The organism is Serratia sp. BIGb0234 (genome assembly GCF_024809915.1).
GTDB lineage: Bacteria > Pseudomonadota > Gammaproteobacteria > Enterobacterales > Enterobacteriaceae > Serratia > Serratia liquefaciens.
The window spans coordinates 913,839-969,913 of sequence record NZ_JANUEI010000001.1 but is presented as its reverse complement, the minus strand read 5'-3'; the positions used below and the strand labels follow the sequence as shown (position 1 = coordinate 969,913).

General features: G+C 52.8%; 64 protein-coding genes and 2 tRNA genes (2 of these 66 cut by a window edge). 40 read left to right on the top strand and 26 right to left on the bottom strand.

Features of this window, described 5'->3' with window-relative positions; all coding sequences use genetic code 11:
* The 6 genes from M2407_RS04780 to M2407_RS04755 form a co-directional block, all read right to left on the bottom strand.
* On the bottom strand, positions 1-1,451 hold the 5' portion of the coding sequence (locus M2407_RS04780) for a S9 family peptidase (protein WP_128864258.1). Its footprint begins 583 nt before the window's first position; only the first 1,451 of its 2,034 coding nucleotides appear in the window; it begins with the start codon at positions 1,449-1,451; its stop codon lies off the left edge, out of view.
* Positions 1,452-1,519: 68 nt separating this feature from the next.
* Positions 1,520-2,173 (bottom strand): tellurite resistance TerB family protein, encoded by a 654-nt coding sequence (locus tag M2407_RS04775; RefSeq protein ID WP_020826371.1) that lies wholly within the window; start codon positions 2,171-2,173, stop codon positions 1,520-1,522.
* Positions 2,174-2,356: 183 nt separating this feature from the next.
* Positions 2,357-2,944, bottom strand: a complete 588-nt coding sequence (locus M2407_RS04770) for a molecular chaperone (protein WP_020826370.1) — start codon at positions 2,942-2,944, stop codon at positions 2,357-2,359.
* Positions 2,945-2,986: 42 nt separating this feature from the next.
* Entirely contained in the window at positions 2,987-3,724 is a 738-nt protein-coding gene (locus M2407_RS04765) for a phosphatase (RefSeq protein WP_259216862.1), read from the bottom strand.
* A gap of 87 nt (positions 3,725-3,811) precedes the next feature.
* Positions 3,812-4,753, bottom strand: coding sequence for a glyoxylate/hydroxypyruvate reductase GhrA (ghrA, locus tag M2407_RS04760; RefSeq protein WP_259216861.1), 942 nt, complete (start codon positions 4,751-4,753; stop codon positions 3,812-3,814).
* A gap of 127 nt (positions 4,754-4,880) precedes the next feature.
* Complete coding sequence (locus M2407_RS04755; RefSeq protein WP_259216860.1) at positions 4,881-6,365, bottom strand: peptide MFS transporter; 1,485 nt, start codon at positions 6,363-6,365, stop codon at positions 4,881-4,883.
* Positions 6,366-6,796: 431 nt separating this feature from the next.
* Between M2407_RS04755 and M2407_RS04750 the strand changes: the two genes are divergently transcribed.
* Positions 6,797-6,886: transfer RNA gene (locus M2407_RS04750), tRNA-Ser, on the top strand.
* A gap of 392 nt (positions 6,887-7,278) precedes the next feature.
* Positions 7,279-7,368, top strand: a tRNA-Ser gene (locus M2407_RS04745).
* 158 nt (positions 7,369-7,526) lie between these two features.
* Here M2407_RS04745 and M2407_RS04740 read toward each other — a convergent pair.
* Positions 7,527-7,883: a helix-turn-helix domain-containing protein gene (locus M2407_RS04740; RefSeq protein WP_122078607.1), complete on the bottom strand. Its 357-nt coding sequence runs from the start codon at positions 7,881-7,883 to the stop codon at positions 7,527-7,529.
* A 296-nt stretch (positions 7,884-8,179) separates the two neighbouring features.
* On the opposite strand from M2407_RS04740, the gene M2407_RS04735 reads away from it, so the two are divergent.
* Entirely contained in the window at positions 8,180-9,367 is a 1,188-nt protein-coding gene (locus tag M2407_RS04735; protein ID WP_020826365.1) for an efflux RND transporter periplasmic adaptor subunit, read from the top strand.
* A gap of 22 nt (positions 9,368-9,389) precedes the next feature.
* On the top strand, positions 9,390-12,533 hold the full coding sequence (gene sdeB, locus M2407_RS04730; protein WP_116690743.1) for a multidrug efflux RND transporter permease subunit SdeB: 3,144 nt from the start codon (positions 9,390-9,392) through the stop codon (positions 12,531-12,533).
* Positions 12,534-12,762: 229 nt separating this feature from the next.
* Here the strand turns inward: sdeB and M2407_RS04725 are convergent, their stop codons facing one another.
* The 9 genes from M2407_RS04725 to hinT form a co-directional block, all read right to left on the bottom strand.
* Positions 12,763-13,248, bottom strand: coding sequence for an Rrf2 family transcriptional regulator (locus tag M2407_RS04725; protein WP_020826363.1), 486 nt, complete (start codon positions 13,246-13,248; stop codon positions 12,763-12,765).
* A gap of 292 nt (positions 13,249-13,540) precedes the next feature.
* Positions 13,541-14,077: a glycine zipper 2TM domain-containing protein gene (locus M2407_RS04720; RefSeq protein ID WP_169534192.1), complete on the bottom strand. Its 537-nt coding sequence runs from the start codon at positions 14,075-14,077 to the stop codon at positions 13,541-13,543.
* 358 nt (positions 14,078-14,435) lie between these two features.
* Positions 14,436-15,740 carry an NAD(P)/FAD-dependent oxidoreductase gene (locus M2407_RS04715; RefSeq protein ID WP_020826361.1) on the bottom strand — a complete coding sequence of 435 codons (1,305 nt, stop codon included), beginning with the start codon at positions 15,738-15,740 and terminating at the stop codon, positions 14,436-14,438.
* A gap of 332 nt (positions 15,741-16,072) precedes the next feature.
* Positions 16,073-16,615 carry an alpha/beta hydrolase YcfP gene (gene ycfP / locus M2407_RS04710; RefSeq protein WP_020826360.1) on the bottom strand — a complete coding sequence of 181 codons (543 nt, stop codon included), beginning with the start codon at positions 16,613-16,615 and terminating at the stop codon, positions 16,073-16,075.
* 72 nt (positions 16,616-16,687) lie between these two features.
* Positions 16,688-17,707: a beta-N-acetylhexosaminidase gene (gene nagZ / locus M2407_RS04705; protein ID WP_128864256.1), complete on the bottom strand. Its 1,020-nt coding sequence runs from the start codon at positions 17,705-17,707 to the stop codon at positions 16,688-16,690.
* Positions 17,708-17,855: 148 nt separating this feature from the next.
* The gene (thiK, locus tag M2407_RS04700; RefSeq protein ID WP_128864255.1) at positions 17,856-18,731 is read right to left on the bottom strand and encodes a thiamine kinase; all 876 of its coding nucleotides are present in this window, start codon (positions 18,729-18,731) and stop codon (positions 17,856-17,858) included.
* The gene (lpoB, locus tag M2407_RS04695) at positions 18,712-19,296 is read right to left on the bottom strand and encodes a penicillin-binding protein activator LpoB (protein WP_020826357.1); all 585 of its coding nucleotides are present in this window, start codon (positions 19,294-19,296) and stop codon (positions 18,712-18,714) included. Before lpoB ends, thiK begins: the two co-directional genes overlap by 20 nt.
* A gap of 27 nt (positions 19,297-19,323) precedes the next feature.
* A complete protein-coding gene (locus tag M2407_RS04690) occupies positions 19,324-19,713 on the bottom strand; it encodes a YcfL family protein (protein ID WP_020826356.1) in 390 nt (129 codons plus the stop codon).
* Between the two features lie 12 nt (positions 19,714-19,725).
* Positions 19,726-20,076, bottom strand: a complete 351-nt coding sequence (gene hinT / locus M2407_RS04685; RefSeq protein ID WP_020826355.1) for a purine nucleoside phosphoramidase — start codon at positions 20,074-20,076, stop codon at positions 19,726-19,728.
* Between the two features lie 242 nt (positions 20,077-20,318).
* Here hinT and M2407_RS04680 point away from each other — a divergent pair, with 242 nt between their 5' ends.
* Entirely contained in the window at positions 20,319-21,224 is a 906-nt protein-coding gene (locus tag M2407_RS04680; protein ID WP_187962709.1) for an ABC transporter substrate-binding protein, read from the top strand.
* Here M2407_RS04680 and M2407_RS04675 read toward each other — a convergent pair.
* Positions 21,221-21,598 carry a helix-turn-helix domain-containing protein gene (locus tag M2407_RS04675; protein WP_075207786.1) on the bottom strand — a complete coding sequence of 126 codons (378 nt, stop codon included), beginning with the start codon at positions 21,596-21,598 and terminating at the stop codon, positions 21,221-21,223. The genes M2407_RS04680 and M2407_RS04675 overlap by 4 nt on opposite strands.
* Positions 21,599-21,696: 98 nt before the next feature.
* On the opposite strand from M2407_RS04675, the gene M2407_RS04670 reads away from it, so the two are divergent.
* Positions 21,697-22,443, top strand: a complete 747-nt coding sequence (locus M2407_RS04670) for an SDR family oxidoreductase (protein WP_046373906.1) — start codon at positions 21,697-21,699, stop codon at positions 22,441-22,443.
* Between the two features lie 56 nt (positions 22,444-22,499).
* On the opposite strand, the gene M2407_RS04665 is transcribed toward M2407_RS04670, so the two are convergent.
* Positions 22,500-23,018 carry a nuclear transport factor 2 family protein gene (locus tag M2407_RS04665; protein WP_130015543.1) on the bottom strand — a complete coding sequence of 173 codons (519 nt, stop codon included), beginning with the start codon at positions 23,016-23,018 and terminating at the stop codon, positions 22,500-22,502.
* Between the two features lie 155 nt (positions 23,019-23,173).
* Between M2407_RS04665 and M2407_RS04660 the strand changes: the two genes are divergently transcribed.
* The gene (locus M2407_RS04660; RefSeq protein ID WP_259216855.1) at positions 23,174-24,085 is read left to right on the top strand and encodes a LysR family transcriptional regulator; all 912 of its coding nucleotides are present in this window, start codon (positions 23,174-23,176) and stop codon (positions 24,083-24,085) included.
* 360 nt (positions 24,086-24,445) lie between these two features.
* On the top strand, positions 24,446-24,721 hold the full coding sequence (locus M2407_RS04655; protein ID WP_116690748.1) for a hypothetical protein: 276 nt from the start codon (positions 24,446-24,448) through the stop codon (positions 24,719-24,721).
* A 49-nt stretch (positions 24,722-24,770) separates the two neighbouring features.
* Here the strand turns inward: M2407_RS04655 and M2407_RS04650 are convergent, their stop codons facing one another.
* On the bottom strand, positions 24,771-26,075 hold the full coding sequence (locus M2407_RS04650) for an Nramp family divalent metal transporter (protein WP_020826348.1): 1,305 nt from the start codon (positions 26,073-26,075) through the stop codon (positions 24,771-24,773).
* A gap of 229 nt (positions 26,076-26,304) precedes the next feature.
* Here M2407_RS04650 and mntR point away from each other — a divergent pair, with 229 nt between their 5' ends.
* Complete coding sequence (gene mntR / locus M2407_RS04645) at positions 26,305-26,775, top strand: manganese-binding transcriptional regulator MntR (RefSeq protein WP_020826347.1); 471 nt, start codon at positions 26,305-26,307, stop codon at positions 26,773-26,775.
* 147 nt (positions 26,776-26,922) lie between these two features.
* On the opposite strand, the gene M2407_RS04640 is transcribed toward mntR, so the two are convergent.
* From M2407_RS04640 to M2407_RS04625, 4 genes are all read right to left on the bottom strand, one after another.
* Positions 26,923-27,432, bottom strand: coding sequence for a hypothetical protein (locus M2407_RS04640; protein ID WP_142815469.1), 510 nt, complete (start codon positions 27,430-27,432; stop codon positions 26,923-26,925).
* 498 nt (positions 27,433-27,930) lie between these two features.
* Positions 27,931-29,046: an HNH endonuclease signature motif containing protein gene (locus M2407_RS04635; protein WP_259216853.1), complete on the bottom strand. Its 1,116-nt coding sequence runs from the start codon at positions 29,044-29,046 to the stop codon at positions 27,931-27,933.
* A 104-nt stretch (positions 29,047-29,150) separates the two neighbouring features.
* Positions 29,151-30,149: a tyrosine-type recombinase/integrase gene (locus M2407_RS04630; RefSeq protein WP_259216852.1), complete on the bottom strand. Its 999-nt coding sequence runs from the start codon at positions 30,147-30,149 to the stop codon at positions 29,151-29,153.
* Positions 30,146-30,472, bottom strand: coding sequence for a hypothetical protein (locus M2407_RS04625; RefSeq protein ID WP_259216851.1), 327 nt, complete (start codon positions 30,470-30,472; stop codon positions 30,146-30,148). Before M2407_RS04625 ends, M2407_RS04630 begins: the two co-directional genes overlap by 4 nt.
* Between M2407_RS04625 and M2407_RS04620 the strand changes: the two genes are divergently transcribed.
* Entirely contained in the window at positions 30,471-30,728 is a 258-nt protein-coding gene (locus M2407_RS04620; protein WP_259216850.1) for a hypothetical protein, read from the top strand. The genes M2407_RS04625 and M2407_RS04620 overlap by 2 nt on opposite strands.
* Before the next feature lie 149 nt (positions 30,729-30,877).
* On the opposite strand, the gene M2407_RS04615 is transcribed toward M2407_RS04620, so the two are convergent.
* Positions 30,878-31,180 carry a helix-turn-helix domain-containing protein gene (locus M2407_RS04615; RefSeq protein ID WP_115182678.1) on the bottom strand — a complete coding sequence of 101 codons (303 nt, stop codon included), beginning with the start codon at positions 31,178-31,180 and terminating at the stop codon, positions 30,878-30,880.
* An 87-nt stretch (positions 31,181-31,267) separates the two neighbouring features.
* Between M2407_RS04615 and M2407_RS04610 the strand changes: the two genes are divergently transcribed.
* The 12 genes from M2407_RS04610 to M2407_RS04555 all read left to right on the top strand — a co-directional run bounded on the left by M2407_RS04610 (position 31,268) and on the right by M2407_RS04555 (position 39,369).
* Positions 31,268-31,534: a DNA-binding protein gene (locus M2407_RS04610; protein ID WP_259216849.1), complete on the top strand. Its 267-nt coding sequence runs from the start codon at positions 31,268-31,270 to the stop codon at positions 31,532-31,534.
* Positions 31,535-31,543: 9 nt separating this feature from the next.
* Complete coding sequence (locus M2407_RS04605; protein WP_259216848.1) at positions 31,544-31,756, top strand: hypothetical protein; 213 nt, start codon at positions 31,544-31,546, stop codon at positions 31,754-31,756.
* Positions 31,753-32,025, top strand: a complete 273-nt coding sequence (locus M2407_RS04600) for a hypothetical protein (protein WP_259216847.1) — start codon at positions 31,753-31,755, stop codon at positions 32,023-32,025. The genes M2407_RS04605 and M2407_RS04600 overlap by 4 nt, the downstream gene beginning before the upstream one ends.
* A 274-nt stretch (positions 32,026-32,299) precedes the next feature.
* The gene (locus M2407_RS04595) at positions 32,300-32,500 is read left to right on the top strand and encodes a hypothetical protein (RefSeq protein WP_259216846.1); all 201 of its coding nucleotides are present in this window, start codon (positions 32,300-32,302) and stop codon (positions 32,498-32,500) included.
* A complete protein-coding gene (locus M2407_RS04590) occupies positions 32,497-32,718 on the top strand; it encodes a hypothetical protein (RefSeq protein WP_259216845.1) in 222 nt (73 codons plus the stop codon). The genes M2407_RS04595 and M2407_RS04590 overlap by 4 nt, the downstream gene beginning before the upstream one ends.
* Positions 32,715-32,864: a hypothetical protein gene (locus M2407_RS04585; protein ID WP_259216844.1), complete on the top strand. Its 150-nt coding sequence runs from the start codon at positions 32,715-32,717 to the stop codon at positions 32,862-32,864. Before M2407_RS04590 ends, M2407_RS04585 begins: the two co-directional genes overlap by 4 nt.
* 9 nt (positions 32,865-32,873) lie before the next feature.
* Entirely contained in the window at positions 32,874-33,167 is a 294-nt protein-coding gene (locus M2407_RS04580; RefSeq protein WP_310445526.1) for a TraR/DksA family transcriptional regulator, read from the top strand.
* A complete protein-coding gene (locus tag M2407_RS04575; RefSeq protein ID WP_259217341.1) occupies positions 33,118-33,405 on the top strand; it encodes a hypothetical protein in 288 nt (95 codons plus the stop codon). Before M2407_RS04580 ends, M2407_RS04575 begins: the two co-directional genes overlap by 50 nt.
* A 36-nt stretch (positions 33,406-33,441) precedes the next feature.
* Entirely contained in the window at positions 33,442-35,988 is a 2,547-nt protein-coding gene (locus tag M2407_RS04570) for a replication endonuclease (protein ID WP_259216843.1), read from the top strand.
* Positions 35,966-36,307, top strand: coding sequence for a hypothetical protein (locus tag M2407_RS04565; protein WP_259216842.1), 342 nt, complete (start codon positions 35,966-35,968; stop codon positions 36,305-36,307). Before M2407_RS04570 ends, M2407_RS04565 begins: the two co-directional genes overlap by 23 nt.
* A gap of 193 nt (positions 36,308-36,500) precedes the next feature.
* Positions 36,501-37,532 (top strand): hypothetical protein, encoded by a 1,032-nt coding sequence (locus tag M2407_RS04560; protein ID WP_259216841.1) that lies wholly within the window; start codon positions 36,501-36,503, stop codon positions 37,530-37,532.
* 934 nt (positions 37,533-38,466) lie between these two features.
* Positions 38,467-39,369, top strand: a complete 903-nt coding sequence (locus M2407_RS04555) for a hypothetical protein (protein ID WP_259216840.1) — start codon at positions 38,467-38,469, stop codon at positions 39,367-39,369.
* A 301-nt stretch (positions 39,370-39,670) separates the two neighbouring features.
* Here M2407_RS04555 and M2407_RS04550 read toward each other — a convergent pair whose 3' ends face one another.
* Together M2407_RS04550 and M2407_RS04545 are read right to left on the bottom strand one after the other, a co-directional pair.
* Entirely contained in the window at positions 39,671-40,708 is a 1,038-nt protein-coding gene (locus M2407_RS04550) for a phage portal protein (RefSeq protein ID WP_259216839.1), read from the bottom strand.
* Positions 40,709-42,478, bottom strand: a complete 1,770-nt coding sequence (locus tag M2407_RS04545) for a terminase large subunit domain-containing protein (protein ID WP_259216838.1) — start codon at positions 42,476-42,478, stop codon at positions 40,709-40,711.
* A 190-nt stretch (positions 42,479-42,668) separates the two neighbouring features.
* On the opposite strand from M2407_RS04545, the gene M2407_RS04540 reads away from it, so the two are divergent.
* From M2407_RS04540 to M2407_RS04455, 18 genes are all read left to right on the top strand, one after another.
* Entirely contained in the window at positions 42,669-43,466 is a 798-nt protein-coding gene (locus M2407_RS04540; RefSeq protein ID WP_259216837.1) for a GPO family capsid scaffolding protein, read from the top strand.
* A 55-nt stretch (positions 43,467-43,521) separates the two neighbouring features.
* Positions 43,522-44,580: a phage major capsid protein, P2 family gene (locus tag M2407_RS04535; RefSeq protein ID WP_259216836.1), complete on the top strand. Its 1,059-nt coding sequence runs from the start codon at positions 43,522-43,524 to the stop codon at positions 44,578-44,580.
* A 3-nt stretch (positions 44,581-44,583) separates the two neighbouring features.
* On the top strand, positions 44,584-45,240 hold the full coding sequence (gene gpM, locus M2407_RS04530; RefSeq protein WP_259216835.1) for a phage terminase small subunit: 657 nt from the start codon (positions 44,584-44,586) through the stop codon (positions 45,238-45,240).
* 92 nt (positions 45,241-45,332) lie between these two features.
* Positions 45,333-45,854: a head completion/stabilization protein gene (locus M2407_RS04525; protein ID WP_259216833.1), complete on the top strand. Its 522-nt coding sequence runs from the start codon at positions 45,333-45,335 to the stop codon at positions 45,852-45,854.
* The gene (locus M2407_RS04520) at positions 45,854-46,057 is read left to right on the top strand and encodes a tail protein X (protein WP_049211534.1); all 204 of its coding nucleotides are present in this window, start codon (positions 45,854-45,856) and stop codon (positions 46,055-46,057) included. Before M2407_RS04525 ends, M2407_RS04520 begins: the two co-directional genes overlap by 1 nt.
* A 24-nt stretch (positions 46,058-46,081) precedes the next feature.
* Positions 46,082-46,348 carry a phage holin gene (locus M2407_RS04515; protein ID WP_099062514.1) on the top strand — a complete coding sequence of 89 codons (267 nt, stop codon included), beginning with the start codon at positions 46,082-46,084 and terminating at the stop codon, positions 46,346-46,348.
* A complete protein-coding gene (locus tag M2407_RS04510; RefSeq protein WP_310445522.1) occupies positions 46,348-46,842 on the top strand; it encodes a lysozyme in 495 nt (164 codons plus the stop codon). Before M2407_RS04515 ends, M2407_RS04510 begins: the two co-directional genes overlap by 1 nt.
* The gene (locus M2407_RS04505) at positions 46,830-47,267 is read left to right on the top strand and encodes a lysis protein (RefSeq protein WP_259216831.1); all 438 of its coding nucleotides are present in this window, start codon (positions 46,830-46,832) and stop codon (positions 47,265-47,267) included. The genes M2407_RS04510 and M2407_RS04505 overlap by 13 nt, the downstream gene beginning before the upstream one ends.
* An 8-nt stretch (positions 47,268-47,275) precedes the next feature.
* Positions 47,276-47,743: a phage tail protein gene (locus M2407_RS04500; RefSeq protein WP_259216830.1), complete on the top strand. Its 468-nt coding sequence runs from the start codon at positions 47,276-47,278 to the stop codon at positions 47,741-47,743.
* Positions 47,731-48,186, top strand: a complete 456-nt coding sequence (locus tag M2407_RS04495) for a phage virion morphogenesis protein (RefSeq protein ID WP_259216829.1) — start codon at positions 47,731-47,733, stop codon at positions 48,184-48,186. The genes M2407_RS04500 and M2407_RS04495 overlap by 13 nt, the downstream gene beginning before the upstream one ends.
* Positions 48,187-48,281: 95 nt before the next feature.
* Entirely contained in the window at positions 48,282-48,920 is a 639-nt protein-coding gene (locus M2407_RS04490) for a phage baseplate assembly protein V (protein WP_259216828.1), read from the top strand.
* Entirely contained in the window at positions 48,917-49,264 is a 348-nt protein-coding gene (locus M2407_RS04485; protein ID WP_112362410.1) for a GPW/gp25 family protein, read from the top strand. The genes M2407_RS04490 and M2407_RS04485 overlap by 4 nt, the downstream gene beginning before the upstream one ends.
* Positions 49,264-50,172, top strand: a complete 909-nt coding sequence (locus M2407_RS04480; RefSeq protein WP_259216827.1) for a baseplate assembly protein — start codon at positions 49,264-49,266, stop codon at positions 50,170-50,172. The genes M2407_RS04485 and M2407_RS04480 overlap by 1 nt, the downstream gene beginning before the upstream one ends.
* A complete protein-coding gene (locus M2407_RS04475; protein WP_259216826.1) occupies positions 50,165-50,764 on the top strand; it encodes a phage tail protein I in 600 nt (199 codons plus the stop codon). The genes M2407_RS04480 and M2407_RS04475 overlap by 8 nt, the downstream gene beginning before the upstream one ends.
* Position 50,765: 1 nt before the next feature.
* Positions 50,766-52,913 carry a hypothetical protein gene (locus M2407_RS04470; protein WP_259216825.1) on the top strand — a complete coding sequence of 716 codons (2,148 nt, stop codon included), beginning with the start codon at positions 50,766-50,768 and terminating at the stop codon, positions 52,911-52,913.
* Between the two features lie 5 nt (positions 52,914-52,918).
* Positions 52,919-53,662, top strand: coding sequence for a hypothetical protein (locus tag M2407_RS04465; RefSeq protein ID WP_259216823.1), 744 nt, complete (start codon positions 52,919-52,921; stop codon positions 53,660-53,662).
* Positions 53,663-53,701: 39 nt separating this feature from the next.
* On the top strand, positions 53,702-54,877 hold the full coding sequence (locus M2407_RS04460; RefSeq protein ID WP_259216821.1) for a phage tail protein: 1,176 nt from the start codon (positions 53,702-53,704) through the stop codon (positions 54,875-54,877).
* Between the two features lie 284 nt (positions 54,878-55,161).
* Positions 55,162-56,075, top strand: partial view of an NACHT domain-containing NTPase gene (locus tag M2407_RS04455; protein ID WP_259216820.1) — the 5' portion only. Its footprint extends 958 nt past the window's final position; 914 of the gene's 1,872 nt are visible here — the first part of the coding sequence; its start codon is at positions 55,162-55,164; the stop codon falls past the right edge of the window.

The following is a 56,075-nucleotide window of genomic DNA, read 5'->3' as shown; positions in this document are numbered from 1 at the left end:
CCGCGAATGTGCGCCAGCGCAAAGACAAAACCGCGATCCAGCAGGCTCAAGCGGCTGGCGCTAAAGGCCGGATCCATGCTGCTGCCGTAGGAGCCGTAGCCATACACCATCAGCGGGTTGCTGCCGTGCACGAAGCTATCCGGGCGATAAACCAGCGAAACCGGCACCTCGACACCGTCGCGCGCCTTCACCCAGACTCGCTCGCTGCGGTAATTTTCCGGGGTAAAGTTTTTCACTTCCTGCTGTTTAAGCATCACACGTTCGCCGCTGTCGAGATTCAACTCATACAGCGTAGTGGGTGTGGTCATCGAGGAGTAACCATAGCGCAGCAGCTCGGTTTCCGGCTCCGGATTGTATGCCAGCCAGGTGGTGTAGGTCGGATCGTCGAAGGCAATGCGCTTCACTTCACCGCTCTGCCAGTGAATTTGTCGCAGTTGGGTCAACCCCTCGCTGCGTTCCTCTACCACCAGCCAATCGCGGAACAGGCTAAAGCCTTCCAGCATCACTTCCACGCGGGGAGCAATCAACGTCTGCCACTGCGCTTCGTCCGCCTGCTCGCTCTGATACAGGCCGAAGTTTTTGCCGTCCTTGTTGGAACGGATGTAGAAGTGCTGGTGATAGTGATCGATACCGTATTCATGATCCTTGCGACGCGGCACAAACATCTGCGGCGTGCTGTCGGCGCGATCGGCGTCCAGCAGCAGAATTTCCGAGGTGGTGGTGCTGCTCAGGTGGATCAGAATGAAACGTTCGGAGGTGGTTTTTTCCAACCCGACATAGAAGGTGTCATCCAGCTCTTCGTAGATCAATTCATCAAGCTGCGGATCGGTACCTACCACATGGCGATAAACCTGATACGGCAACAGCGTTTTAGCGTGTTTACGCACGTAATACACGGTGGCTGAATCATTGGCCCACTCGAAGTTGCCGGAGGTGTTTTCCAGCACTTCGTCGGTCCAGCTGTCGTCGCTGAGGTTTTTGAAACGAATGTCGTATTGGCGACGGGAGAGGAAATCCTCCGCTACCGCCAGCCGCTGGTTGTCGGGGCTGACTTCCAGCCCGCCAAGGGTATAAAACTCTCGCTGCTCGGCGCGCTGGTTGCCGTCGATCAGGGTGTCCCAATGTTCGCTTTCCGCCTGCGGCTGACGCACATAAATCGCGTATTCATTGCCCGGTTCGAAGCGCGTCTGATAGCGGTAGCCGTTTCTGACATAGGGGACTGAATGTTCCTGCTGAGGAATGCGCGCCACCATTTCTTCATACAGCGTTTCGCGCAGGGCCTGCTGTGGTTTCAGCGCCGCATCGGTGAAGGCGTTTTCCGCCTGCAGGTAGTCCAACACCTGCGGGTCTGCGCGATCGTCGTCGCGCAGCCAATAGTAGTCGTCCACACGCGTGTCGCCGTGAACCGTAATGGGATAAGGACGTTTTTCTGCCTTAGGGGGGGTCATCATTGTTAAATCATCCGCTTACCTTGATTAAGGCAAGAGTGACACGATTCCCCCCGGCTTGCCAAGCGGCGCTATGCCAGCTCGCGTTTTTTCTCGTTCACGTCGTTTTCTATGCCCTGCTTGACGTCCGCCGGGATCTTCAACGACTGCGCCAGGGCATCAAGATAGCCACGCTCCATAAAGTGATCCACGTCGATCACCATGCAGCTCAGGTAATATACCTCCAGCGCTTCGTCTTCATTCTTGACGCTCTGGGCGATCAAATCCGGGTTAAGCGGCTGGTCGATCGCCTCTTGCACCCATTTTTGCGCTTCTTCACCCACCTGCAGCTGTTCCAGGCTGTGGTCGATGGCGAGCTTTTCTTCCGCATCGATATGCCCGTCGCTTTTGGCGGCAAACACCAGCGCCTGCACCAGACGTTTGGCACGCAAGTCCACCGGCGTGGTCTGCAGGCCAAACTGCGGTTCGTTCTGGTGGGTTTCTTTCACCCGTTGTTTGTACTTATTCCACAGCACTGCACCAACCGCTGCGCTGCCGCCGATAATCAACGCATTCTTGCCGAATTTGCCGACCAGCTTGCGCGAAGACTTATTCGCCAGCAAAACGCCCACCAGGCCACCCAGCGCAGTCGGGGCCAGCAGCTTGCCGATACCTTCCGAACCGCCGATTGAACCGGCCTTTTGCCCAATCATCGATTGGATCTGCTGCATCCAGTTATTTTTCATGCTTTACCCTTTGCGTGAGGAAACAAGGCGTGCAGGCACAAAAAGGCCAGGCCGCCGGTAAAGCGTCAGATTAGGGGATTTTTTGTCAGTTTACGTATGGGGGATGAAAACCTGTGTAGCGGGGAACATTGATGGTGGGAAAAGGCCGACTTCGCCATCAGGCGCTAGCCGGCCACTAACGGATTAAGGCTGTTCGCCCTCTTCGCCCGGCTGGTCTTCTTCCTGTTCGTATTCCGCCAGTTCGTCACGCATTGCCTGAATCGACTCGCGAGCCAACAGCGCCAAAGTGCGGTAAAAACCGGTGGTGGCGTGAGCTTCTACTTTGCCGAGGAAACGGCCGCACCATGGCAGCAGATAGTCGTCAAACAGCGTGATTTGCGCCTGCGCTTCGTCTTCCTGAGACTGGTCTTCCAGCCAGGAGGCCGCCAGCAACAAAGAACCGAAATGATCGGCCGGCGCTTCTCCGAGCGGCATGCCGCGCTGCTGCAGGAAAGTACGCACTTCCGCTTCGGTTGCCCCTTCAACATAGGCCGAACGGAAAGGTGACACGCTGCATTCGCTGCCGACGAACATGGCGTTGAAGTCGCTGGACAGCAGGTTCACATCACAACCCTGCTGCAGGCGTACCAAGAGTTCGTCCTGTTCCAGCGGCCAGTGCTGTTGCAGCTTGCCTTCTTTGATCAGCGTAAACAGCGGCACCAGCAACGGATCCTGCGGCTGGCGATAAAACAGCGTACCCAGCACGCGGCAAACAACGGAAAACTCATTCATGATAATGCCTTATACAATACGGAAAAATTTGCCGGGACGATGTCACAAATCGGCCAATTCCGCAATCGCCGGCTTGCCGCGACGCTCGAGAAAATCGAGCAGGCGTCGTGGGCTCACGTTGAGAATACGCTCCTGCGGGAACTCCACCTCGGCAATGATGCGTTCGCAGTGCTCGAAACCGCCGAGCGAGAAAGCAATGTGTGAATCCGAGCCCAGCGCTAACCAGCCACCGGCATCACGCACCGCCGCGGCAATCGCCCGGCAATTATCCTCGCTGCCCTTGCGCGAATGGGTGAACGACGAATTGTTCAGTTCCAATGCCACGTCGTATTTGGCCGCGGCGGCAGCAACCGCCGCAATATCGATCGGATATCTTGGGTTGCCCGGGTGGCTGATTATGTGCACGTCACCTTGCGCCATCGCGGCGATCATCGCTTCGGTATTGGCCGCTTTATCCTGCGGTGCAAATACCGGCTCGTGGAAACCGGAAATAATCACGTCGATTTTATCCAGCATCGGGCCGGTGCAGTCGATATCGCCCTGCAGGTTTTTGATGTTGGCCTCGATACCACGCAATATGCCCACGCCGTCCACCAGACGTGGCCACACGTGCATGTTCATAAAGTGCCAATAATGCGGCGCATCGGCCATATCCGGGCCATGGTCGGTGATGGCGAACAGTTTGATGCCCTTTTGCTGGGCTTCGACGATGTAGTCATGCAGCGTACTGTAGGCATGGGTGCTGGCGACGGTGTGCATATGTAAATCAACGGGGTACATTACTTCTCCTTCTTGGCGGCCTGCCGTAAATACGGCGGCAGGCGCGGTTTATTATTCAATTAGCTTAGCAGGTGCATCACCGAAAGATCAGTAACCCAGTTGCACATCCACCACGCCGGCCGGTGTTTGGCCGGATTCAAGCGCACGGATGTTTGCCGCTATCTGATCCATCGCCGCTTCCGGCAAGGTGATGGCAGCAATATGCGGGGTAATGGTGACACGCGGATGACGCCAGAACGGATGCGCCTGTGGCAGCGGTTCCTCAACGAACACATCCAGCGTAGCGGCGGCGATTTGCCCCTGCTCCAGCGCCTGCAGTAAATCGTCCTCAACCAGATGCGCGCCACGCGCCAGATTGATCAGGTAAGCGCCAGGCGCCAGGTGCGCAAACAGTTGCTGATTGAGGATCCCGGCGGTTTCCGGCGTATTGGGCAGCAGGTTGATCAGCAATTGCACGCCATCGAGAAACGCGGCGCGTTGCTCTACATCGGCAAAACTCTGCACGCCGGCAATCTGTTTAGGGCTGCGGCTCCAGCAACGCACGTTGAAACCAAACTCCGCCAGTTTCAGCGCCACGCTTTTCCCCAACACCCCCGCCCCCAAAATGCCAATGGTGAAATTCTCCTGCTGATGGGGATCGAGCGGTTGCCACTTCTGCTGCTGTTGCAGCAACTGATATTCATCAAAACGGCGGAAATAACGCAGCACATAGCTAAGCGCATATTCCTGCATCTGTTGCGCCATGCCGGTGTCCTCAAGGCGCACCAGCGGAACGCCTGCCGGCAGAGTGCCGGGATGCTGGCGCTCTTGTTCCAGGATGGCATCAACGCCCGCACCGAGGGCAAAAACCCCTTTTAATTTGCCGCGATTCGCCAGCATCTCATAGGGCGGCCGCCACACCAGCGCATAATCCGCCGGACGATCGTCGCCAGGTTGCCAGGCACGTACCGTCGCCTGTGGCAGACGCTGCGACAGGCCTGTCAGCCAGTCCTGGGCGTTAAAGAAAGGGTGATAAAAAATGATGTTCATCTGTGCGGCTCCCGTCTGTTTTTATGCATTTGCATCCAGACTTCCGCGATTCGCCAACAGATGCAAGCGCTAAAGCTCAAAATGAAAACAGCCCCGACCAGTGGGGCTGTTTTTAGACCGTGGGATCTCAGGCTGCGGCAGGAGCGTCATGCCGGATAAGCCTGCGCAACAGCGGGATCAAAATCAGCATAACCACGCCAACGCCCGCAGCGCCCCAGCCCAGTACGCTGAACACCTCGCTGTAGCCAGGGTTAGTTTGCAACGGGGTACTGCCGCTGTTTTCCGGCATCAGGCCGGAGACATAGCCTGCCAGCACCGAAGCAACGCCGGTGACCATCATCCAGCAGCCCATCATGACGCCCTGATAACGCGGTGGCGCCAGTTTGCCGATCATCGCGTAACCGATAGGGGAAATCATCAGTTCGCCGATGCTCTGCAACACGTAACTGATCGCGATCCATTTGAACGCCACCAGCCCGTCGCCGCCGGCCAGGTTAATGCCCAACGGCAACACCAGCATGCCCAACCCGATGCAAAACAGCGAACCAGAGAACTGCATCGGAATATCGATATTGCAGCCGCGAGCGCGCAGGTGATTGAACCACCAGGCCATCAGCGGGCCACCCACCACGATCACCAGCGTATTGATGTTCTGGATCCACTGCGGCGCCACCTGAATGCCATAAACGTTCAGATTGATATTGTGCTCGGAGAACAGCATCAGCCCCATTGGGGCCAGCTGATACAGCGCCCAAAACACCAGAGAGCCTAATGCCAGGATCAGGTAAGCCGTCATCCGGCGACGTTCGTCACGTGGGTGGTGGCGCAACGTCACCACGCATAACATCAGGAAAATCAGTACTCCGAGGCCAATCACGAAGTGGCCGCTGAATTCGGCATGGGTCAGCATCACGCGGATAATGGGCACCAGCGCCACCAACACTGCCAGCCCGACCAGCATGCGCCAGCGGTATTGCGAACGGCTGGCATCGTGCAGTGGGGTGTTGAGATCGGCCAGAATGCGCCAGCGGCTGACGGCGACGATGATCGCCGCGGCATTGCCCAACGTGGCGAACAGGAACAGAGCGCGGTAGTTTTCGGTCAGTTGGAAATAGCCGGCCACGGTGAATCCGACAAAGAACCCCAGGTTCATCCCGGCGTAGTTCCACAAAAAGGCCGATTCACGCCGATCGTCATCCGGTTTAAAGCGCTGGGTCAGCATCATATTAATGCAGGTGACGTTCAGCCCGCTGCCGGTCAGGAACATCGCCAGCCCCCAATAAAGCCCCCAAACGCCCGCAACGGCGATCAATGCACAACCGATCACCTGCAGCACCATGCCCAGCACGAACAGGTTGCGGTTGCTGAGGAAGCGCCCGCCCAGGTAACCGCCAAACATATGCAAACCGTAGTTGAACGCACCAAATACGCCCATCATGGCGTTGGCGCTGCCTTCGCTGAAGCCCAGGCGCTTGGTGGCGTAGAGCACCAGCGTGGAATACAGCACGGCAAAACCCAGGGTGGCAAAGATTTGGATAAAGAACAGTGCCCCGGCGCCCGGGGGGATGGCATGGCGCTGCGGCGCTGCCGTTGTGGAGTCCGATGGAGTCAAAATGAACCTCTACTGCATTATTATTTAATAGGTCAGTCCCTGTCTGCGTTATCGCCGGCGTCTTGCCCGGCAACCTGCGCGGCGATGTGATATTCCTTGCCAAAACCGCCGTGCCTGCACCAATCTATTTAGCGACACATATGACTAATAATCCAGTATTAATGCATATAACTGCACCATAGATAATCCCACTGCTGATATATTGAGCTAACCAACACCAAAATGTACAAATATTAGCCTGCAAGGTAATTTAGCCCCATGAGGGTCCAGCGGATGTGTGTTCCGCGGTGGTCGATTGCTCGGGAAATCAGCAAATTGCTGCAAGTTTAGCTAAACAGTCATGGTTATGTCACAAGAGGGTTGACGCTGGGATCAGATTCTCCTACATTAGCGCCCGTCGACAGCGCAACGCGTTGGCGATGAAGTAAAACGGTGAGGTGTCTGAGTGGCTGAAGGAGCACGCCTGGAAAGTGTGTATACGCGAAAGTGTATCGAGGGTTCGAACCCCTCTCTCACCGCCATATTTTAAAGAGAAAGCCTGGATTCGCGTCCAGGCTTTTTTGCTTTTATAAAGCAGGATCCGAGAGGGTAAGAACCCTCGACAGGGTTTGACAAAACGCTACGTGTTTTGGACCGCCAAAGGCGGCCCGCAGGGTGAGCGCAGCGAATCAAGCCCTCTCTCACCGCCATCTTTTAAAGAGAAAGCCTGAACGCAAGTTCAGGCTTTTTTGTTGCCTGCGGCGCAGGAAACGCCCTGGCGAAACTGCCTGTGCGTGCGGTTCGCCGTAGTTTTCAGCAAAGCGAACACAGGTTAACCGGACGCGTCGAAACCAAGAAATTCTGCTTGACCGGATCGCCCTCTCTCCCTATAGTAGCGCCCCGTTGCACCAGTGAGTACGCAACAACAAAATACGGTGAGGTGTCTGAGTGGCTGAAGGAGCACGCCTGGAAAGTGTGTATACGCGAAAGTGTATCGAGGGTTCGAACCCCTCCCTCACCGCCATATTTTAAAGAGAAAGTCTGGATTAACCTCCAGACTTTTTTTTTGCATCTCATACCGACCGGGAGGCTGAACGCAGCGAATCAAACCCTCCCTCACCGCCCTATTTGACGAGAAAGCCTGAACGCGAGTTCAGGCTTTTTTGCTGTCTGCAATCCGCCTCAGTGCGGTCGGTTGGCCGTCATGTGCGGCTGCATTCCACCTCGGCGCCAGTCACCCGGGGTTTGGCCGTAATGGCGTTTAAAACTGCGATTGAAGGACTGTTGCGAATCGAAGCCGAGTGAGATCGCCACGCTGACGATCGGCTCGCCGCTGTTGGCCAGGCGCTCGGCTGAAAGCCTCAGCTTCTGCATACGAATATACTCCCCCAGCGCGTAGCCGGTCTGGCGCTTGAACATACGCTGCAGGTGCCATTTGGAATACCCCGCGCGCCCCGCCACGGTGTTGATATCCAGCTTCTCTTCCAGATTGTTGTCAATCCACTCAATCAAATCAGTAATAAAGCCCGTGCTATTCATGCTGACGCTCCCATGACGTTGGCAGGTAAATCCGCTGCCCGATGTCATTACGTTGCAGCAGTTTCGCACTAAATGCAATTTTTATTATTGCATTTAACGGAGGGGCACTTCTATAATCCACCCAATTAATGTAACCGATATTGATACATTAATGTGACAACAATGTGTTTCAAAACCTAACCGTTGCGCCGATGACGGTGCAACCGCACTGCCGTCGGCCCCAGGCCAGAGTCGTTACCCGGATAACAGGGCCGGGTGTATGGCCTGATCGTGCTTACCCACTGGAAATAAAAAGAATGCCAAGCCAGCCAAACTCATTGTTCCCCTCTCCAGGCCGTCATAACGCCATCGGTTTCGGCGCACGCCTCTCGGCGATTGCGCTGCTGGTCACGTTGCTGGCCGGGTGTGATAACAGCGCCGCCAAGAATGCGGCCCCCCCGCCGCCTGCCGTCAGCGCCGCCGACGTGGTAATCAAACCCATCAGCCAATGGGATACCTTTAATGGCCGAATCGAAGCGGTGCAAAGCGTGCAGTTGCGTCCGCGAGTTTCCGGCTATATCGACAAGGTGAATTACACCGAAGGCGATGAAGTCAAGAAAGGTCAGGTGCTGTTTACCATAGACGATCGTACCTACCGCGCCGCGCGCGAACAGGCTCAGGCAGAACTGGTGCGGGCGCGCAACCAGGCCGCGCTGGCGCGCAGCGAATCCAGCCGTACCGAGAAGCTGATTGGCAGCCAGGCGATTTCGACCGAGGTATGGGAACAACGTCGCTCCTCCGCCGCACAGGCACAGAGCAACGTTTTAGCGGCCCAGGCCCAGTTCGACATGGCACAGCTGAATCTCGACTTTACCCGAGTGATCGCCCCGATCGACGGTCGCGCCAGCCGCGCCATGATCACTGCCGGTAATCTGGTCACCGCCGGCGACAGCGCCAGCGTGCTCACCACGCTGGTCTCGCTCGATAAGGTGTATGTCTATTTCGACGTCGATGAAGCCACCTTCCTGCGGTACCAAAACGATGGCCGACGCACGGCAAAACTGCCGGTGAAGGTCGGGCTGGTGGGCGAAGACGGCTATCCGCATCAGGGCGTGGTGGATTTCACCGATAACCAACTGAACGCCGGCACCGGCACCATTCGTATGCGAGCCCTGCTGGAAAACGCCGAGCGCCGCTTTACGCCAGGGCTGTTTGCACGGGTGCAGATGCCCGGCAGCGCCGTGTTCAACGCCATGCTGATTGACGACAAGTCGGTAATGACCGATCAGGACCGCAAGTTTGTTTATATCGTCGATAAAGACGGCAAGGCGCAGCGCCGAGACATCGAGGTCGGCCGCGTGGCTGACGGACTGCGCATTGTCCGCAAAGGCCTGTCTGCGGGCGATCGGGTGATCGTCGACGGTATGCAAAAAGTGTTTATGCCGGGCATGCCGGTTGCAGCAAAAACCGTGGCGATCAACGCCGATGCTTCCGCGCTTAACTAAGCCCCAGCAGGAATTCTGAGCCATGGACTTTTCCCGTTTTTTCATCGACCGACCGATTTTTGCCGCGGTGCTGTCGATCCTGATTTTTGTCGGCGGCGTGATTGCCATCCCGCTGCTGCCGATCAGCGAGTACCCTGACGTCGTGCCCCCCAGCGTGCAGGTACGCGCAGAATACCCGGGCGCCAACCCGAAAGAGATTGCCGAAACGGTTGCAACGCCGCTGGAAGAAGCGATCAACGGCGTCGAAAATATGATGTACATGAAATCGGTAGCCGGTTCCGACGGTGTCCTGGTAACCACCGTCACCTTCCGCCCGGGAACCGATCCTGACCAGGCACAGGTGCAGGTACAAAACCGCGTTGCGCAGGCCGAAGCGCGCCTGCCGGAGGATGTGCGTCGCCAGGGGGTAACCACCCAGAAGCAATCGCCGGCCCTGACGCTGGTGGTGCATCTGGTCTCCCCTTCCGGCAAATACGATTCACTGTACCTGCGCAACTACGCCACCCTGAAGGTCAAGGATGAACTGGCTCGTCTGCCGGGGATCGGTCAGGTACAGATCTTCGGTGCGGGCGAATATGCGATGCGCATCTGGTTGGATCCGAACAAGGTCGCTTCACGCGGGCTGACGGCCTCTGACGTGGTTACCGCCATGCAGGAGCAAAACGTGCAGGTTTCCGCCGGCCAGTTGGGGGCGGAACCTATGCCGACCCGCAGCGATTACCTGCTGTCGATCAACGCGCAGGGCCGCCTGCAGACTGAGGAAGAGTTCGGTAATATCATTCTTAAAAGCGGCGACAACGGCGAGATCGTCCGCCTGCGTGACGTGGCGCGTATTGAAATGGGTTCCGGCAGCTATGCGTTGCGTGCCCAGCTCAATAATAAAGACGCGGTCGGGATTGGTATCTTCCAGGCACCGGGTGCCAATGCCATCGAACTGTCCAATGCGGTGCGGGCCAAAATGGCCGAGCTGTCGACCCGCTTTCCGGACGGCATGAGCTGGGAATCGCCGTACGACCCTACGGTGTTCGTGCGCGATTCTATCCGCTCGGTAATAGATACCCTGCTTGAAGCGGTGCTGCTGGTGGTTCTGGTGGTCATCCTGTTCCTGCAGACCTGGCGCGCGTCGATCATCCCGCTGCTGGCGGTTCCGATCTCAATTGTCGGCACCTTTGCTGCGCTCTATCTGTTGGGTTTCTCGCTCAATACGTTGAGTTTGTTCGGGCTGGTGCTGGCCATCGGTATCGTGGTCGACGATGCCATCGTGGTGGTGGAAAACGTCGAGCGTAATATTGAAGAAGGTCTGTCGCCGCTGGCGGCAGCGCATCAGGCAATGCGCGAAGTCTCCGGCCCGATTATTGCCATCGCCGTGGTGCTTTGCGCCGTGTTCGTCCCGATGGCGTTTCTTTCCGGCGTTACCGGCCAGTTTTATAAGCAGTTTGCCGTCACTATCGCCATTTCGACCGTAATTTCCGCCATCAACTCGCTGACCCTGTCACCCGCATTGGCAGCGCTGTTGCTCAAACCGCACGGTGCGCCGAAGGACATGCCGTCACGCCTGATTGATCGGTTATTCGGTTGGCTGTTCCGCCCGTTCAACCGCTTCTTTGCCAACAGTTCGCAACGTTATCAGCGTGGGGTTTCACGTGCGTTAGGCAAGCGTGGCGCGGTATTTGTGGTGTACGTGCTGTTGCTGTGTGCCGCCGGGGTGATGTTTAAAACCGTGCCGGGCGGATTTATCCCGACTCAGGACAAACTTTACCTGATTGGCGGGGTGAAAATGCCGGAAGGTTCGTCACTGGAGCGTACCGATGCGGTGATCCGCAAGATGAGCGCTATCGGCCTGAGCGTCGACGGCGTAACCGATGCAGTCTCCTTCCCCGGTTTGAATGCGTTGCAGTTCACCAATACGCCCAACACCGGCACCGTGTTCTTTGCGCTTGAATCGTTAAGCACCCGCACCCGCAGTGCGGCGCAGATTAACGCCGAAATTAACGCCAAGATTTCACAGATCCAGGAAGGCTTCGCCTTCTCGATCATGCCACCGCCCATTCTCGGCATCGGTCAGGGCTCCGGGTATTCACTGTATATTCAGGATCGTGCCGGTCTGGGGTATGGCGCGCTGCAGACTGCGATCAATACGATGTCGGGTGCCATCATGCAAACGCCGGGCATGGGCTTCCCTATTTCGTCTTATCAGGCCAACGTGCCGCAGTTGGACGCAAAAATTGACCGCGACAAGGCCAAGGCGCAAGGCGTACCGCTTAACGCATTGTTCAGCACGCTGCAGACCTACCTTGGTTCGTCATACATCAATGACTTCAACCGCTACGGTCGCACCTGGAAAGTGATGGCCCAAGCTGATGGTCAGTTCCGCGACAGCGTGGAGGATATCGCCAACCTGCGCACCCGTAACGATAAAGGTGAAATGGTGCCGATTGGCAGCATGGTCAGCATCAGCACCACCTACGGCCCGGACCCGGTGATCCGCTACAACGGTTTCCCGGCGGCGGACCTGATTGGCGATGCCGATCCACGGGTGTTGTCATCGTCACAGGCAATGAGTGAACTGACCAGCATGGCCAATAAGCTGTTACCGAACGGTATGAACATCCAATGGACCGACCTGAGCTACCAACAGTCAACCCAGGGCAATGCGGCGATTATTGTGTTCCCGGTGGCGGTACTGCTGGCCTTCCTGGCATTGGCGGCGCTGTACGAAAGCTGGACGCTGCCGCTGGCGGTGATCCTGATCGTGCCGATGACCATGCTGTCGGCGCTGTTCGGCGTCTGGCTGACCGGCGGCGACAACAACGTGTTCGTCCAGGTAGGGTTAGTGGTATTGATGGGGCTGGCCTGTAAAAACGCCATTTTGATTGTCGAGTTCGCCCGCGAACTTGAGCTACAGGGCAGAAGCATCATGGAAGCGGCGCTGGAAGCCTGCCGTCTGCGACTGCGGCCGATCGTGATGACCTCTATCGCCTTTATCGCCGGAACCATTCCCCTGATCCTGGGGCACGGCGCCGGGGCCGAAGTGCGCGGCGTCACCGGTATTACGGTGTTTGCCGGCATGCTGGGCGTCACGCTGTTCGGGTTGTTCCTGACCCCGGTGTTCTACGTGACCCTGCGTCGTATGGTCACACGTAAGGCTCGTCAGCAAACGGCCTAATCTTCCGTTTGTATCAGCCATAAAAAAGCCCGGTTTAAACACCGGGCTTAGTCTGATGACAAACACCCGAAAAATGGGATTTTCGGATGTTTGAGGTAGTTCAGAAGACATAATTCTTTGTTTTTATTCGTCCCAAGAGCAGATTTTTTAACGGCAAAGGACTTTGTCAGCCATAAAAAAGCCCGGTTTAAACACCGGGCTTTTTCTTTGTTTTAGCGTTTAGCGTGATTTATTTTTCCGCTGTCTCTGCATCCTGACCGGCACGCGCCATATATTCCGCACAGGCACGCTTGTCGCCCCGCTCCAGCTCGGCCAACGCGTCGGCTACCGTATGGCGCGCCAGTACTTCCAGCGACGCTTCTTCCGCTTCGTTTACCACCGACTTGAAATACCAACAGGCATTGGCGCTGACCAGGCAGCGGGCCGGCACTTCCGGCCGGGCGGCCCAGATGCGCTTATCGTCAATCACGGACAGGTAAATATCTCGCAGGGTGATCTGCTCCACCGGGCGCCCCAGGTGAATCGAACCATTACGGCCGAGGGTAGAAACGATGATGCCATTTTTGGTCAAGGGCACCATCAGCTTGCGGATAAAACTGGGATTGGCTTCCAGACCGGCGGCAAGGACCGCGCTGGTCGAACGCACGCCCAGCTTTTCAGCCACGGCTACGCTAAGTACCATTTGCAACGCTGTCGGAAAGCGAAAATCTAACATGTTTTTATCTCTGTCTCCGGGAAACCCAATTCTCAGGTTTGGCCGGGGTGGCATCACGCCACAACACCCGCTCAATTGCACAATAATATAACAAACACTGTTGCACTATTGAAGTTATGCCCGGATAAATCGCACGGATACATTAGTGCGGGAAATAGCGTCAGTACTGGCCTGACGGCAAAACGGCGGGGAGTAAATAGACAGAAACCCGCGCCAATATTAATGCCGCTCGCTTAACTGAGTTAAACGATCAGAACTAACACTGTTCGCGGGTTTAATTCTTATCGGGCGATCAGGCTTTGTTCAGCACCAGCTGGCCGCTTTTATCCAGCGGGATCTGGGTGCCGGGATCGTGATCCATGCGGATCTTGCCCTGCTGATTGCCAATCTTGTAGGTCACGTCGTAACCCAGCATTTTCTGTGATTTGTCGTAGACCGTTTTACAACGCTGCTGCGTGCTGGTGGTGGTGTCGTTATTCTGCATCGCCCCCTGCACCTGGTTACCGGCATAGCCGCCGCCCAATGCGCCGACGACCGTCGCGACGTCACGTCCACGACCCCCACCGAACTGATGACCGATGACGCCGCCGGCGACCGCACCCAGCACGGAGCCGGCAAGACGATTCTCGTCCTGTACTGGCGCACGGTGAGTGACGGTCACATTGCGACATTCCTGACGCGGGGTCTTGATGGTTTCTTTGATCGGCGTGGCAGCGAGTACCTGCGCGTATTGCGGACCGGAAGAGAAAACGTCAAGACTGGCAACCGCAGCAATACCCAGAGCGGCTGCAATACCAATACCCACACCGGCTAACATTGACTTGTTCACAGGAAATCCTCCTGAAAGTGTTACCACGCATTTGTACCGGGGACTTTACCGACATTGCACCGCGCTTATTATTTTGCGCATTGGCGGCACGTGGTATTCCGGTTTACGGCGTGCGCGACGCGCCGTCTGTAAACGAGAGAAAGTCTGCACAATGTTCCAGAACCTCGCAATAAGACAATGTGACCAAAAATGCCGGAAATCCCACTTACCCCCAGTGTTTAGGAGGATTCTTAAGACTTTTACCCATAACGACGGGACATTGTGCTGAATAATCAGCTGCTGCCTCCCCGTTCTTGCGGCTGTAGGCATAAAAAAACCCACGCGGGCGAACCGGCGTGGGTGGTCGATAACGGGGCGGTTAGTGCATTTTCAAACGCGGGCGGATCACCCGGTTAATGCCGCCAACCAGCATCATCAGGCCGGTTTTGATGTAGCCGTGCAAAGCGACCTGGTGCATACGGTACAGCGAGATGTAAACAAAGCGCGCAATGCGGCCTTCCACCATCATCGAGCCGCGCATCAGGTTGCCCATCAGGCTGCCCACGGTGCTGAAGCGGGACAGAGACACCAACGAACCGTGGTCTTTATACACGTACGGCTTCAGCGTCTGGCCGTTCATCAGCGCCAGAATGTTGGTAAAGCAGCGTGATGCCATCTGGTGCGCCGACTGGGCGCGCGGCGGTACAAAACCACCGCCTTCTTTCGGGCAGGAAGCGCAGTCGCCGATGGCGAAAATGTTCGGATCGCGCGTAGTTTGCAACGTTGGCTCTACCACCAGCTGGTTGATGCGGTTGGTTTCCAGCCCGCCGATGTCCTTCATAAAGTCCGGCGCCTTGATACCGGCCGCCCACACCATCAGATCGGCATCAATAAATTCGCCACCTTTGGTATTCAGGCCGTTGGCATCCGCGCTGGTGACCATGGTGTTGGTCAGCACGCGCACGCCCAATTTGTTCAGTTCCTGATGTGCAGCAGCCGAAATACGCGGCGGCAGCGCAGGCAGAATACGCTCGCCCGCTTCGACCAGCGTCACGTTCAACGCACTGTTGTCCAGGCCTTCAAAACCATAGCTGTGCAGCTGTTTCACAGCATTATGCAGCTCGGCGGACAGCTCAACGCCAGTGGCACCGCCCCCAACGATAGCGATATTCACCCGCTCTTTTTGCCCCGGCTGCGCCGAGAACTTGAGGAACAGGTTCAACATCTCGTTGTGAAAACGTCGCGCCTGGTGCGGGTTATCCAGGAAGATACAGTGATCTTTTACGCCAGGAGTGCCAAAGTCGTTCGAGGTACTGCCCAGCGCCATCACCAGAATGTCGTAAGACAACTCGCGCTCAGGCACCAATTCGCCACCCTGCTCGTCGCAGATTTGCGCCAGGTGCAGCGTTTTGGTTTCACGATTGATGTTGGTCAGCGAACCCAGTTGGAAACTGAAAGAGTGATTGCGCGCATGCGCCAGGTAGCTCAGCGCGTCAACGCCATCATCAAGGGAACCGGTTGCGACTTCATGCAGCAAAGGTTTCCACAGATGGCTGTGGTTACGGTCCACCAGCGTGATTTCAGCTTTATGCTTACGACCGAGTTTATGGCCCAGGCTGGTCGCCAGTTCCAGACCACCGGCGCCACCACCCACGATGACGATTTTTTTCTTTGGCGTTGTCAAAATAACCCCCTAAATGTGAACCAATTGTTGCCCAAGGGTAAAGAAATAATATCCTTAGAATACATAGGGTTCGCGTAAATTAAACCTGCTATCTAAAGCCAGAATAGCATGGGGGGTTATTTGGTAATACCAAAATTGATGTACATCAAACTTTTTTGGTTAAAGGCTGGACGAAGGGAAATTTTGAGGATTGTGATTCAAATAGTTAGCGCTGGGTCACAGTTTCAAATTTTACCGTCCAACGGGCCAAACGGCGCTTTTTGACCGCGAAATACCGCAATGTCTGCCTGTAAAAAGCAAGCATTGCGGCGACATCGCGCGTTATAAAACTGTTAAAGCAGGGTCTTGAATGCCTTGATACGTTGCAGGTGAGGCGAGATATTTTTGAACTTGTGCGTCTGCTGTTCATCCCAGACGATTTCATAGTATTTGTGCAGCAGTTCCGCACTGCGCTGGCTGTCCAACACCTCGTCGTGGCGGGAAAGCACCGCCAGGCAGCGATCGCGATTTTTCTCGCGGAAGTCTTCGACACACTTGGTGGCGATGTCACGGTACTCTTCCGGCCGGTCGATTTTGCCCTGCATATGTTCTTCAGGATACAGATTGGGGTTGAAGATCACCTGTCGGATGCCGCACAGAAAGCCAATACGTTCGGCCCAAAAGCCCCCCAAACCCACCCCACAGATCAGCGGATGTTTATCCCCTTCCTGCTGAACCGCCTTGTCCACCTCTTTCAACAAATGCTGCATGTCATGGCGTGGATGCAAGGTGCTGTAGCTGATAAAGCGCACGTCCGGATCGATAAACTGGAGCTGTAACACCTTTTCATGATTGCCGGGACTGGTTGAATCGAAGCCATGTAGATAGATAATCATGTGGATCCTCGCAACAAGCTGAGGGCCGCGCCGCAGCCCTCATCGTTTACGCCGTATTACGACGCCCTGGGTTCACCCCGCATTACGCTGTTTGTGCTCCTCCCAGCGTTCGCTGAGCGCATTCAGTTCCTTATGCGCCTGCTGCCAGCGCGCAGAATCACGCAGCGCCTGACGGGTGAACTGACCGCGATGATATAACTGCTTCACCCTGTCTGCTTTGACCGGGAACAGGTTATCCAGCACGCTGACCGCCCCTGCGCGGTTATTGCACACCAGGATCATGTCACAGCCGGCATCCAGCGCCGCCTGGCCACGTTCGGCATAACTGCCCATGATCGCCGCCCCTTCCATTGACAGGTCGTCCGAGAAAATGACGCCGTCAAAGCCCAACTCCTGACGCAGGATCTGCTTTAACCAATAAGGGGAGCCGCTGGCCGGACGCGGGTCGGCTTCAGTATAGATGACGTGCGCCGGCATTACGGCGTCCAGCAGTTGACGGTTAATCAATTCGCGGAAGATCGCCATATCATGTTCGCGGATCTGCGCCAGTGGACGTGGATCGCGCGGCGTTTCTTTGTGCGAATCCGCGCTGACGGCACCGTGCCCCGGGAAATGCTTGCCGGTGGTTTTCATACCGGCACTGTGCATGCCCAAAATGAACTGCTCAGCCATCACCAACGCCTGCGTTGGATCGCTGTGGAACGAGCGTTCACCAATCGCGGCGCTGACATGGCCAATATCCAGCACCGGCGCGAAGCTGATGTCGATATCCTGCGCGATCATTTCCGCTGCCATCAGCCAACCGGCCTCCTGCGCCAGACGCTTGCCCTCATGGGCAGAATTCAGGGCGGCAAATGACTGTGCCGCCGGCAGGCGGGTAAAACCTTCGCGGAAACGCTGAACGCGGCCGCCTTCCTGATCCACCGCCACCACCAGCCGATCGTGGGAAGCCTCGCGGATTTGCCGCACCAGCTCACGCAGCTGCTGTGCATCGTGGAAATTGCGGGTGAAGAGGATCAGGCCGCCCACCAGCGGGTGTTTTAAGATCTCACGTTCTTCTGCGTCCAGCTCATAGCTGGCGACATCTAACATTACTGGGCCCACGGCCACCTCACTTCATTATTCATTTATACCTGTCTACTTGAAGCTGCCTCTTTGTTGGCTGCGCCTGCACGCCCCAGTCACATAGTTATCTATGCTCCTGGGGACTTACAGACTGGCCGCCTCAATGCAACTCCAATTATTTTAGGTATAGAACATGGGATGTTAAACAAAAACGTCGGTGCAACACTGCGCCCCAGCGCAAAAATTCAGGATCGCCGGTCTGTTGCCAGCGCACTTCAAACCAGAGCAGCATCAGGTAATCCACCCACGGGAGCCAGCGCTGAACCTGCCTGCGCAGCAAGGGCAAATCAAGGTAACCGATGCGAGCATAATGCTGCAAAAATTGCTGTCGGCGCGCGGGTGACCAGGCGTTACTGCAAAACAGCGCGGCGATGTCTAACGCAATATCGCCGTCTGCCGCATACTCCCAGTCAATCAGCCGCAGATTTTCGCCCTGAACGATCAGATTACCCGGATGAACATCCATATGCAGCGGCGCCAGTTTCAACGGCGTTGGTGTGCGGCGGTGCTGAAAGTGTTGATGCAACCGCAGCCAGGCCGGCGTCAAACGCCGACCATCCAATTGCTGCCAATAACGGGCAAATTGCCGAGGCAGGTTCAACGGGTAGCCGCTGGGAGGTTGCCGATGCAAACCGGCCAGCAACGCCGCCAAATCGCCCTGCTCATTGAGGCGAGAAAAATCCGCATCTGTGACAACGTCACCATCAAGCCACTGCAGGATAATCCACTGATTATTTTGCACTAAAACCTGTGGCCCAATGTCCTTCCCACGGCGATGCAGCATCCGCGCCTCGCGCCGACGGCTGACGCCCAGCGCACTTTTCTCTGGGCTTTGCTGACGCGCCAACAGATGTACACCTTCGCCTTCAATACGCCAACTTTCACCGGTCAGGCCCTGCACCGGGCTGAAACGACAACCGGCGGTTTTCACCGCCGGCAGTTCGTTCTCAATCAGTGCTAGCAACGTGGCTTCAGTGTTTGACGGTGCCATTGCCTGACCAGACGATTTCACCGGTTTGCACCAGCATCAGTTGCATATCCAACGTTGGGGACTTCACGTCGCCACTGACGTCGCTGTACAACACGTACTGTGCACTGACGATCCGCGCCAGACCAATGGCTTTGCTGCGTGAACCCAGGCTGTCATCCGCCGACAGGCCCAGCGTCTGTTTGGCACTGACCAACTGCGCTTCCGGCACGATGGAGAAGGTTTGATTGGATGCCAACGCCTTGTGCAGTGCCGAGGTCGCTTTCGCCGTCTGCAATGCGCCGTTGGTGTTGTTCTTCACGCTGTCGAGCAACAGCACGCTGCCTGGATTGACGCCATCGGCTTTCAGCATCTGGTTCACCAGCGGCTGTACGCTGCCAAGCCAATCGAGCTGCTGAATTTTCGGCGGTTGCGGTACCGGCTCGCTAACCGGCGGTTGTGGCTGCTCGATCGGCGGCGTTACCGGCTCAACCGTCACCGGCGGCTGCGGTTGCTCCGGTTCCGGCGGACGCGATAAACAGCCGGTTAACGTCAACGCGGCCAGCGCCACAAATAGATACTTTTTCATTAATCCCTCTCCCACTGAACCAAGAGTTTACAAGAATAGATACAGACGCACGCGTTTGGCATCGAGGTTGCCGTTAAGCGAGTAAATAGTGGCGTCTGAATTTGGCGCAATAGTGATGGTGCGCGGCGCCTCAAAAGGCCGGATATCCAACCCCTGATCGTCATACCAGTAAAAACGATAGTGTACCGTTACCGGTGTGGATTGGCTGTTACTGAGTTCCGAGGTAGCCATCACGCGCCCGGAAGCGTCCGAAATCGACGGATTGTCGGCCAGAATGCCCGCGGTCAGCACCGGCGAATCCATCACTACCGTCTGTCGGTCGTTGACCGCGATGCCTTTCGGGCTGCTGCAGCCCATTAAAATAACGGCGGGTAACGCCAGCGCCATCAGACAACGCAGGGATTTGCTATAGCGCATGATTGACCTCGGTTAGCGTGACAGCAGCGGCCCCAATGAACGGCCACCGACCAGATGCATATGAATATGATAGACCTCTTGGCCGGCATGGCGATTGCAATTGACTATCAGACGGTAGCCATCTTCGGCAATGCCTTCCTGCTCGGCAATTTTTGCCGCGGCGGTGATCATGCGGCCGAGAGCCGCTTCGTGCTCGACAGTCACGTCGTTAATCGTAGGGATCAGCACATTCGGGACGATCAAAATATGGGTCGGAGCCTGAGGTGAAATGTCGCGAAAAGCGGTGACCAGTTCATCCTGGTAGACCACATCAGCAGGGATTTCGCGGCGGATAATTTTACTGAAAATCGTTTCTTCGGCCATCTGGCGTTCCTTGTAGAGGGAAAAAAGCTGTACGCAGTATGAGTGACAAATTCTACTGCTTTCAACCTGATTGCGCACTTTCCGCGTTGAGTGATGCAGAATCAGGCAACCAGCCAGAATAATTACGCCGTTCCGGGCAGCGCATATCCGATTTTTTCACTTTGGTTATTCACTATTGTTGCTTTACTTGGCCGCGGCCGCCGCCAATAGTAACCCTATGATTAGCAACGGATAGAAATAACATGCAATTCAAAACACTGGCGCTGGGGGCGCTGTTGCTGTGCGGCCATGCCGTGGCTGAACCCCAAAGCATTATCGATCTGCAAGCCAACCAACAACATGTGCGAGCGGCGAAGAACCCGGCTGCCATCGCCTTGATCCCAGCCAATTACCCTTTTGCCGTGCCGGGCAAGTTAACCATCGCGGTGGCGTCTGAAAATTCCCCGCCGCTGGCGCTGTTTGCCGAAGACAATAAAACGCTGATTGGCAGCGACCCGGATATTGCACAACTGGTGGCAGACAGCTTGGGGCTGGAATTAAATCTGGTGCCCACTTCCTGGGAGGATTGGCCACTCGGGATCAGTTCCGGCAAGTATGACGCCGCAATTTTCAATATTGCCGTGACCAAACTGCGCAAAACCAAGTTTGATTTCGCTACCTATCGGGTGGATACGCTGGGTTTTTACGTAAAATCCACCAGTAAAATCAATTCAATCAATCAACCCGCAGACGTTGCCGGGCTGCGAATCATTGTCGGTTCCGGCACCAATCAGGAAAACATCCTGCTCGGCTGGGACAAGCAGAACCGCGCCAACGGCCTGCCGCCGGTGCAACCGATTTATGTCACCGACGACGCTGCCGCCAACCTGAGCATTCAGTCCGGGCGCGTCGACGCCTACTTCGGTCCCCATTCCACCGGAGCCTACAAGGCGGCGCTGACCGGCAAAACCAAAATGGTTGGCATCGGCCCTAACGTGGCCTATGTGGCGGTCACCACTAAAAAAGACAATGGCCTGGTGGCGGCCATCAACGCCGCCATCAATGGGGTGATCGTCAGCGGCGAATACGCCCAGGTGCTGGATCGCTGGGGTGAGCACGATGAAAAGGTCCCGCGCTCAGCCATCAATCCGCCGGGTATCGGCGACTAATCCTCAATTAACTGGGGTGCGTGTGTCCGCATCCAGTTAGCCAAAGAGTCGAGCGTCGGGCGCAGCGTTTTGCCCAGCGACGTAATTTGATATTCAACACGCGGCGGGACCTCCGGAAACACCTGCCGCGTGACCAGACCGCGCTGCTCAAACTGTCGCAGTTGGCGCGTCAACTCTTTCTGAGCAATCGGCGCTACCGCACGTTGCAGTTCACTGAAACGCACCGGGCTGTCGATCAAGATCAATCGGTAAAGGATGGGAATCGCCCACTTCCCTGCAACCAGATTCACGAAGTCCACCATCGGACAAGGTTCGCCCGCTGTCGGCAACCCGGCTAAATTTTTTTCCGTAGCAGAAAGCCCAGCTTTGCTCATTTCATCCCTCTTCGCCCGTTAGTATCCAAAAGGTGCCTACTATGCAAAGGATACTATAGCGCAAATAATGGCCGTATCGACAATAACAGGAGTGGGCTATGTCACGACTACAAGGCAAATACGCGTTGATCACCGGCGGCACCAGCGGCATTGGTTTGGAAACGGCGCGTCAGTTTATCGCCGAGGGGGCCACCGTGGCGATCACCGGCCGCAGCCAAAGCGGCCTCGAGGCAGCTGGAAAAGAACTGGGTGACGTGTTGCTGTTACGCAGCGACGCCGGAGATATCGCTGAACAACGTACATTGGCGCAGCAGTTGGCCAACCACTGGCCGCGCCTCGACGTGCTGTATATCAACGCCGGTGACGTCACGCACCATCCTTTGCAGGAGTGGGATGAACAAAGTTATCAGCGACTGATGGACATCAACCTGAAGGGGCCGTTCTTCCTGATCCAGGCGCTGCTGCCACAGCTGGCTAATCCGGCGTCGATTATTTTGTGCGGCTCGGTCAGTGCACATATCGGGCTGCCGTTAAGCAACGTTTACGCCGCCAGCAAGGCCGGGCTGTTGTCGCTGGCCCGAACGCTTTCCGGCGAACTGCATCCGCGCGGCATCCGGGTTAACGGCCTCAGCCCCGGCCCGACAGAAACCCCGGCGCTGGGCAAGCTGGGGTTAAATGATGCCGATGAACAGGCCCTGCGCGACGAGATCCGCGCTCTGGTGCCTATCGGCCGCATGGGTACGGCATGGGAGCTGGCAAAGGCGGCAGTCTTCCTGGCATCGGATGAGTCCGCCTTTATGGTGGGCAGTGAGTTGCTGATCGACGGTGGCGTAGGGAATCTTTAGTCGTGTTGATAATCTGAAAATAAAGACCGCTCTCGCGGTCTTTATTGAATAATTACTCAGCCCACTCCCTGAATAGGGTTGGTGTTAAATGTATAAACTACAATTTTCCAATGCCCCTGCTGTTTTTCTAAAATAAAGACTTCCCGATTCAAATCAATTAGCGTTGCGCCATCGCTAATTCGACTAACCGTCGCCCCACGGTGATGGTGAGTACGCACATAAGCCATATTGCCGTTAACGCGAACGCTGTCATAGGCGAATTCTGTTTCAAACTTCTCTTTCTTAAATAAGTCGTCATATTGCTGGCGGCGTTTTTCGCTAGTGTCCGCGGTTGGCTTTTCATTCCATTGTGAGTAACTCTCACTCGCGAACAACGATAAAATAGTGTTGGTATCACCCGCATTAAGCGCAGTCTGGTAGCGATTTATCGTATCGTAAACGGCTTTTTGTTCCGCCGCTATACCAGCATCAGCAGAAACCTTATAACTTTGATGCGCCAGATTATTTTCAGCCGCGTAGGCTTGAGTGAACAAAACTGGCCCCACCAGCAATAAAGCAGCGATTATTTTTTTCATTGAACATCCTTAACATATTATATTTAACCATGCGGTAAATTACGTCAGCATTAAACGACAGATGATGAAAATAATTTAATCAACTTCGACCCTGATTGACAGTGGGCAAATTTAAAAATATTCTTTTAAAAATTTAAATAATGGACGTAGCCAAAATGAATGAATTGCACGCCCTGCGCGTTTTCTGTCAGGTAGTGGAAATGGAAGGGTTCAGCCAGGCTGCAACTAAACTGGGTTTATCACCCGCCAGCATCACTTACAGCATTAACCAGCTCGAGAAGCAGTTTCAACAGCCGCTTTTTAAACGTTCAACCCGCCGTTTTTCGCTGACTGCGGCCGGTGAGCGCTGCTATCGTTCGGCGCAAGAGATATTGCAGCAGTTTGATCGACTGACGAACGATATGTCGGATGAATTTGAACAACCCCGCGGCGCCTTGCGCGTTGAGATTGCCTCGATGCTCAGCAGTATGCATATCGCCCCTGCACTGCCGGCATTTCTGGCACAGTATCCGGAAATACAGCTCAGCGTGTCGGTAAGCGATCGGCTGGTCAATCCGGTAGAGGATCGTGCAGACGTGTTTATTCGAATCGGTGCCAACGATGTTCCGGATATGGTCAGCCGCAAACTATTCCAACCGCACTACCTGTGTTGCGGTTCAAGTGTCTATTTTGACCGTTATGGCCGGCCGGAACACCCGCAACAGTTGCAACAACATGTGCGGCTTGGTTTTATCCGCTCAGGTGAAGCAATGGCAGATCCGTGGCAATTTATTCGTAACGAGCAAGTCTATCAACTGCCCCCCAGCCCACTGCTGAGTTTTAATCATTCGCAGTCTTTATGCGAAGTGGCCAAAAACCATCTCGGACTGGTCTATTTGCTGGATTGCACGTTAGAAAGTTACCTGCTGGCGGGGACACTGGAGCCGGTCTTACAGGAATGGGCTCCCATTGGCGCCCCCGTCAATATCCTTTACCCACGGTTGCGCGACCGCAGCCATAAAATACGCGTATTCGTCGACTTTATCAGCACGCTTTTTTCCGGGAAGCAAGAAAAGGGATCGGCGTAATCTGAGGTAAAAAACTCAATGAGATGAGGCGGATAACTACGCCAACCCTGCCTTTTCTACCTTAAATGAAAGGTTAGGCCATAAAACCGCTTGCAGGATCTTGAACATTATAAACATGCGAATTATTTCTCATGAAACAGTTTTACATGTCCGCTTAGAAATGAATGATTCCGTTTACATCAACGCCACCGCAGCCGCTGGAAGCCAGGCCTAGACTGTATGAACAGGGCGTATTGCGGATCCCAAACCGCCAGCCGTTAGTAGACTGACTTAAGGCTATCCCTCCCCCTCAATTGTTTATCACTGATAACGCTATGGCCAAGCCACCGTATGCCATACGCATTAAAGGACATTGAGATCATGAAAATGAAAGTCGTTACTCATGCAACACTGGTCATCCTGCCTCTGTTGTTAAGCGGGCTCGCGCGGGCCAACGATCAAACCATTCCCTGGGCGGAAAATACCGGCGGTGTGGAGTCTAATCATATTGCTGCCGTTGGCCAAAACCTGAATGCCGCTCACCAACAGGTCACCAAGACTCAGGAAGGCGTATGGGCGGCAAATACCGGCAGCATCTCCGACGATGAGAAGGCTCTGACCCAGGGACAAAACCCAACGCCAAAAACGACGCCTTAACGGGAACTCGCCGTTGCCAGGCCGTGACACTGGGTTGCACGGCTTGGTATCAGCCCAGACCGGGAATGGCGACACCGAAGGTTTGCAGCAGCAGCACCATATTGAGCAGAATAATAATCACCGTACCGATGATCGACACCAGGCTGGTCAGGCGACTATTCACGAACTCGCCCATGATGTCGCGGCGACGCGTGAACATCACCAGGGCAATCATCGGCGCCGGCAGCGCCAGGCTCAATACGACCTGGCTGTAAACCAGTGCGTCGGTGGCATTAACCCCCAGCGCCACCACGATGAACGCCGGCACCATGGTGACCATGCGGCGTACCCATACCGGGATACGGAAACCGACAAAGCCCTGCATGATCATCTGGCCTGCCATCGTCCCCACTACCGAGCTGGAAATGCCGGAAGCAATCAGCGACATCAGGAAGATACCCGCCGCCGCAGCGCCAAACAGCGGCGTCAGCGTATGGTAGGCGGTGCCAATCTCCGCCACGTCGCTGTTACCGGCATGGAACGCGCTGGAGGCCATAATCACCATGGCAATATTCACCAGCCCGGCGACAGATAAGGCAATCACCACCTCAATATTGGAAAAGCGCAGCAGTTTACGCCTTTCACCACTGTCACTGGCCGGCGCACGGTGCTGAGTCAGCCCTGAGTGCAGGAAGATGGCGTGCGGCATCACCGTAGCACCGATAATCCCCACCGCGATGGTCAACGCCTGTGCATCCGGCAACTGCGGCGTAACCATGCCCATACCCGCCGCAGCCCAGTCCACCGGTACAATGAACATCTCGACCAGGTAACACAGGGCAATAATCGCGACCAGGCCGCCGATCATCAGCTCTACCGGGCGGAACCCCTTTTTCTCCACCATCAGCAAAGCGTAGGTAATGACCGCGGTCACCCCCATTCCCGGCAACAGCGGCATATGGAACAGCAAGGCAAGCGCTATAGCCCCGCCGAGGAACTCCGCCAGATCGGTTGCCATCGCCGCCACTTCACTGAGCAGCCACATGCCGATCACCACCGGGCGCGAAAATTGATCGCGGCACATCTCTGCCAGATTGCGTTGAGTGACGATACCCAACTTGGCCGACAGCGCCTGGAACAGCATGGCGATCAGGTTGGCCATCACCACCACCCATAGCAGGCTATAGCCGTATTTCGAGCCTGCCTGAATATTGGTGGCGAAGTTACCGGGGTCCATATAAGCAATGGAGGCAATCACCGCAGGCCCGGCGAACAGCAGCGGCGTGAATGCGCCACGCTTGCGCCCGGCAAGCGCGTTACCTATCGCCGTATTGGTTCGTTCGGTTAACGATGTGGTGGTTGCCGCATCACGCATGGTTTACCCTCAATCTTTTTCTGGTTATTTTTCACCCAACACTCTCAGCAATGTAGCATCGGCTACACTTTATGCAAAATGGAAGATACCCTACCTTTGTGTACAAATATTTCTAATTTCCACCCAATGCGTCTGGCGAATTGATAATGCGTCGCCTTTGGACTAACGTATGGCGGAACTGCATTAATCTGCAACTCACTGGATTTACGTTTAAAGGACGTCTCAGAATATGGCAACAAGCGCACCAGATGACGCCGACCGCCCCGTCGTGGCCGAAATGCCAGACGAGGCTGAACATGCCCTGCGCTTCACCCGCGCTCGTGAGGCGCAGTCCAATGCGCTGATTGAAGATTATGTCGAGCTGATAGCCGACCTGCTGGTCACCACCCGCGAAGCAAGAACCACCGATATCGCCAAACGTTTCGGTGTGTCGCACCCGACCGCGATCAAGAACATTGCCCGGCTGAAGAGTGCAGGTCTGGTGGAGTCACGGCCTTATCGAGGGGTTTTCCTGACGGAGGAAGGTGAACAACTGGCGCAGAAGGTACGCCGTCGTCATCGGATAGTGGTCGACCTGCTGGTGTGTCTCGGGGTACCGAACGAAACGGCGGAGTTGGACAGCGAAGGGATCGAGCACCACATTTCCAGCGACACCCTGGCGGTGTTTGAACAGTTCCTGCAAAAACACGCGGAAAAATAGCGCCTCCCGGTTGTTGCTGCCTCTTCAGGCTTAAAGAACCCTGGCTGCGCCGGCGGCTTGAGATACAATAGGTCTTTCACCCAGTGAGAAAACGCTGGGTGAAATGCAGAGGCTGGAATACTCAACTTCTACATTTGACCAGCAGTGCTAAGGGGAAGTCATTGCATACATGACTACCGAACCAAGGGCATTGTTTCTCTTCTCTACAAAGATCTCGTTATCGAACGCATAGTTACCCGCTGGATGACATATTCTTATGTTCGTCCCCAGGTCCGGATCGTCAACATCGGCGCCAGAACAACTTTTCCTGCTGCCTTCAGCATAAGAGTAAGCCGCCGTGTAGGTCACTACCGGCCCTGGCAGCAGGTAGGTCATGGTGATTAATGCCATAGCAAAGACAAAGAACAAAACAATGCAGGCCCCGCCATAAAACTTGAGATAATCAATGTGCTTATTGCTTTTTACGGCGCCACGGCCAATAACGTAAATTGAAATAAACAAAGCCAGTATCATCGCTGCAACGATCATATAGCGCGTTGTCGAGACACTGAGAAAAGTAATGCGGTAAACCTCTCTATGCCACCACATCACTCCATACACCAACCCTAAAAAAGCGATGGTCGCAGAAAAGAGAAAAGGATAAGAATACTTTTTCACGCTCCAAAATCCTTCTGGCAGATCACCTACTCATTGAAGTAAAACCATTATCTTTGTTGGCACTGCCACATGCAATCATCCCGACGGGGTTACACCACGTTGGTAGAAAATGGCCTTCAGAGATTTATTTAAAAGCCAATAAAAAAGGGAGGCTTTCGCCGCCATATTAGCGCGAATAAAAACAATCAGTTACAGCAATATCAGTGAGTTAGCTACTTGTAACTGCCTGCCTAAAATGGGTATAGCGTGGGTGTTTGGGTCAATTTGTGGATCATGCCCTTAGCTGTATTAGCTCAGACTTGGGCTGACATTGTCACAGTACAGAGCTTAATCTAAGCTAACAAGCTAGTCCTGTGCCAGAAGCGGACCTAGCCCACCTTTTTTAGATGGCCAAATTTACTATGCCACTACAACCTTTCGTTGAGCTGTCTAGCAACTTCTTACTGCTCAAAAAACAGGCTTAATGTGGTATATCTTCCGTTTTCCGAGTGAACCCCATTAAGCACTTCCTGCTCTATAGATTTCCCAACGATTATAAAGGTTTTCAGCCTTGAGGGGATTACGTGTTACAACTTTGCGCCGGTGGAGGGGGCGAAGGTCAGGGTCGCTTGCAAGTACAGCATCACAAAAGATCATTTCCATCGTGACTGGGTCGATAACGCAAAGATTATCATCGAACAATTTATGAAGATCACGGCGCAGGAAAATACCATTAAGATAGCTGGCTCCGCCTTTGCACGCATGGGGAACCAGATGCGCAGCTTCGCAACGGAGATCGCTGGCCCCAGTCAATACACAGATCCCATAACAGTTATAAGCCACATCTTGTCTGAACTCGTCTTGATTTTTACGAATACGAGTCTGCGTTATTGCGCCATCTTCATGGGCGCGATCCTGAACCAGCTCACGCTCAGTATTACGCGGATATTTGAGCAGGAATTCCCATTCGGGATTGGCCTGCGGCCAGAAAGCGCGGTCTTCTTGCTTCAGAACGCGGCGGAATTTTCGTGCTTCGGCATCGACGCCAATCCTCAGTGTTTCGAATGCATCCCGGACACTGGCAAAAGGCTGGAAATCTGCACCGGAATACAACCGACGAACCAATACAGGATCGATCTGATGCTTCGGGTCTGGATTTTTATGAATATAACCAGCTATCTGCCCTGCGGCATTTTCAGAGGGCTTCGGGGGAAACTTGGCCAACATTTCCTCACGGCTGAAGGCGATCTTCCCTACTCCACCCAAATAAATACGGGATAAAATGAATTTGCCATTAACGATAAAGAAGGCCCAAAAGGGAGGGGCTTTAATGCCATCGGGTTCGGAATAGTAAAAGTGAGTCATGCCGGATTGGCTATGCGCTTTATGTGCAACGACAATCGGCCAGCGGTCACGATAACGCTGCCACATATAAACCATCGCCTGATCAATTTCTTGTTGCCTAGAATTGCCTTGCATGATGCGGACTTCTTCAGCTCTATCCGCAACCAGGATCATGGTTTCTTCTTCGGTTTTTCCCATCTTCAGATGAAAACTCATCAGTTCGCGAAGTTTTTGCGAACCCATGCCACCATCCTCGACTTCCATTTTCTCCATCATTTTGACGATGCGCATAATCAATCCACCCTATCCTCAACCACTTTTACATCAACAACAACCAAACGTTCTCCCCCGGAATTGTGGATACATACAAGCCTTCTTTAGACACTTCAATATTATCAGGCATGGATAACGCTTTCCTTTACGTTTACAAGTGGGTTAAATCTCACCGCGTCTTCCAGGTAATCCGGCGCAAAGTGTGCATAAACCATTGTTTGTAAAATACTTGAGTGTCCTAAAATTCGTTGCAGTGCCAGAATGTTGCCGCCGTTCATCATGAAGTGACTGGCAAAGGTATGGCGCAGAACATGAACGGCCTGCCCTGCTGGCAAGCCAGGAGCAACCTCTTTGATACGCGTCCTCACATAGGGATAATTGAGATCGGTAAATAACGGCCCAGCCTTGATACCAGCGGTAATCTCTTTGCAAAGTTCAATTGAGATCGGGACAGTTCTATTTTTGCTGTTCTTGGTGTTGAGGTAAGTCGCCTTACTGCCGATCACTTCTTCCCGCCGAAGTTTGACCACTTCCCCCCAGCGTGCGCCCGTTGCCAGGCAAAGCTTTACGGCTTTTAGGTGGTCGCCTTCCAACTGGCCTAACAGTTGCTGAATTTCGTCATGGGTCAGAAAACCCATTTCCTGATCCGGCAGCTTAATTTTTTTCATCTCTTTGAGCGGGTGCTCTCCGTGATAAAGCCCCAGCTCAATGAGAACGGAATACACGCCGCCAAGCTTTTCCTGATCGAGATTGACGGTCTTTGCCTTTCTTCCTTCCGCGAGGCGGAGTACACGATAATCGGAAAAGAAAGGCCGGGTGATCTGGCAAGCCTTCGGGTTGCCCATTTTGGCCGCCATCACCTGCAATTTATGCTCTATCTTCACGCCATCTTTTAGGTTCTGGCCGTGATGCTTAAACCAAAGGTTTATCAATTCCGTTAAGGGCCGTTGGTCGGCTGGTTTGTCTACCCAGTCTTTATTATTTTGCGTCGCAATAACCCAACGTTCATATTGTTGCGCCTCGGACTTAGTTTTAAATTTCTTGCGAACACGCTTACCCGTCCGCCCCTGGGGACGCACGTCCACCATATAGCCTTCAGCGCCGAGCGATTTAATACTCATAGGTCTGTTTTGGCTGGATCAGAGCGTTGCTCACTGAGTTTCTCGAGCACTGATGCTATCTCCTCCGGCGAAGTGTTGGATGAATCAACCATTTTTATTTGGCCATTTTCGAAGTACTCAACCCGAAATTTTTTCCCTCGCTTGATAAAAGCAACCAGCACACCAATAACACCGGTTGCTAAGGGGAGAATTATTTCTACATACTCTGTGTGAATAGTAGAGAAATGTAATGAGCTGCGTTCAACCTGCACCCCAGCTCCATCGAAATCGTTTTTCAATTCGGTTACACTATTGCTATCAGAAAAGCAACGGAGTATAGACATGAGACTGTTCATCCTCGCTGAAAATTTATCGTTCATTCAAAGAGTAAAGCTGCTTGAACCGCTATTTTTTGGCGCTATAACGCTTCTCTTCGGGAAAAACCTAGTTATTAAGTTCAATCTGTCACCATCCGATCGTCATCCAAAAAATAAGATCTTAGATACCACTGAGTGGACACTGCCGGATAGTGGGGTAACATTCCTGACTAAAAGCGATCTAACCAAACCATCCTCTCCACTGTTTGAAGACGATAGGTAACAAAGCCCAGTCAACGATCGATACAAAAGTTATGCCTAAAACTCACTCTAGTTAACGCCTTCACCCTGATTAATTTTAATACTCATCCCAAAGATTCCTTTCGAAACAAATTCCGCCCTTACCCCAAGAATTCCTTATACGCCAAGCAATTATCCAGCCCTCTGCCCTCTTCGGAAGTTGGATGTGCTTTCGGGCCCATCAGGGGAGAGAGCAGGTGAAATCTGTCCGATTTCCGGCGCGACATCCCCTGTCACCAACCACATTGCATATTTTTTGAAGCGCTGATGCTGGGTGATCATTAAGAGAAACTCACTTCCAACACTCTTGATGCGATCTGTTTCGTATCGCTTCAAATTGCCTGCGGGAACCCCCGTTAATACTGAAAATTCTTCTCGACTTAATCCTTCAGCCTCACGGATCTCACGAATTTTTGAACCTATGTTGGTTGACATGGTAATTATTTGTACCCATAATTCAGTTAATGGTACGGATACGTACCCTATACAATAGAAAACAGCGTGATCTCAAAGGGTATCATTATGAACAAAAACCGACAAAAAAAGGTGATTGGGGTAAGGGAAAACCAACTGCCGGCTGATTATCCATTTGGTGATCTGTTGGAAGAGTCGATCTCTGACTACGCCATGCGCATCGGGAAAAACAAGCAAACAATCCGTACTCAGGCGGACACTGGTGCTCTGCCTATATTGCAAGCACGGCCAGGCGCAAAACGTCGCGTAAACCTGTACGCCATCTATCTGAATGCCAAGCGTCACGCTGAGAAATTTGTTGAACAAATGAGTTGAGGCAGAAAAATGCGACCAAGCGAACATGCCATCACCAAAATTAGTCGTAATTCATCACGCTATCGCGGTTTTGTTATTACTCGCCGTCCGCGCACTGTTGTAACGCTTTGCGCCAGGTATGAGATAAGCCAAGGCGATCAGTCTTACGGCCTGTTCGATGCACAGGCACTGGCAACGGATTACATCGACAAACTTCACGCACAACAACAGGTGGCAGCATGAAACAGGCTTACACCATTTTGGTCGACGATCTGCTGACGCAGTACCACACAAAGGCTGCCAACATCAGCGCAGCCAGCGCTATCGCCCCGGTAGTGCGGGCTGTTTCACTGAATGACCATGTATTCCGTTTGAGTGTTGGCCTCACTGGCTTATTTAGTGCCGCGGAAGCCGCAGGTGATGGAGTGGCTGCTGCGGTGATCGATAGCTTGGTGTCACGTTGCAACAATGGCGATATCCCATCCCCACGCGAAACACAGCGTTTCGCCTGATTGCCGGGTTGCCCGGCTCTATCTGAGAGCGCATCCCTTCCATTAACGTGTGGGCGATAGGCGTCGTGGGGTGCGCTCTCAGATAGGTAATAAGCATCCGATCGCGCCCTTATAAAAGAATGGGCTGCATATATCGGGTAATTACCTTCAGCATGAGCCGGCATGGGTAAAAACCGGCATATATTAGTTGCTTACTGAAATATATAAACCACTCGAAATAACAAATGCTGCCTTCTGGTGGCGGGTTTCCTACATCCTGAATTCAGGGGGTTTTATGAACGATGTTGCGTTAATGGAATTACTAACAGAAGCCCGCCGTGCATCGCGGCTACAACTGTTGGAGCTGTTGAGCACTCGGGTTGAACGTTTGGAAGCCGACAATGCTTCCCGCGATCAAATTCTTTCCATGCTGAAAAGCTGGATAAGCGCCCGTCAAAATGTTGGGGCCAGTAAATCTCAGGGGGCCGCACTGTGATAACGCTTGCTGGCACCCCTGCCAAACCTGACGTCTACCGCAAAGCCATTTCTTTATTAGCTCAGTTTCGCCAAGGCAATCGAGTGTTTCGCCGTATTAAGCCACACGGCTACCTAAAAATAGATATCGGTTATCGCTGGCGCTTGCTGAGTAAAAACGGTGGCAAAGATTGGCGGTTAATGACTCACGAAACTTACAACGTGGAGTACCGAAAATGACGGGTTTAGGCCTGGCCATCACTATAGCCAGCATCTGGGCTGTTATCGCCTTTGGTCTGGTTGGCTTATTTATCTACCGCTATTGCAAGTTCTGCCGGGTATTTAACCGCCAGTGTATGCAACCAGAAGAACGCAACTACCACTAAGGATGCCTGATGGCGGATCAAATCGACATGGCACAGGAACGGCATCAGCTAATTCTTGACGCTCTAATCAAAAACGCTCGCTCACAGCCTTGCGGGCCTTCGGCACTTCACTGCGAAGAATGTGGCTCATCTATTCCTGAACCTCGCAGACGCCTAATTCATGGCGTCACTACCTGTGTGCATTGCCAAGCAATACGTGAAGCCAAATCCCAGCATATGAAGTTCCAGGGGAGGTCCTCACCACGAAATGAGGATGTTAACGCTGGCTGGATGCAAAAAATCAAACCGAGTAGTACCGAGTGACGCCCGTATGAAAACACACTCCTGTGCCGCGCCAACTGGCGTTTTTACATTCAACTGTAATTCTCGCGATTTTGTTGTTCAACAAAAAGACGTCGCTTACCTCCACCCTTCAACAACTAATGAGGGGCAGTATTTCGTGATGATGCAAAACGGTAAGCAGTACCGAGCTGAAAATCTCGTGGAGATTACAAGGATGATCGGCCCGGGTGAAACAATCAGCGTGAGGAAGAAGCTTTGATCAAATTCACGTTGGTAAAGCACCAGGCCACCATGCATGGCTAGAAATTCCGGTTGCCGTCACGCTCCCACCCCACCGCTGCCATACCCTGGCAGCGGCGCGCCTGCTTGTGAGTGGGCATTCTCATGGAATGCTCCGCTCCCGGTTATCGATCCGTCGCTGAACCGACCGGTCGAGATCGATAAACAGACCGAGGAGCAGATCGCCGCCACCCTGCGCGCACACCATCTGTTAGAACAACAACCACAGCTGATCCAACGCGATGTGCGCTACCACATCAACAAGCTGGAAGAATCCCAGGGCATCCGCCGGGGCAATGCGTACTTGACGAAAAACTTTGTTGAGCGCGTATTGCCACGGCTTGATCTCGTTAGTGATAAATACCGCGCTTCCAATAACAACAGCGATGCCGCCCTGTGCCACCGCTTTAACCATCTGCCGGACGCCGGGCGCGCTGATATTGAACTGCTGGCGAAAGATATCGCCGCTGTCATCAAGCAAGAACTGAGCGTAATCGATGAAGAGACTAGCCGGTCTTCTGAATTATTGAACGTCATGGCGCTATATAAAGGGGCTGCCGCACTCACCCGCAGGTTTAAGCAAAAGCCGCCACTGTGGGAAACCTACCAGGTGGCCTGCTGGAAAATGACAGTGGAGAACACCTCACCGGCAGTCATGCGCATGATGTCAGAAGATTGGTGGCTGCGCCGTTTGCGACGCCATTCTGACCGCTGGAAAGAACACCTGCATATAGCTATCGGTCACGTCAGCAAAAAAGCGACGCCCTATGCCAGCCGGCCAACCGTCAGCGATTGGCGGGAGCAGAAACGCCGCACCCGTGAATTCTTAAAATCGATGGAGCTGGAAGACGATGAAGGCAACCGCATTTCGCTGATCGACAAGTACGATCACAGTGTTGCAAATCCAGCCATTCGCCGGTGCGAGCTGATGAACCGCATTCGTGGTTTTGAGGATATCTGCAACGAAATGGGGTTCGTGGGGGAGTTTTACACCCTGACAGCCCCTTCCCGCTTCCATGCCACCAACAGACATGGCCACCGCAATCGGAAATGGTGTGGGGCCAGCCCGGACGAAACGCAGCGCTATCTGCGTAATGTGTGGGAACGCGCACGCGCCAAGCTACATCGTAAAGGGTTCCGTATCTTCGGGATCCGTGTGGCTGAGCCGCACGGTGACGGCACGCCTCACTGGCATATGCTGCTATTCATGCGGCCCGAGGTAGTTGACCAGGTGCGCGATATCCTGCGCGCTTATGCCTGTGCGGAAGACACTGACGAGCTTTACAGCGAACGCTCAAGAAAAGCCCGTTTCCACGCCGAAGCCATAGATCCGGAAAAAGGCAGCGCCACCGGGTACATCGCCAAATACATCTCAAAGAACATCGACGGTTACGCACTTGATGGCGAACTGGACGACGACAGCGGCAAAGAGCTGAAAGAGGTTGCCCCGGCGGTATCCGCCTGGGCCGCCCGCTGGCGTATCCGACAGTTTCAGTTTATAGGCGGCGCGCCGGTGACGGTCTACCGCGAATTGCGCCGCATGGCTGACCATGAAACCGCACTTGGCCTGAGTGTCGAATTTGCCGCTGTGCATGATGCAGCCGACGATGGCCGTTGGGCTGAATACGTCAACGCCCAGGGTGGCCCTTTTGTCCGACGTGACGATCTGATCGTTCGCTCCTACTACGAGCCGGCAGAAGCCACTAACGACTATGGCGAAGACGTGATCCGGATACGGGGTGTGTTTTCTCCCCCGGTTGGGATGGATACCCCAATTATCACCCGCACGAAGGAATGGAAGTTCGTTCCGGCCCGTGCCGTTGACCTGGCCGTTGACGTTAAGGGCGCGTCTGCGCCCTCTCGGAGTTCTGTCAATAACTGTACGGTATCGCTTGGAAGGTTAAGAACCAAACAGGTTCAGGAACCACCGCCACCACCTGAAAACCTCGATTTTGATCGAATAACCGATAAAGAACGGCGGTTGTTGCTCCGGCGAATACGCAGCGCATCGCCAGAACCCGTAAAAAATCCATTTATGGCCGTCGCCGAGGGCTTCGCATTGCCAGACGAGGGGCTAGATCTGCCACCAATAAGGTCGATACTGCCAGACATGGCCAGCATTAAGCGGTGGCGAGAGCAAGTGCGCCACGAGCAAGAACAGCGTGCGCTGGCTTATTTCAGTTTGGATGATGGGCAAGAGGCTGAAAATCAACGGCCATGTACGGCCAGCGTTGGCATTAACACAATCAAAAGATCACTCAGCAAGCTGGAACTCCAGATCGGCAGCTTCGCCGAGTCCATCGGTTTCAGTCTGGATGCCTGCATTCTGAAATCAGTGGCCAGGGGTGCAACGGTCACTATCGACGGTCAGCGCTACCGGGCACGGGCCGACGGTTGTCTGTATCAGCAAACAACGCCGGCAGCTACTACCGCGCTGACGCGACTCACTGCGCTATGGCATCAGCAGATACCAGAACAAACACGCCTGGTTGGTGACCACCTGAGAAAAGAAGCAGCGAAACAGAAATCGGAGGAACAACATGACCACATCGACAGAACGTAAACGCGCCCAGCGCCAGCGTGACAAGGCGAACGGCATCACCACGATCACCCTGCGCGTAGACAGCCAGGAAATGGCGATGATTTTGGAAGGTTGCCAGCAGCGCCGGATAGCACGGGAACCTTACGAGGTAGCAGAATACCTGATCGGGCTAATTCGGCAAGATAACAGATTACTGCATAAGCAGATGGCCGAGTTGCGGAAGAGCAGTTGCGGGAAGTGTTGGGATACTTTACCAGGTGATCTAGCCGGCTGCTGCCTGCAAGGTGACTCACAGTGTTGGCAGACAGCAGGTTACAAAAAGCTGATGCTTAAAATTTAGCAAAACGACCTAACTATATTAAAATTAAATAATAAACATAGATATAATTATTTTTTCATAACAACTGATGTAGCATTTGCAGGTTTATATAATATCTGAAAAGATATAAACTCCAAGAGAACACCAACACAAACTTGGCCTGATGTACAAAACATGGTTAATATACTGAAATCCAAAAAATAATGGTGAAAACATGAACGATGAGTATGAAAAAACAAATGCAGTCATCTGCCTTGGAGATTTAAAACAAGCAGCAATCTATTTTGAAAAAGTCATACCAATTAATACAATAGAACTAATTAAATATGAAGACAAACCGCTCACCAATTCATATTCATCATCTGACTTCATGAGCGACAGAATAGAACAGTTACGGTCAAATCTTCATGATAAAATGGATATTATTTTAGATTTGCTCTTGGGGTATGAGATGGGATACATGGGGGGTAATTCAAAGAAAAACATCATAAACAGTCTTTATGAGACAACTAGAGCATTGCAATATGATTTAATAAAAAATCATCCGCAATTATTTTTCAATCCAAGTTACGTGATGAATGAACGGCACCAAATACAACAACACCTAATGACAGAAGCAATTAAAACGGACAAGCTAATAACGGAAATAGATAATAAACCACAGAATATTTTGCTGGATTTCTGTAACTACATGGGAATAAACAAATTTAGTTACAGCTTTCCAAAATCAATGAAGAAAGAAAATGAAAATGAACAACATCAAGATATCCAAATAACATTATTGAATCTCAATCTAATTGATACCAAAGAAACATCATGGGAGCAGATTATGGAGATAAGAGATGACCCTAATTTAAGAAAAAGCTTTAGAAATCTAAAAATAATGATGCATAGTAACTATTCAGGAAAAAGCCTAGATTATATAGACGATGATATGCATAGACGAATCGAACAGTACGAACAAGCATCCAAGGCTATGGGATTAAAAACAATATCATCCTATATATCACAGATAAAAAACTCATCAGCTACGAAAACAGCTGTAACCTTAGGAGTTGCAGCCGCGATTATGCGTTTAAAAGGAATTGAAGTTCCAAATATCATGACAGGCTTATCTTTTGCAGCAATAACAGCAGAATTGTTGCAATTTGGGATAGAGATTAAACTTCGAGGAAATGAAATAGTTAAACTAAAAAATGAAAACCCAGTAGCTTTTATTATAGACGCAAGAAAAAAAATAGCTTAGTTTCTGATCAGAAAATCAAACATTCCCATGTTTCAAAATAAATACCAATCTACTCCCAAAAAACATCCCGCATAAATAAACGCCTCTAAGCTCGATAGTGAGGCGTTTACTCATCATCCGATCACACGAAAAAACAGATCCTATGCGCGGTTACGACCACGTGATAGGGGAAGAATTTTGTGCAACCCGGGCGAGATGAAAAGATCTATATCGATCCTAATCCGTGCCGTCCCCCCCGCCTCAGCGCTGCATACTTAATAGTTCACTTTTTATGCTGTAGGGAAAACAGGTCAAAACCTTGCTGGTTGTGCCTTTAGAGGATGATTAGGTATGTAGAAAAGTATGCGAATCATTGCACTTAAGATATGCAGTGTTTTTTTATTTAAAATACGGGTCGATCCCGATAAAAGCACGTTTTAAAGAAGGGTGCCAGCACTGGACATACCGGACGACGTGAAGCTATCCTGCCACGTCACAATTTTATTTTCAATAGTCGTGTGACATGTCATAGAGACACGAAGATATGAATTCATATTAATAGTCGCGCATGAAAATTAAAAATACCATCTTTCATCGATTAAATTTAGCACTGGTAATAGAACAACCTAACCTAACATGTGTTAGCCCAAGGCCAACCTGATATTGTTAAGTGGCCGAGATTATATTCACCCGTCGGTTAAGAGCAAAATTTACACTACCCCTCCAGTATTTTTCTTTGGTTTTTAAAAGGAGAGCACCATATAAATTACACACATCTAGCATTTTTAATAAACTCTGCCCTTCCATACATTATGATTTCTGCCTTGCAAGGAATCAAGGATCCCCCCCCAAAAAAATCACTCACGCTATCAGAACAAAAAGCAAACCAATACTTGCACTGGTTTGATGGACTAAATAAGGATAAAATCACGTCCCCCCCCTTAAGGATGAAATCATGAAAACGTTCGATCATTACTCGATTGTGATTGCTTTAAACCATCTTACAGATGTAGTTGATGCTGCTAGCCAAACAAATCTGTTCAAAGATTATGTGATGCCTGTTTTCGTTGTCATTCTCTCTGCTATAACTGCATACCTCATCGCTATCCGGGGATATCAATTCCAAGAAGCATCTAGAAACGAACGTGCGAAAGCTGATTCACTCAATACAATTACTCTGCAAATGCAGAATATGCAATCAAACTTGATTGCGATTAAACAAAATTATTGTGATGACATAGAATTTCACCCTATGCAACGTGCTTTAAATGTTCCAACAATGCCGATAAGAATTGAAACTGTAAATTTCAAATCAAACGAACTTGTACAGCTTTTACACGCGAGCAACGTAGATATTGAAAAGCATCCGTGGATGAACATAGCCTCATTTGTTGCCACATACTCAAACTATAATATGTTTGTTGAGATTTTAACTCTCAGAAATAAACTTGACGAGGAAGTAAAAAGACAAGTAGCATCGTTACTTCCTAGCGCAGGTCCCAGAGGTGAGATAAAAACAAATGACATTATGAAATTACTAGAAGAAAGCCTAGTTATGAAATATATTGATTTAACAGAAAAATTAATAACATTAGTTGATGATCTCTTACTCACGATAAACGATTTCTTGATTAATTTCCCTAAAAAAGCTTCTGAACCATTAAAAAAGAAATATCTCAATAATTACGTTTACCTCCAGAACTATATTAATCAGTCACCAGCATATGAAAAATCATTAGTTAGATGTAAGGAAGTAGATCTTTTCACCCTTGCACGAATAATGAAATTCGACAAGAATCAAGCCAGAAAAATGTACATTGACAGTTCAATTGTTATAACAACACCTGAGATAAAATGATAAATCTTTACCACATGGACTTCATCTGATTGGTTTATTTCTACAAGCATGTAATTTAAATTATCTCTTGGGTTGTATATACTGTTTGTCGTTCTGTCAAAATTATTAGCCCACCATAATCACGAATAACTATCTTCAGGCTGGTTGCATCTTTTTGCAACCAGCAGAATTTCTGACGCACTTGTACCCCCTGATATTAGTTACGCCCATTTTTGGCAAAAGCAAGCTACCAAGTCGAGTTTGGCTCAGCCATTAAAAATATCATACTAGGTATGAGTCAGTGTATTTACTAAGTCATTGTTCATACATCTGTTTTCAGCAGTTCATAAGGCTTGAAGCTGATCACCTCTTCCCCTGCCCACTCGTTAAGTTCGCATAGCCTTTCCTGCAAGGGGGCCAGCTCGTTAATCGCAAAAACCCGTGCGGCTTTCTCAACATCACCAAAACCACCGGTATTGTTCGGTAAAATCCCCATCAGTTGCGGCGGTGTGCGCTGGGCGGCAAGCTGATCATCACGCGTGACGTTTTTGATGTTCAAAAACTCGTCCTTTGCCGCGACCTCGGCCAGAGGGATCAGTTGTAACCCGTCCGGCTTACCGCCAGGGGCATACATAAACAGGTTGCGGAAGTTACCCGGCCCTTTTGACTCTTTCAGCGCTTTGCGCAGGTTATCGATATCCTCCTGCTTGTGCGCCGCATCGTTCATGTACAGGATAAACCCGGCATGGCTGCCGTTAAGGTAGTATTTCCGGCGAAACAGCGTCGCCGCCTCGTTCAGCCAGATGGAGTTAAGTGAGGAAAGGTATTCAGGAACGCCGTAAATCTCCTGGTTAATGTCAGGATCCATCAGGTGAAAAATAGAACCCTCCGCAAACTGGTGCGGCTCCATCCACGATTGCACGAACCAGTAAGAATCCGTTTCTACCCCACGGCGGGTGTATTTCGCCAGGCTGGGGGCCAGCTTCATCAGGCCGCCCAACCGGTTATAGCGCCCCTCAATAAAACTGTTGCCGAACACCATAAAATCCTGCGCATAGCGGCTAAAATCCTGCTTTGACAGCAACCGGTGCGGCTTGAACATGCTCACCAAAATATTGCGCTTCATGGTGATCGGTGAACTGTGATGCACTGCTGCGCGGAACGTCTTCGCCAGGCCACTAAATGAGATCGGCGGCTCATACCAACGGTCAACAATGCTGCATTCCAGATAGTCCAGGATTTCACGCCGATCCAGCATCGGGATAGGGTCGCCGAAGGTAAACGCCTCAACATGCTGCGCGCCGCTTTCTTTCTGCATGATCGGCTGGGTATTTTTGTGGCCCCGGTTGCGTTTGCTCATTTAAAAAATCTCCATAAAACCTGTATTGCTACCGGTTGCCCCTTCGAGCGGTTCGTTGAATAAGGCATGCATTACCGCCCAAGCCACATCACCGTGGCTGACGCCTTCGGCGCGGCTGGTGACATAGGTTGCCCGCCGGCCCGTTGCGGTCATCTGCTTGCGGATGGACATAAACGCCTGGGCGATATCCAGCGCGCCGGCGTCGAACTCCAGGCGGCCAGAGCGGATCACGTCGCGGGCTTTCAGCACCAGGTCAGTTTTCATTTCCAGGCTGTAGTTGATGGCGTTGACCGCCGGGAAGAACTGGCGCACCAATTGCGATACCGCACGGCCAAGGCCGGTGTTATCGATGCCGATATAGGTCACGTTGTAGCGCTCGGTCAGCGATTTGATATTTTTGGCCTGGGCGGAAAAATCCATGCCGCGCCATTGATGGCGCTCCAGCACGCGGAACTTGCCGCCCGCAATCAGTGGCGGCAGGATGACCGCACAGCCGGCGCTGTCACCGTTTTCAGAACTGGCCGGGTCATAACCGATCCAGACTTCCCGTGCCGCCACCGGGCGCAATGCGAAGGGTTTAACGTCAGTCCAATGCTCCCAACTGTCGACCATGCACCGCTGCATTTCCCCCATCGGGAACACTGACGCGGTATCGTCAATGAAGTTGCACATAAACAGGTTTTCAAAATCTTCATCGCTGTTCTCTTCGCGCAGCTCATCCAGATCAAACAGGTCACAGCCCCCGCGTAACGCATCCTCAATGGTGACAATCTGGCGAAACTGCTTATCTTCACAGAGCAGGCCGCTGGCCAGGCGTTTATAGCTAACGTCAATTTCCCGGCGTCTGTCCTTCGACTTACCCTTGTTAAACAGCGTGCCATTCCAGAATGAATAGGCTTCATGGGTCATGCTGGACGGGGTGGAAAAGTAGGTGGAACGGTAGCGTGTTTGCGACGCCATACCCGATGCGGCCCGGCGCAACTTCTTAAAGCCCGGGATCCAGAAATATTCATCCAGATACAGGTTGCCCGGTCGCCCCTGTGCGGTGTTGGAGTTGGTGCCTAGGAAGTGCATTTCCGCCGCATTTGGCAGAATGATAGTTTCCCCGCGCAGCTCAACATCAACCTCCTGCGCAAACGCCATGATGTAGTTTTTGAACTGGTGCGCCTGCGCTTTCGAGGCAGAAACAAACATCTGATTGCGGCCCGTGTCCAGGGCGTCGATCAGGGATTCGCGGGCAAAATAGTAGGTTGCGCCAATCTGGCGACTTTTCAGAATGTTGCGGATGCGGAATTCTTTCGACAGCCCGGCCTGATACCAACTGCGCTGATACTCAAACATCTGTTCAAGAAAGATTTCTTTCAGCCGGGTGTGTTGCTCATCCGTAAAGGCATTTTTCTGTGTGCGCTTACGCGGGCCAGCGTTACGGGCGGCAATATTGGGGTTAAGAACTGTCTCATTCCCGCCGTCGTTGTATTTCCCTATGCGGGCGTGTCGCTCAGCCTGCCGGGCCAACAGGTCAATTTCTTTGAGGTCGCGCCCTTCCTTCTCCGGCTTTAGAATCAGTTGGCAATACCGGGCGGCGGTCGTGATCTGCATTTGATCGAGTGGGCCGTAATCGTCCCACTTGTCGCGACGTTTCCAACTGTGTACCGTGACGGGCTTCTCCCCGATCATCTCGGCGATGCGGGCCACTCGCAGCCCTTGCCAATAGAGATACATCGCTTGACGACGGGGATCCAAATCGGCACTGATAGTAATAGCACTCATGCGTAATCAGCCTGAATTTCAACGTTTCAATGCCGAAAGGCTACCTACGCGCCACCGCCAACACCCTTAATGCGCCTTGTGCCATTGACCACACAAGGCCGCTGCATTGTCCCCATTCCAGCCCCCGGCCACCATAAGCCAAACACGGCCAACACCGGCCACATTCGCTTACATGATCGGGGCTTATCCAATGCCAATTTTAAAATCTTTCCGTGTCGCCGTCGAGGGGGCCACCAGTGATGGCCGTCAGATCCAGCGCCAGCACATCAAAGAGATAGCCGAAACCTATAATCAGCAATTCAAACCGGCACGCGTCAACCTTGAGCATTACCTGAGCATTTTCCCTGACAGCACCTTCTGTGCTTATGGCGATGTGCTGTCCCTGAGTACCGGTGAAATCAACGATGGCCCGCTGAAAGGTAAGTTGGCGCTCTACGCCAAGGTTGATGCAACGGATGGCCTAGTGGAGTTGAACAATAAGCGTCAGAAAATTTTCACCAGCATTGAGTATTACGAAAAATTCGCAGATACCAACAAAGCCTATCTGACCGGTCTCGCGTTCACGGATAACCCTGCATCACTCGGCAGTGAAGCAATGAAATTCAGCTCAAATCACCTGGCGCAGCAAGGTCTGTTTTTCTCTGCCGCAGAAGAAACCACCCTCGAATTCGAAACGCCGGAAACCGAAAAGCCGAACCTGCTCGCCAGCATTAAAGCCATGTTCAGCAAACGGCAGGCCTCTGATGATGCGCGCTTTATCGATGTTCACCAGGCCGTGGAGTTGGTCGCCGAAAGGCAGCAGCAGGTCGAAGAGAAACTTTCCGGCCTGGATGGCATGAAAGACACCATTCAAAAGCTGACAGACCGACTGACCGCCAGCGAGACGGCATTTTCCACACTGGAAACCAAACTCAGCACCACCGACCGCAGTGACAAGCGTCGCGAACTGTCAACGGGTGGCGAAAGCGCCGAGCTAACCGACTGTTAAGCAATCAATTACAGGCGGTGATAGCACCGTTCTAGCCGATTAAAGGAAAAGAGAAATGAGAAAGGTAACCCGTGAGCAGTACAAGAAGTATGTGAACCAGATTGCAAACATCAACGGCATTGATGCCCTGGATGTAGCGGCAAAGTTCACCGTGGAGCCATCCGTCAGCCAAACCCTGGAAGAAAAAATCCAGGAAAGCAGCGGTTTTCTGAAAACAATCAATATTGTCCCGGTTGATGAACAAAGCGGTGACAAAATCGGCCTGGGGATTGATCGCCCGGTTGCCAGCACCACCAATACCGATGAAAAAGACCGTGAACCCATCGATCCAACCAGCCTGGATGAACAAGGCTACATGTGTACCCAGACCAACTTTGATACTGCATTGAAGTATTCAAAACTGGATTCATGGGCCAAATTCAAGGATTTCCAGGTCAAAATTCGCAACCAGATTGTGAAACGTCAGGCGCTGGATCGCATCATGATCGGCTGGAACGGAACTAAACGTGCAAGAACGTCCGATTTCACCGTCAACAAGCTGTTGCAGGACGTGAATATTGGTTGGCTGGAAAAAATCCGCAAAGGCGCGCCGGATCAAGTGATGTCAAAGATTTTGGATGAGGCGGGCGCTGTCGTGTCAGAAAAAATCCGCATCGGTAAAGCCGGCGACTATCACAACCTGGACGCCCTCGTTATGGATGCCGTCAACGAACTGATCGCCGCCTGGTTCCAGGACGATACCGAGTTGGTCGCCATCGTCGGGCGCTCCCTGCTGGCGGATAAATACTTCCCGATCGTCAACAAAGAGCAGGAAAACAGCGAAATGCTGGCGGCGGACGTCATTATCTCGCAAAAACGCATCGGTGGATTGCAGGCGGTGCGCGTCCCTTCCTTCCCGGATAACACCATTCTGATCACCCGTCTGGATAATTTGTCTATTTACTGGCAGGACGGCACCCGCCGCCGCCACATCATCGACAATCCGAAGCGCGATCGCATTGAAAACTACGAATCGGTCAACGAGGCCTATGTGGTGGAAGATTACCAATGCGCCGCACTGATCGAAAACATCGAAATCCTGAAACCAGCCGCACCGGCACCGACGGAGGGTTAACCCATGACCAGCCCGGCACGCAGGCATAAGCAATATATCGCTGCGCAGCAATCCTCCTCGCTGAGTGAGGCGGCCAGCCTGAGCCACCTGGGCAACTATGACCTGCTGCTGTTCAAGATGCAGCAGGATTTAGCCAGGCTGAGCAGTGTTGAGTCCCACGACACCAAGGCGGAACTGAAACGCAGCATGATCCCCACATACATGCCGTGGGTGGCCGGTGTGCTGCAAAGTGATGCCGGCAGGCAGGACGCCATTTTGATGCGCGTGCTGGTCTGGTTGCTGGACGTGGGCGACATGGAAACCGCACTGAATATCGGTGAATACGCCATCAAGCATGATTTGGTTGCCCCGGACGGCTTCGAACGCTCTACCGGTTGCCTGATTGCCGAAGAGTTGGCCGCCGCCGCACAACGCAGCATGACGGCCAATAAGCCGCTGGATACCGCGCAGTTACTCCGCGCTCAGCAGTTGCTCACAGGGCAGGATATGCCGGACAAGGTCAAAGCCCGGCTGTATAAATTCGCAGGGTATGCCCTGCGTCAAGACGGTGACAACGTGCTTGCCCTGGACACATTAAAAAAGGCCCTGCTGAAAGATGAGAATTCCGGTGTGAAATCTGACATTAAGCAACTGGAAAAACTCATTCAGGCAGGACGTTAACGAATCGCCCCCGGCGAGGGCGGCACGGGAGCCGCGACAGGTTTTAACCGCATCAACGCTCCCGTCCACCGCCCGACTCACAGAGAAAAAACATGGTCAGCATAGCGATTGAACCCGTGCCGGGCGACCAGAAACCCGGTAACAATCTGGAAATTGATGTGACGCCTCCCCCTGCGCCACCGGTCAGCACCGTGATTAAAAATACGGGTTTCTGGCCGGATATCGACCTGAAACAGTACCGGGAAGATATGCGCCAGGACGGCACGATCACACAGCCGCGCCTGCTGGAAGCCGCCCGCAATGCCATCAATGAAGTTAACGATCGCCTGGCCAACTGGCGAAAACAGCAGCAAAGCGCGGGATATAGCGAGCTGGATCAGGTTCCTGCCGACCGTCTGGATGATGAGAGCACCCGCGTACAGCTTTACCGCCGCGCGGTGTTTTGTCTGACGCAGGCCAGCCTGACCGAGCGATTTCGCAGCTTTGACGCCACCAATTCAGGCAACAAGCGGGCCGAATCGCTGGAGCCAACCGTTGACGACCTGCGCCGCGATGCGGATTGGGCCATTAATGATTGCCAGGTGCTGCCACGCATGACGGTTGAGTTGATCTGATGAAAGTCTATGCGCACCAGGGCGACACCGTTGATGCACTGTGCCAGCGCTATTACGGCAAAACACAGGGTGTCACCGAGCAGGTATTGCTGAGCAATCCGGGCTTGGCCGATCGGGGGCCAATTCTGCCCCACGGTTGCCCGGTAGACATGCCGGATATCATTCAGGCCGCATCGGTGCAAACCCTTCAATTATGGGATTAACCCCGTGCGGGCGGGAGGTGGAGAATGAAAATTATGACGGAAAAACTTGCCGCCGGTCTTAACTACTGCATTGCCGGCGGACTCTGCACCGGCGGTCTTGTCGACTGGTTCCGCCATGTGGACTGGAATCAGGTTGCGGTGATCGGCGGTTTTATCCTGGGCCTGATCACTTATCTCACGCAGACCTATTTCGACTGGCGGCGCACCAAAGCCTATGAGAAAGGGGTGAGCGCCGGGATCATCACTGAACCGCCAGTAAAGCGCCGCCTGTTCCGTAAGGAGGCCGAATAATGGCGATGTCATCTACCTTGCGGAAAAGTTTGCTTGGCGCTGCCGGTACTGGCGCAGTGGCGATCGCCACATTAATGATCCCCGAACTGGAAGGCGTCAGGCTTGAACCTTATCGCGACGTCGCAGGCGTGTTGACGGTCTGCTACGGCCACACCGGGGCCGATATTAACCCCGGCAAGCGCTACAGCCTGGCGCAATGCAAGGCCATGCTGGATAAAGACCTGATCCCCTTTTCCCGTTCGGTTGAGCGGTCGGTAAAGGTTCCGGCGACGGAGTACCAAAAAGCCGCGCTAATCAGTTTCAGCTACAACGTGGGCGTTTACGCTTTTGAGCATTCTTCTCTGCTACGCAAACTGAACGCAGGCGATACAGCCGGCGCGTGTGCAGGCCTTCGCCAGTGGATTTACGCCGGCGGCAAACCGTGGAAAGGCCTGATGAACCGCCGCGATATAGAGCATGAGGTTTGCACCTGGGGGCAAAAATGGCCCGTCTGATTGCCGTCATCGTCCTGATTTTGCTCTGCCTGCTGGCCTTACTGTTCTACAGCAATCAGGGGCTGCGCCAGGTGCGTGACACGTTGCAGGATGCCAACGGTAAGCTAACCCGCCAGATTGATTGGCAGAATAAAACGCAGCGTGCTGTTGCCGCCATTGACGAAAACCGAAGCCGGGAATTAACCGATGCGAAAAGTAAAATTGATGGTTTGCAGCGTGATGTTGCCGATGGCCGTCGCCGGCTGCAGCTCAGCGCCACATGCCCAACCGCCTCCGCCGCCAGCCTGGCTGATGCAGACGGCCCCCGACTTACTGACGCCGCTCAACGGGATTATTACACCCTCAGAAAGCGAATTGAAACCGCCCACAGCCAAATAGCGGGCCTGCAAGACTACATCCACAACGTCTGCCTGGCGCAACCGTAGGAGCGATCATGTTAAAACCGGACTCACTTCGCGCGGCCCTGAGCGGTTCCGTAAAGTATGTGAAGCAAAACCCCGATTGTCTGCACATTTTTATCGATAAAGGGGTGATTTATTCCACCCTGGCCCCGTCGCTGTCCTTTGAATATCAGTACACGCTGAACCTTATCGTGACCAGCTATGCCGATGACGCCAATCTGTTGATCGTGCCCATCCTGCATTGGTTGCGTACCCATCAGCCCGATATCATGGCCAACCCGGATAAACGCGGCGATGGCTTCACCTTTGAAGCCGATTTCCTGAATAATGCCGCGCGGGATATCAGCATTGATCTGAAACTGACCGAACGTGTGATCGTCGGCGAGGACAACGGCAAGCTGAACGTCAGGCATGTGGATGAACCGCCGCCACCGCCGAGCGACCTCAGCAGTTATGAAATCTGGATGGAAGGCCGCATGGTGGCAGCATGGGCGGCTTAAGCGACTTCCAGGCGCTGGACGAAACGCTGTCCGTATTGCTCCAGCAGCTTTCCCCGCAGTCCCGCCAGGTATTTACCCGCCAGGTGGCCAAAGAGCTGCGCCAGCGCCAGCAAAAGCACATTCAGGAACAGAAGAACCCGGACGGTTCGCCGTACATACCGCGTAAAAACAAACGGCAGGACAAGCACGGGCGCATCCGCCGCAAGATGTTTACCCGGCTGCGCACTGCGCGTTTTATGAAAACAGAATCCAACACCGATGAAGCCGCCGTAACGTTTGCCCCCGGTGTGACCAATTTATCCGCCGTCCACCATTACGGCCTGCGGGATAAAGTCAGCCCAGACGGCCCCACCGTGCGCTATGCGCGCCGGCAGTTGTTGGGCTTCACCGATGCCGATATTGAATGGATTAAGGATCTGGCGTTGACGCACATCGCCAAATAATCACCCCGCCTTTCTGACCACGTCACCGCCTTGTGCCATCGCTGGCACAAGGCACACAAAATGCCCCACGCGCCCGCACGCGGCACACTGGCAGCATGAAAGCATCCATCGCCGAACTAAAACGCCTCCTGGCTAACATTGTGCGCATTGGCACCGTCTCCGAAGTGGACACGGCCAAAGGCCTGTGCCGCGTGAAAATCGGGAAAAATGAAACCGACTGGCTGAACTGGTTGACGCTGCGTGCCGGTCGCGTGCGCTTTTGGTCTGCCCCATCGGTTGGCGAACAGGTAATTGTGCTGAGCATCTTCGGTGATTTGACCACCGGCTTTGTACTGCCGGGCGTATTTTCCGATCAGTATCCCGCCGCCTCGGCGTCACCCGATGCTGTTCGCCTGGATTTCCCCGACGGCGCTGTCATTGAGTACGAACCTGAAAACGGCACGCTGACGGCAAAGGGCATGAAACAGGCCGATATTCAGGCATCTGAAAAAATCATCGCCACCGCCAACGTCGTGATGGTGACGGCCAGCCAGATGATCACCCTGGATGCGCCCGTCGTGGAATGCACCAATAAATTGATTGCCGGCTCACTGTTGCTCAAGTACGGCGGCGAAATGTACGGGAATATCACCCACACCGGCGGCAGCTTTAATTCCAACGGCGTGATCATCCACATCCATTATCACGGCAACGTGCAGAACGGCGGCGGTAACACAGGGGGGCCAGCATCATGATGTATCTCGGCATGAACCGTAACGATGGCCAGGCTATCAGCGAGATCGAACACATCCGCCAATCGGTCAGCGATATCTTGATCACGCCTGTCGGTAGTCGTGTCATGCGCCGTGACTACGGTTCGCAGCTATCGACCCTGATTGATCAGCCACAAAACCCCGCGCTTAACCTCCAGATGATGGCCGCCATTTATGGCGCGGTTCTTCGCTGGGAAACCCGCATTTCCCTCACTGCGATCAATCTCGCTTCCAGCGTTGACGGGGAAATGGTGGTTGATTTGGTCGGCAACCGGACGGACACCGCCGGGCGTATCCAGTTCTCATTACCTGTCAGGGGGCAATAATGGCCACCATTGATCTGAGCCAACTCCCCCGCCCCAATGTCATTGAGGCATTGGATTTTGAGACGCTATTTTCCGAACGAAAAGAGCGGTTAATCAGTCTGTATCCCGAAGAAGAACGGGAGGCGGTACGCCGCACATTGGGTTTTGAATCCGAGCCGATCGTCAAAATCCTGCAAGAGTCAGCTTATCGGGAGATGTTATTGCGCCAGCGCGTCAACGAAGCTGCGCAGGCGGTCATGGTGGCCTACGCCATCGGTAATGACCTTGAACAGCTTGGTGCAAACAACAACACGCCACGATTAACGATCGTCCCGGCAGATGACGAAGCTATCCCGCCAGTTGAGGAAGTGAAGGAATCGGACGCCGATTACCGCCAGCGCATCCCGGCGGCCTTTGAAGGGATGAGCGTCGCCGGCCCGACCGGGGCGTATGAGTTTCATGCACAAAGTGCGGACGGTAAAGTCGCGGATGCTTCGGCCATCAGTCCCGCCCCGGCAGAAGTCACGATCAGCGTTTTGTCTCGCGACGGTGACGGCACCGCATCCCCCGAACTGTTGGCCACCGTCAGCGCCGCATTGAATGACGAGGCAGTCCGCCCGGTGGCTGATCGGTTGACCGTGCAATCCGCCCAGATCGTCAATTACCAGATCGACGCCACGCTGTACGTTTACCCCGGCCCGGCAATCGAACCCATCATGGCCGATGCTAAACTGCGCCTTAAAAGCTACATCAACGAGCAACGCCGGCTAGGCCGCGATATTCGCCTGTCGGCCATCTATGCGGCGCTGCATACCCAGGGCGTGCAACGCGTTGAACTGGCGGCCCCCCTGGCTGACGTGGTGTTAGACCGCACTCAGGCGGCCAACTGTACCGATTACCGCATCCGGATCGGCGGTTCCGATGAATAGCCTGTTGCCGTCCGGTTCGACCCCGCTTGAACGACGCGCGGCACAAGCCTGCGCCGGCATCAGCGATCTAAATACCCCACTGCGTGACCTGTGGAACCCTGACCGCTGTCCGGTCAAGTTCCTGCCCTATCTGGCCTGGGCTTTTTCGGTCGATCGCTGGGATGAGAAATGGACGCCAGCGGAAAAGCGCAAGGCCGTCAAAGACGCCTTTTATATCCATCGCCGCAAAGGAACGATCGCCGCCATCCGGCGCGTGATTGAGGCCATGGGCTATTCAATGTCAATCGCCGAATGGTGGCAGGTTGCCGACCCGCTCGGCACGTTCCGTCTCACTATCGACGTGAACGAGGTCGGGATCACGGAGGAAATTGTCCGTGAGCTTGAACGGTTGATCGGTGATGCCAGACCCGTTAGCCGACACATTGCACAACTGAGTATCGCGACAGAGGTCAGCGGCTTTATTTATTCCGCCGTCTCTGTGCATGACGGCGATATCGTCACTGTCTACCCTGCCGATTACGAGCCGGACGACAGCATTAAATACAACAGCGTTGCCAATTTCAGCGGCGGTTATCACTACTCCGGGGAGTAATATGACAAAAATTACCGAAAGTGGACGCTGGGAAGAGAGCGTTTATCAAATTCAGCGTGGGGATAAAGTAAAAGGTGGTCGTGACGGTGTTGCTAATATCCAGCCGCAGCAGTTGGCGAATCGCACCCAATATTTAAAACAGGCTATTGAAGGGCTATCCGTTGGCGAGCAGCCTTTTGATAATGAGGAAAAAGCGCAGGCCAAAATTAATGACGGCAGTATCACCTTAAACGCACGTTTCTCTGTACGTATTGAAAACGCCGATGCCTGGGTAGCTGAATATAAAAATATTGACGGTAAAGCCACACCAACCGGAAGAACATTACCGTCAGGTGAACTGGTAAAAAAGGTCACGGATTACTTTCACGTTAATGAGGAAATCAGCAATCTTCTGCTAGATATTGTTGATGATGACTACTTTTCAGTGTGGCGTTTATTTGATAATGGCGCATTTGGCACAATTAAAAGCCTGCTCTCTCCCCAAGGTATTTTTCTTGATGACCTGAAAATAACACATGTGGGCGATCGGCCTGGTGTGATCTATCAGGATATCGATGATTTTATTGTTGAGATTGTCAGCGCTGCGGGCGACGTTGCACCGGGTGCGCTACAAGGGCACGGTGCGTTTTCAACCCAAACAACGCACGACGCCTGGCTACGGCTTGAAGACGTCGACGGTTTTTTTAAAGATTACATCGATCTTGATGGGAACCTGCTCGGCAGTGGCAGTGCTGCGGCTGAGTTTGATCTCGTCGCTTACGACGCGCAAAACAAAGCCTATTCGCAATCAGTGCGCGACCAGTATAACGCCGACATTCAGCGCCTTGTTTCCGCCTTAAACCACCTGGTGTTGTACAGTCAAAGCCTCGGCACGCAGCAGGAGGGCTGGCCCGCGCTCAGCGATGAGCCGATCGCCGGTTATGATAATTTGATGCTGGGTGATAGCGTGCGTCCTTCCAGCCGCACCGATCCCGAATTTGCCCCACTCGGCGAAGCGGTGTTGAAGCCATTAAAGGCTGTAGTGCAATCCGGCTCTGGTGATCGCGTGATTACCAATGACGAAACCGCCGCTTTGCAACCAGGCGCGGGTAATGAAGGTGAAGGCGGTGCGGCTCTGGGGAACTTCCTTCGCAAGCTTTGGCTGCAAAAGAACTGTCTGGAGCAAGACCCAACCCGGCGTTTTGTTGTATCAAGCACCGGCGTTAATGGACGAACCATTGAAGAACTATCAAAAGGTGCAAATCCAGAACTTTATCAGCGTCCCCTACAGGCGGTTCAGCAGGTCAAGAATATTGCCGATCAGATGGGTGTCAGCTATGCCATCGCTGCCTTTATCTTTCTCCAGGGTGAGTGGAATTACAACGGGACACGCGGCGGTGTGCAAACCAAGGCAGGTTACAGAGGGAAACTAGAGACGCTATTCCCGAACATGACCAACAATATGGCCTATGGTATTGCCGGCCAGAAATCCCCACCTGCGATATTCATGTACCAGACCGGCGGCGGGTATACCGTCGATAAATACGATCTGGCTATCGGCATGGCGCAGTGGGAATTCTGCAAGGAAAATAAGAATGCATACCTTGTCACCCCATCTTATCCATATCCGGATAAAGGCGGTCATTTGACCGGTAATGGCTACCGCTGGATGGACATGCAATTTGCCAAGGTTATGCACCGGGTGCTGAACGAGGGCCAGGGATGGGAAGCACTCGGCCCTATCCGAATCATCCGTATCGGTCGAGTCGTTTATGTGCTGTATCACGTACCCAGTCCACCCCTGCAATTCCGCCCCGCGTATGTGGGAAGAACGCCGACGATATATGCAGACAAGGGTTTTCGCGTCACAGACTCCACGGATTCGGCTGTCCCAATTGAATCCGTAGAAATTGCCGCTGACACCATCATAAAAATCACCCTGGCGGCTGAACCTGTAGGCGCTGCAAAACTATGGTATGGCGATAAAACAGCCCATAACGGCAACGGGAATGTATTCGACAGCGATCCTTTCGCGTCACTGGCAACTTACGAATATAAGGCAGGTTCTGGACAATATGCTGATGAAAATATACCTGAACTGGTTGGTAAGCCTTACCCATTAAATAACCCATCGGTGCAATTCTGTGAGCCGATCGAGATCGGAGAATAATTATTATGGTCATGGTCATTAAATCAAACGTTGCCGGCGCGTCTATTTCAAAACCGGATGGATGGAATCCCCCTTTCAGCACCGAAGGGTTGAAATATGCCAACATCTTTGGCCGAGGAAACCTGACGGCCAACCTGGCACCCGGCGGGGCGCCAGCAATAGCCTACGGAAACCCGACGCAGAAAGGCGAGGCTTTCGAATTTTCGACTAGCAATTACCTGGATACTCGCGTACCGACCAGCGAGAAAGCCACGCTGATTTCAATCGCCACCAATACCGACTCAACGCAAACTAGCCGTTGCTTTTTGATTTCGAGCTTCAAAGGTAGCTCCGATGCGGGCAAGTCACTGGTAACACAAGGGCCTACGCCATCAGCGCTCTATATGTATTCGCACTACAAAGGAACCGGCGCGGATGGCAGTCCGTGGAGCAATGCATACAGTGCCGGCTTAAATACACTGAGCACTGACCGCAGTCCGGCATTTTTCTATGGCAGAGATCTGGGTAACGCTCTGCACCTTGGTGACTTGACCAACGCAAAAGCAAAAGTTTCAGCGCCTGGTTTACCGATAACCTCTTTCGCAAACCCGGCGCTCACTTATTTCATCGGCCAAAGTCGTGTTGAGGGTTCCCCAAAGCACCTCCAGTATGCAGACCTGATTTTTGATCGCGTACTGAGCGATGAAGAATTGATGCAGATTTACCTGTATTTCAAGGGATATTACAGCCGCCGCGGGATCTCCATTTAATGAATCGTGAGAAAACAACTGGATAATGGAGGCTTGAGCGTGAACGATAAAAAATACAGCGCAGTGATCACCGATGCTGGCGCAGAACGGCTGGCAAACGCTGCCGTCACGGGCACGCCAATAGCGATTAATGAGATGGCCGTCGGCGACGGTGGCGGGCAGCTACCGCAACCGAACGCTGCCAGCGCCAGGCTGATCGGCGAGCAATATCGCGGCGAGCTAAATAAGTTGGTGATTGCTGATAAAGACGCCAGTGTCATAGAGGCAGAAATGATCATGCCGCCACAGATTGGCGGCTTCTGGCTCCGTGAGTTAGCGCTATACGCAGACGATGGCGAATGCATCGCCGTCGGTAACATGCCGGAAACCTATAAGCCACTGCTGGCTGAGGGGTCGGGCCGCTTCCAGATTATCAGGATGCAGTTGAAAGTCAGCAGCACAGCGACTGTGGAACTGATTGCTGATCCGTCTGTTATTTTGGCAACGGTCGAAGACGTCAATACTCTGGAAGAAAAGGTCAAAGACTATACCGATGAGCAACTGTCAGACCATGAACAATCGCGCAACCACCCGGACGCAACGCTGACAGCAAAGGGCTTTACCCAGTTGAGCAATGCCACGGACAGTGATAGCGAAGACTTAGCCGCAACGCCGGCAGCAATCAAAGCGGCAATCAAAGCCGCAGTCGCCGCAGCAGTGAGCCAGGCATGGGAGCTGGATAACCCAGTCGGATCTTCTCGTCTGTTCAACCAAAACCTGAACCCCAATGAACGTTGGCCGTGGTCAACGTGGGAGTATGCCGGCGATCACCTGACGATCAGAACGGCGAAAGCAGACGGCTCCGATGTTGGCGCTCTGGGTGGTAGCGACACCGTGACAATTGCGCGTGCAAATCTGCCGGAGGAAGAAATCAGCGTGTCAGGGACGGCACAAGATACCGACCTTGGGACTAAACGCACCAAGTCTGGCGGTAATCACTCTCATCATGGCGTACCTAAACGCAACAGTGATTATGAGCTGGGCGGTAACAATCGGGTATTCTTCGATCCTTATCAGGAAGGCGACACGGACGAAGCCGGCGAACACGATCACGAAATGGAGTTAGGCCCACACGGCCACCCCGTTTCGGGGAAAACTGATGCGCTGGGCCAAGGACAGGCGATCAGCATCGTTGAGCGGCATAAGCTGCAAATGCTTTGGCACCGAGTAGCATAGCTGTATTCGCTCAGACCTCAACTGACAGTCGGTTTTGAGCGAAAAGCGGAAGTGGCCTTATGTCATCAAGGGCTAAGAGACGGAGTCGCCAACTAAAAGGATGACTACCAAAGTAGTGGCGATTCACTTGCTATTGAGCATCACTACTTCACCCTTCGCTACCCGGTCATAAACCGTCTGCCAGCTAACCCCAATGTGACGAGCGTCGGCCATTTTCGTTAATAGGATTTAAAATTTTCCATTTTTGGGATAAGGTTATAAAAATTCTAATGATGAGAAAAAAAATGGATCCATTACTTGCCCAAATAATTGTCAGTGGCACTGGCGAAGCAGTAAAAGTCATGACCGAGAAACTCCTTTCTTCTAGATGGCTTAAAGGGACCGAGAACTCCATTGGGATAATTGAACAATTAGACCAATTTGAAATCAGAAGTAAATATATAGAGAAACATGTATCCAATGCGCTACGTATGAGAACTCTCCACCAGAGAGAGCATGACATTCTACTTGATGATATCTATTTCCCTCTAACAATAAAAAATGCAGCAAACAACGATGAGTTCATAATTAATGACGATTGTATTATATCTCACCAGCGAATTTTAAATATCGTTGGCATTGCAGGTCAAGGTAAAAGCACTATACTAAGAAAGTTATTTCTAAATGAAATAAAGCTCAAAAATAGAATCCCATTTTTTTTGGAGCTAAGAAGAATTGAAAAAGGGACTGTATTAGATTTTTTCAAACTGACGCTTGAATCGCTTGGTGTTGATATAAATCGTTCGCATAACCATGTTGAACTACTTCTACAATCAGGAAAGATTATTTTAATGCTTGATGGGTTCGATGAAGTAAAAGCTAACTCAAGGTTTAAAATACTGTCTCAGATAAAAGAATTAAATATCAGATATAATTGCCCTATTATAGTTACAAGCCGCCCAGAAACTGAGGTATGCAGAGAGACATCCATTAATAACTTAATAGTTAAAGAGTTGGATGAGGAAAGCCAACTTGGCATATTAAAAGTATTATCCAATCAAACTGAATTTAATGAGTTATCTAGTGTAATTAGTGACAACCCTCAACTAAAAGAAACTCTAAAAACACCAATCTTGATAAACCTCTTATATGTATGCTATCCATACTGGGATGAATTACCAAGTAATGTTGTTGAGTTTTATAACAAATTATACATTAC

Bases quoted from the DNA above. Each gene is read 5' to 3' on its own strand.
- M2407_RS04775 (WP_020826371.1), bottom strand. From the start codon at position 2,173: ATGAAAAATAACTGGATGCAGCAGATCCAATCGATGATTGGGCAAAAG.
- M2407_RS04770 (WP_020826370.1), bottom strand. From the start codon at position 2,944: ATGAATGAGTTTTCCGTTGTTTGCCGCGTGCTGGGTACGCTGTTTTAT.
- M2407_RS04765 (WP_259216862.1), bottom strand. From the start codon at position 3,724: ATGTACCCCGTTGATTTACATATGCACACCGTCGCCAGCACCCATGCC.
- ghrA (WP_259216861.1), bottom strand. From the start codon at position 4,753: ATGAACATCATTTTTTATCACCCTTTCTTTAACGCCCAGGACTGGCTG.
- M2407_RS04740 (WP_122078607.1), bottom strand. From the start codon at position 7,883: ATGAATAGCACGGGCTTTATTACTGATTTGATTGAGTGGATTGACAAC.
- M2407_RS04735 (WP_020826365.1), top strand. From the start codon at position 8,180: ATGCCAAGCCAGCCAAACTCATTGTTCCCCTCTCCAGGCCGTCATAAC.
- sdeB (WP_116690743.1), top strand. From the start codon at position 9,390: ATGGACTTTTCCCGTTTTTTCATCGACCGACCGATTTTTGCCGCGGTG.
- M2407_RS04725 (WP_020826363.1), bottom strand. From the start codon at position 13,248: ATGTTAGATTTTCGCTTTCCGACAGCGTTGCAAATGGTACTTAGCGTA.
- ycfP (WP_020826360.1), bottom strand. From the start codon at position 16,615: ATGATTATCTATCTACATGGCTTCGATTCAACCAGTCCCGGCAATCAT.
- nagZ (WP_128864256.1), bottom strand. From the start codon at position 17,707: ATGTTAGATGTCGCCAGCTATGAGCTGGACGCAGAAGAACGTGAGATC.
- thiK (WP_128864255.1), bottom strand. From the start codon at position 18,731: ATGGCACCGTCAAACACTGAAGCCACGTTGCTAGCACTGATTGAGAAC.
- lpoB (WP_020826357.1), bottom strand. From the start codon at position 19,296: ATGAAAAAGTATCTATTTGTGGCGCTGGCCGCGTTGACGTTAACCGGC.
- M2407_RS04690 (WP_020826356.1), bottom strand. From the start codon at position 19,713: ATGCGCTATAGCAAATCCCTGCGTTGTCTGATGGCGCTGGCGTTACCC.
- hinT (WP_020826355.1), bottom strand. From the start codon at position 20,076: ATGGCCGAAGAAACGATTTTCAGTAAAATTATCCGCCGCGAAATCCCT.
- M2407_RS04680 (WP_187962709.1), top strand. From the start codon at position 20,319: ATGCAATTCAAAACACTGGCGCTGGGGGCGCTGTTGCTGTGCGGCCAT.
- M2407_RS04675 (WP_075207786.1), bottom strand. From the start codon at position 21,598: ATGAGCAAAGCTGGGCTTTCTGCTACGGAAAAAAATTTAGCCGGGTTG.
- M2407_RS04670 (WP_046373906.1), top strand. From the start codon at position 21,697: ATGTCACGACTACAAGGCAAATACGCGTTGATCACCGGCGGCACCAGC.
- M2407_RS04665 (WP_130015543.1), bottom strand. From the start codon at position 23,018: ATGAAAAAAATAATCGCTGCTTTATTGCTGGTGGGGCCAGTTTTGTTC.
- M2407_RS04660 (WP_259216855.1), top strand. From the start codon at position 23,174: ATGAATGAATTGCACGCCCTGCGCGTTTTCTGTCAGGTAGTGGAAATG.
- M2407_RS04655 (WP_116690748.1), top strand. From the start codon at position 24,446: ATGAAAATGAAAGTCGTTACTCATGCAACACTGGTCATCCTGCCTCTG.
- M2407_RS04650 (WP_020826348.1), bottom strand. From the start codon at position 26,075: ATGCGTGATGCGGCAACCACCACATCGTTAACCGAACGAACCAATACG.
- mntR (WP_020826347.1), top strand. From the start codon at position 26,305: ATGGCAACAAGCGCACCAGATGACGCCGACCGCCCCGTCGTGGCCGAA.
- M2407_RS04635 (WP_259216853.1), bottom strand. From the start codon at position 29,046: ATGCGCATCGTCAAAATGATGGAGAAAATGGAAGTCGAGGATGGTGGC.
- M2407_RS04630 (WP_259216852.1), bottom strand. From the start codon at position 30,149: ATGAGTATTAAATCGCTCGGCGCTGAAGGCTATATGGTGGACGTGCGT.
- M2407_RS04620 (WP_259216850.1), top strand. From the start codon at position 30,471: ATGAGACTGTTCATCCTCGCTGAAAATTTATCGTTCATTCAAAGAGTA.
- M2407_RS04625 (WP_259216851.1), bottom strand. From the start codon at position 30,472: ATGTCTATACTCCGTTGCTTTTCTGATAGCAATAGTGTAACCGAATTG.
- M2407_RS04615 (WP_115182678.1), bottom strand. From the start codon at position 31,180: ATGTCAACCAACATAGGTTCAAAAATTCGTGAGATCCGTGAGGCTGAA.
- M2407_RS04610 (WP_259216849.1), top strand. From the start codon at position 31,268: ATGAACAAAAACCGACAAAAAAAGGTGATTGGGGTAAGGGAAAACCAA.
- M2407_RS04605 (WP_259216848.1), top strand. From the start codon at position 31,544: ATGCGACCAAGCGAACATGCCATCACCAAAATTAGTCGTAATTCATCA.
- M2407_RS04600 (WP_259216847.1), top strand. From the start codon at position 31,753: ATGAAACAGGCTTACACCATTTTGGTCGACGATCTGCTGACGCAGTAC.
- M2407_RS04595 (WP_259216846.1), top strand. From the start codon at position 32,300: ATGAACGATGTTGCGTTAATGGAATTACTAACAGAAGCCCGCCGTGCA.
- M2407_RS04585 (WP_259216844.1), top strand. From the start codon at position 32,715: ATGACGGGTTTAGGCCTGGCCATCACTATAGCCAGCATCTGGGCTGTT.
- M2407_RS04580 (WP_310445526.1), top strand. From the start codon at position 32,874: ATGGCGGATCAAATCGACATGGCACAGGAACGGCATCAGCTAATTCTT.
- M2407_RS04575 (WP_259217341.1), top strand. From the start codon at position 33,118: ATGTTAACGCTGGCTGGATGCAAAAAATCAAACCGAGTAGTACCGAGT.
- M2407_RS04570 (WP_259216843.1), top strand. From the start codon at position 33,442: ATGGCTAGAAATTCCGGTTGCCGTCACGCTCCCACCCCACCGCTGCCA.
- M2407_RS04565 (WP_259216842.1), top strand. From the start codon at position 35,966: ATGACCACATCGACAGAACGTAAACGCGCCCAGCGCCAGCGTGACAAG.
- M2407_RS04560 (WP_259216841.1), top strand. From the start codon at position 36,501: ATGAACGATGAGTATGAAAAAACAAATGCAGTCATCTGCCTTGGAGAT.
- M2407_RS04555 (WP_259216840.1), top strand. From the start codon at position 38,467: ATGAAAACGTTCGATCATTACTCGATTGTGATTGCTTTAAACCATCTT.
- M2407_RS04550 (WP_259216839.1), bottom strand. From the start codon at position 40,708: ATGAGCAAACGCAACCGGGGCCACAAAAATACCCAGCCGATCATGCAG.
- M2407_RS04545 (WP_259216838.1), bottom strand. From the start codon at position 42,478: ATGAGTGCTATTACTATCAGTGCCGATTTGGATCCCCGTCGTCAAGCG.
- M2407_RS04540 (WP_259216837.1), top strand. From the start codon at position 42,669: ATGCCAATTTTAAAATCTTTCCGTGTCGCCGTCGAGGGGGCCACCAGT.
- M2407_RS04535 (WP_259216836.1), top strand. From the start codon at position 43,522: ATGAGAAAGGTAACCCGTGAGCAGTACAAGAAGTATGTGAACCAGATT.
- gpM (WP_259216835.1), top strand. From the start codon at position 44,584: ATGACCAGCCCGGCACGCAGGCATAAGCAATATATCGCTGCGCAGCAA.
- M2407_RS04525 (WP_259216833.1), top strand. From the start codon at position 45,333: ATGGTCAGCATAGCGATTGAACCCGTGCCGGGCGACCAGAAACCCGGT.
- M2407_RS04520 (WP_049211534.1), top strand. From the start codon at position 45,854: ATGAAAGTCTATGCGCACCAGGGCGACACCGTTGATGCACTGTGCCAG.
- M2407_RS04515 (WP_099062514.1), top strand. From the start codon at position 46,082: ATGAAAATTATGACGGAAAAACTTGCCGCCGGTCTTAACTACTGCATT.
- M2407_RS04510 (WP_310445522.1), top strand. From the start codon at position 46,348: ATGGCGATGTCATCTACCTTGCGGAAAAGTTTGCTTGGCGCTGCCGGT.
- M2407_RS04505 (WP_259216831.1), top strand. From the start codon at position 46,830: ATGGCCCGTCTGATTGCCGTCATCGTCCTGATTTTGCTCTGCCTGCTG.
- M2407_RS04500 (WP_259216830.1), top strand. From the start codon at position 47,276: ATGTTAAAACCGGACTCACTTCGCGCGGCCCTGAGCGGTTCCGTAAAG.
- M2407_RS04495 (WP_259216829.1), top strand. From the start codon at position 47,731: ATGGGCGGCTTAAGCGACTTCCAGGCGCTGGACGAAACGCTGTCCGTA.
- M2407_RS04490 (WP_259216828.1), top strand. From the start codon at position 48,282: ATGAAAGCATCCATCGCCGAACTAAAACGCCTCCTGGCTAACATTGTG.
- M2407_RS04485 (WP_112362410.1), top strand. From the start codon at position 48,917: ATGATGTATCTCGGCATGAACCGTAACGATGGCCAGGCTATCAGCGAG.
- M2407_RS04480 (WP_259216827.1), top strand. From the start codon at position 49,264: ATGGCCACCATTGATCTGAGCCAACTCCCCCGCCCCAATGTCATTGAG.
- M2407_RS04475 (WP_259216826.1), top strand. From the start codon at position 50,165: ATGAATAGCCTGTTGCCGTCCGGTTCGACCCCGCTTGAACGACGCGCG.
- M2407_RS04470 (WP_259216825.1), top strand. From the start codon at position 50,766: ATGACAAAAATTACCGAAAGTGGACGCTGGGAAGAGAGCGTTTATCAA.
- M2407_RS04465 (WP_259216823.1), top strand. From the start codon at position 52,919: ATGGTCATGGTCATTAAATCAAACGTTGCCGGCGCGTCTATTTCAAAA.